Raw genomic sequence first — 56,142 nt, 5'->3', positions numbered from 1 at the left:
GGCCTGCGCTGGAAACCGACCTTCATCGACCGGGTGATCCCGGTGGACGTGGAGTCTGTCCGTTCCCTGCCGGCGTCCGGTTTCATGCTGACCCAGGATGAGAACGTGGTGCGGGTCGAGATGGACGTGCAGTATCGGGTGGTCGATCCCGAGCAGTACCTGTTCAGCGTGACCAACGCCGACGAGAGCCTGAGCCAGGCCACCGACAGCGCCCTGCGCTACGTGGTGGGTCACACCCGGATGGACGATGTGCTGACCACGGGTCGTGAGAAGGTGCGTCAGGAAACCTGGCAGGTGATCGACAGCATCATCGAGCCCTATCAGATGGGTCTGCAGATCGTGGACGTCAACTTCCTGCCGGCGCGTCCGCCGGAAGAGGTGAAGGATGCGTTTGATGACGCCATCTCCGCCCAGGAAGATGAGCAGCGTTTCATCCGTGAAGCGGAAGCCTATGCCCGTGAAGTGGAGCCCAAGGCTCGTGGCCAGGTCAAACGTCTGGAGCAGGAGGCCGAAGCCTACAAGTCCCAGATCGTGTTGAAGGCCAAGGGTGAAGTCGCTCGCTTCAACGAGCTGCTGCCCCAGTATCAGGCCGCGCCCGAGCTGACCCGTGATCGTATCTACCTGGAAACCATGGAAGAGCTCTATCAGCAGGCCAACAAGGTGGTGGTCGACATGCCGGCTGGCAACAACAGCATGATCTACCTGCCGCTCGACAAGCTCTCTGGCAAGGCGAATGCCGTGCAACCGGCACGTCCTGCGGGCACCCCGGCAGTCGAGGCGGCCCAGCCGTCCAACGAAGGGGCCAACTCCACTCCGACCCCGCTGCGTGGCGGTGATCGTTTCAGCACAGGGAGAAACTGATAGATGAAAAAGCTAGCTATTGGTGTCATCGCTGTGGCCGCCATGGTCTGCTTCTCTTCCATCTTCATCGTCGATGAAGGACAGAAGGGGATCGTGGTGCAGTTTGGCAAGGTGAAACGGGTCGACTCCGGTGAACCGCGCCTGTACGAGCCGGGTCTGCACTTCAAGGTGCCTCTCATCGACCAGGTACGCAAGATGGATGCCCGCATCCAGACCCTGGAAGGCCAGGCGGATCGCTTCGTTACGTCCGAGAAGAAGGACCTCATCATCGACTCCTACGTGAAGTGGAAAATCGAGGACTTCTCCAAGTACTACCTAGCGACCGGTGGTGGCAACAAGATCCAGGCTGAAGACCTGCTCAAGCGCAAGATCAACAACGGCCTGCGTTCCGAGATCGGTAACCGCACCATCAAGGACATCGTCTCCGGCGAGCGCAGTACCGTGATGGAAGATGCCCTGATGAAGATGGCGCGCTCCTCCGAGCTCGGCATCAAGGTGGTGGATGTGCGCATCAAGCAGATCAACCTGCCGGTGGAAGTTTCCAGCTCCATCTATCAGCGGATGCGTGCCGAGCGGACCGCGGTTGCCCGTGAACACCGTTCACAGGGCCGCGAGCAGGCCGAGATCCTGCGTGCCGACATCGACCGCAAGGTGACCGTGATGATCGCCGACGCCGAGAGTAATGCCCGTCAACTGCGTGGTGAAGGGGATGCCGAAGCCGCCAGGATCTATGCCGACAGCTACAAGAAGGACCCGGAGTTCTTCAGTTTCGTGCGCAGCATGGAGGCCTATCGCAAGAGCTTCGCCGGTGGCAACGACCTCATGGTCCTGAAACCGGACAGCGAGTTCTTCCGCTACCTCAAGTCGCCGCACGGCAACAAGCAGTAAACATGTGTTGATATGACCCAAGGGCCTGATGATTCAGGCCCTTTTGTTTGGCGGTCAGGGGCTTGCCGGTATCCCGGCAGCTTGTGGACGTAGTGGTTGAAAGGAGAGGTGATGCTGACATCCATCTTGATGGGACTGGGCTTGCTGTTGCTGTTCGAAGGATTGGGGCCCTTGCTCGCTCCCAGGGCATGGCAGCAGATGCTGCGCCTGCTCGGGGAGTTGCCGCCGGAACAGCTGCGCCGCATCGGCGGCTGTCTGGTGGTGGCAGGTGGTGTCATCTTGTGGGCGTTGGCCCGTTAGAGCCTGTGTTGATACGACAGTGGCACGGGGAATTCGGACAATAAAAAAGAGGCCAGAGGGCCTCTTTTTTATTGTCCGCCGGCTGGCATCAGGCGCTGCGCTGCACCGCCATGTGGGCCAGGGTCTCCAGCGCTTGCTTGTGCCGGGAGTCCGGCAGGATGGCGAGGGCGGCGATGGCCTTGTCAGCCTCTTCCCGAGCTCGCTGGCGGGAGTATTCGAGAGCTCCGGTGCGATCCAGGATGCCCAGAATACGCTCCAGGTGATCCATACCGTTGCGGTGCTCGATGGCATCGCGCACCAGTTGACGCTCTTCCGGGGTACCCACTTCCATGGCGCGCAACAGCGGCAGGGTCGGCTTGCCTTCGGCCAGATCGTCACCCACGTTCTTGCCCATCTCCTCGCTCTGGGAGCAGTAGTCCATCACGTCGTCGATGATCTGGAACGCGGTACCCAGGTACTTGCCGTAGTCGGTCATGGCCTGCTCGACGGGCTCGGGCTGATGGGTCAGCACGGCGGCGAGTCGGGTCGCGGCTTCAAACAGCTTGGCGGTCTTGCAGTAGATGACCGTCATGTAGCTCTCTTCCGTGGTATCCGGATCGTTGCAGTTCATCAGCTGCAGCACTTCTCCTTCGGCGATGGTATTGGTGGCATCGGAGAGGATCTCCATCACCTTCAGGTTGGAGAGTTCGCTCATCATCTGGAAGGAGCGGCTGTAGAGGTAGTCACCCACCAGAACGCTGGCGGCGTTGCCAAACAGGGCGTTGGCGGTTTCCCGGCCGCGGCGCAGGTCGGATTCGTCGACCACGTCGTCGTGCAGCAGGGTGGAGGTGTGAATGAATTCGATGATGGCTGCCAGTTTCAGGTGATCTTCACCCTCATAGCCCAGTGCGCGTGCGGCCATCACGGTCAGCATGGGGCGCATCCGTTTTCCGCCTGCACTGACAATATAGAAACCCAGCTGGTTGATCAGGCTGACATCGGACTGGAGTCTCGCCAGGATCAGTTCATTGACCGCCGTCATGTCGGCGGCACAGAGCGCACGGATAGTCTGTTGGTCCATAAGTCTCGTAACGTGACGGCAGCATTTACTGCGTTTTTAGCAATGGCGGGGATTCTACACGATTTCACAATGGGTTACAGTTAGGCGTTTATTCACGGCGGCAGATATGCGCACAAAATAAACTTTTTGCTAAATTGGCCTTGCCTCGGCAAATCGTTCTGCGTAGAATGCCCGCCCATTGTTATAGGTTTTTGCGCGTGTCTGGCCTTGAGCAAAAGACACGCCTTTACGGAGTTAATCAAATGTACGCGGTATTCCAAAGCGGCGGAAAACAACACCGTGTGGCCGAAGGTCAAATCGTTCGTCTGGAAAAGCTGAACGTTGAGACTGGCGCTACCATCGACTTCAACGAAGTGCTGATGGTTGCTGCAGGCGACACTTTCAAAGTAGGTGCTCCTTTCGTTGAAGGTGGCAAGGTTGTAGCTGAAGTTGTGGCTCACGGCCGTGGCGAGAAAGTGACTATCGTCAAGTTCCGTCGTCGTAAGCACCACCGTAAGCAAGCGGGCCACCGTCAGTGGTTCACTGAAGTCAAAATCACTGGCATCAGCGCTTAATTAGAGGAGTCCGATAGATGGCACACAAAAAAGCTGGCGGTTCATCCCGCAACGGTCGCGATTCTGAAGCTAAACGCCTGGGCGTGAAGCGTTTCGGCGGCGAAACAGTTCTGGCTGGCAGCATCATCGTTCGTCAGCGCGGCACCAAGTTCCACGCTGGTGAGAACGTTGGTCTGGGCAAGGACCACACTCTGTTCGCTACCGCGAACGGTAAAGTGCAGTTCGAAGTTAAAGGTCCGCAGAATCGTAAGTACGTCAGCATCGTTGCTGAGTAATTACGGACCGCAAGGATCCGAAGCCCCGCCAACCTGGCGGGGCTTTTGTTTTTCTGATGAGTTTGACGAAAAAACGGCACGCGGATGAGCCGGCGCTGACAGCCCTCATCGGCCAGATGCGCCTCGCCCGAAGGGGCCCGTATCACTATAATTGCGTATCGGTTTTTCGAATTAAGGTGACGGTTACCTATGAAGTTTGTTGATGAAGTCCAGATTCGAGTCGATGCCGGTGACGGTGGTAACGGTTGTGTGAGCTTCCGCCGCGAGAAGTACATCCCGAACGGCGGCCCGGACGGCGGTGACGGCGGTGATGGTGGCGACGTGTATCTGGTGGCCGATGAAAACCTGAACACCCTGATCGACTACCGTTTCGAGCGCTTCCACGCCGCCGAGCGTGGCGAGAACGGCCAGAGTGCCAACTGTACCGGTCGTCGCGGCAAGGACAAGATCCTGCGCGTGCCGGTGGGAACCCGTGCCACCGATGAAGACACCGGCGAACTGCTGGGGGATTTGACCAGTCACGATCAGAAGCTGCTGGTTGCCAAGGGCGGCTTCCACGGCCTTGGCAACACCCGCTTCAAGAGCTCGGTCAACCGGGCGCCGCGCCAGAAGAGCAACGGCACCCCGGGTGAAGTGCGTACCCTGAGGCTGGAGCTGCTGCTGCTGGCGGATGTCGGCATGCTGGGTCTGCCCAACGCAGGCAAGTCCACCTTCATTCGCGCCGTTTCTGCGGCCCGTCCGAAAGTGGCAGACTACCCCTTCACCACCCTGGTACCGAACCTGGGTGTGGTACGCGGTGAAAACTCCCGCTCCTTCGTCATTGCCGACATTCCCGGCCTCATCGAAGGGGCTGCCGAGGGAGCAGGCCTGGGTATCCGCTTCCTCAAGCACCTGGAGCGTTGCCGCGTCCTGATCCACCTGGTGGACATCTGCCCGGTGGATGGCTCCGATCCTGCCGAGAACGCCGTGACCATCGTCCGGGAGCTGGAAAAATACAGCCCCGAGCTTGCGGGCAAGCCGCGCTGGCTGGTGTTCAACAAGATGGACCTGATCCTGGAAGAAGAGGCTCAGGAAGTGATGGACAGAGTCAAGGCAGCCCTCAACCACGAAGGTCCGGTCTACGCCATCACCGCCATCAGCAAGGAAGGCACCAAGAAGGTGTGCTACGACATCCTGGATCTGCTGGACACCATGCCCCGTCAGCTGGCGGAAGATGCCAGAGACGCCATCGAGAAGGTGGAGTTCAAGTGGGATGACTATCACAAGAACCAGCTGGCCAAGGCGGAAGCCGATGCCCTGGCGGCGTCCAAGGCCTTCGATGATGGCCTGGACGATGACGACTGGGACGATGAGGACGACGACGGCGTCGAAGTCATTTACGTTCGCGATTGAGCATCATGTTCGTGACAAGACCGGAGCCAGACAGGCTCCGGTTTTTTTATGGGAGGATCGACGGGGTCACCCTATAGATATATTTTTCATGTCTCTTATTGCCTGACAGTGGCTGCGGATTATACTGCGCACCTGAATGTAACCTGTATGAAACATTATGCTAACCATTCAAATTGAATCGATATGCATGACTGTTTTGGTTTGTTCTTATGGATGGTTCGCCTGATAAAATATTTATGCTTGAAATGATCAATTAACGGCTTGTTTGTGCAGTTTTTTGGGTTATTCTTGCGCCCGTTTTCCGGGCGAGGGCATGAGTATGCAGGCGGCCCGGCTGAAGGAAAAGTCACATTTAAGGCTGTTTATATGTTGGAAAAGACCCTGGAAGCACCGGCAATCCGTACTCGCCGCAACGTGCTGATGTTTTTGATCCCGTCACTGATCGGGATCCTGCTGTTCATGACCCCGGTCATCTATGACGGCAATGTCACCATTCCCGTCGCCGTGTTGGCGAAGCTGGTTCAAACGGTGTTTGCCGATCATCTGGTGGCCATGGTCAGCGCCATCATCACCACCACCATGCTGATGACCCTGATCGCCTGGCTGTTCAAACCGGCGATCCTGGTAAAACGCCCCTTCCTCAACAGCCTGTTCAACGTCTCCCCCTTCTGGGCGTGCGTGCGGGTGCTGGGCGGGGTCTTCGTGCTGTTGACCTTCTTTGAAGCCGGTCCCGAGGTGCTGCGCTCAGGGGCGACCGGCGGCCTGGTGCTGCACGATCTGCTGCCGGTACTGTTCTCCGTCTTCATCTTTGCGGGCCTGCTGCTGCCCTTGCTGCTGGATTTTGGTCTGCTGGAGTTTGTCGGTACCATGATGACCCGCATCATGCGTCCGGTGTTCCGTCTGCCGGGTCGTTCTGCGGTGGACTGCTTCGCCTCCTGGCTCGGTGATGGCAGCGTCGGGATCCTGCTGACCAGCAAGCAGTATGAAGGCAAGTTCTACACCCAGCGGGAAGCGGCCGTCATCGGTACCACCTTCTCCGCCGTCTCCATCACCTTCTGTCTGGTGGTGATCTCCCAGGTGAAGCTGGAGCATATGTTCGTCCCCTTCTACCTGACCGTCTGCCTGGCCGGTGTGGTGGCCGCCATCGTGGTGCCGCGCCTGCCGCCGCTCTCCTGGAAGAAGGATGTCTACAGCGACGGTACTCCCCTGTGCCGCAAGCAGGAGGCCATCCCCCATCAGCACAGCGTGCTGAGCTACGGCTACCATCGTGCCCTGACCAAGGCCGACAGCATGACGGATCTCGGCGCCGTGGCGCGTGAAGGGGTGAAAAACGCCCTGGACATGGTATTTGGCGTGCTGCCGGTGGTGATGGCCGTCGGGACCTGTGCCCTGATGCTGGCGGAGCACACCCCGGTGTTCAACTGGCTGGGGGCGCCCTTCGTGCCTTTGCTCGAGCTGCTGCAACTGCCGGAGGCGGAAGCCGCTTCCAAGACCATCATGGTGGGCTTCGCCGACATGTTCATCCCGGCGGTGCTGGCCTCCACTATCGAGAGCGACATCACCCGCTTCGTGATCGCCGCCATGTCGGTCACCCAGCTCATCTACATGTCGGAAGTGGGCGCTCTGTTGCTGGGCAGCAAGATCCCGGTCAAGTTGTGGGAGCTGTTCGTCATCTTCCTGCTGCGCACCCTGGTCACCCTGCCGGTGATTGCCGGTGTGGCGCACCTGCTGTTCTAAGGGACGAAGTGGAACGAAAAACGGTCAACCCGGGTTGACCGTTTTTTTATGGGCGAGTGTCGGCGGAAGGTCAGTGTGATCCTGCCAGCAGGGCCTGGCATTCGACCTCGTCCAGCTGCTCGGGGGCGAGGAAGCGTCTGGCGTAGTCCCGCCAGATGCCGCTCTCGATGAAGAGGGCAAACAGGGCCGGGTCTATGTGCTGTTCCTGCACCATCTTCACCATGATGGCCAGGGACTGGGAGACCGTTTTGCCAGACTTGTAGGGGCGATCGCTCGCCGTCAGCGCCTCGAAGATGTCTGCAATGGCCATGATGCGGGCGGGAATGCTCATCTGCCCCCCTTGCAACTGGCGCGGATAGCCCGTGCCGTCCATCCGCTCGTGATGGCCCCCCGCAATCTCCGGCACCTTGCGCAAATGGCGGGGGAAGGGGAGCTTCTCCAGCATGCGTATGGTCTGGATGATGTGATCGTTGATCTTGTAGCGCTCCTCTTCGGTGAGGGTGCCACGGCCGATGGCGAGGTTGTAGCGTTCCCCCCGGTTGTAGAGGTGGGTGGGCACCCGCACCTTGAAGCCCCATGGGTTGTGTCGGGCGAGATTGTCGTGCTCGGGGCGAGGGATGAGATGGACCGCCTTGTCGGCGAGCAGCGACTCTCGGCAGGGGAGGGGAGAGGGGGCCTCCTGGTGGCGCTTGCGTTCCTCCTGACTGATACCGAGCCGATCGTCCAGAGTGCGCAACCAGGTGCGGCTGGCAATGGCATCCAGCCTGGCTAGCTTCTCCGGCGCCATCCACTCGCCCCCCAGATTGCACTCGGCCACGAAGGCAAACTCCTGATCCAGGGTGTGCCAGAGGGGGAGCAGGGCCTCGAGGGCGGCCTGCTGCCCGGATGGGGGCAGCAGGGCGCAGAGTGCCTCGATGTGGGCATCCCGCTTGAGCACCTCGAAGCGGGTGCGGATCTCGTGGATCCTGTCGTAGATGGTCTCGAGCTTGGTCGCCTTGTCCACCACGAACTCCGGGGTGGTGACCTTGCCGCAGTCGTGCAGCCAGCTCGCAATATGGATGGCCTCCCACTCCTCTTCGTTGAGCCGGAAATCGGCAAAGGGCCCCGTCTGCTGTGAGCAGGCAGCCTGGGTCAGCATCCTGGCCAGTTCCGGCACCCGCTGGCAGTGGCCGCCGGTGTAGGGGCTCTTGGCATCGATGGCACCGGCGATGAGCTCGATGAAGGCTTCCAGCAGTTGCTTCTGCTCCTCCAGCAGGCGCTGGTTTTCGATGGCGGAGGAGGAAGTGCCCGCCAGCGCCTCGATGAGGCTGATGCGCGAGGCCAGTTCGCGGGCCGAGCAGTCTGGCAGGATCAGCAGCAGGCAGCCGATCAGCTCCTGACGGTGGTTGTGAAGGGGCTCGACCAGCAGTTGGCAGGCACCAGGGAAGGGGCCCCAGTCGGTGAGGAAGCGGGCCCACTGTGCCTCGTCGAGGGGCAGGCAGAGGCGCTCCGTGTGGTAGAGGCCACCGAGCAGCGCCGCCTGCCACTGTACCTGTTCGCACGCCAGCGGCTGCCCCTGCCAGATGGCGTGAACGGCCTGCATCTCGCTCTCCTGGGCCAGGAAGAGGCAGCCGCCCTCGGCCTGGGCAGCCGCCACCGTCTCGTGCAGGATGCGGCTGAGCAATGAATCGAAGCGATGCTCTGCCGCCAGTGCCCGGCCCATGTTCATGAAATTGCCGAGGGTCAGGCGCATGCTGGACATGGCGCGGGCGAGGTCGTCAATTTCGCGGATTGCCGAATCCGGCCCCGGGCTTTCGCCAAAGTCGAAGTGCTGGATCCGCTCAGCCTCCCCGGTCAATACCAGCAAGGGGGCGGCAGTGCGCCGGGCAGCCAGCCAGATGACGGGCAGCAGGAGCAGCAGACCGGCAAGGGCCCAGGCGAGATTGTGCAGCGCATCCTGGCGCGCCGGGGCGGTGAGCACCTCGGTGGGCACCAGGAGGGCGAGATAAAACGGGGACTCTTCCCCGAGGGAGGAGAGATTGACCAGCCACTCCTGACCCTGAACCGTTGCCAGGGTCAGCTCGGCGGGGTGATGCAGCAGGGCAGGCCGCGCGGCCATCTCCTGTTGCAGCCTGGTGAGAATGGGGTGATTGAGGGCCGACAGCATGGGCAGGCGGCTCAGTTGCTCGAAGCTTGGGAGGCGCTCGGGATCCGTGGCCAGCAGGGTCCCGACCTCGTCAAACAGCACCAGCTGGCTGTGACCGGGCAGGGGCAACTCGCCGATGAGGGAAGAGAGCCCCTCCACGCCCGCATCGAGCCCGATCACCGCCCGGCGATCGTCGCTCTCCACCGCCAGTGTCATGCCTGGCTCCCGGGTAGTGAAGAAGAGGTAGGGGTGGGTCACTATGATGCCCGTGCTCCAGCGCGCCTCCTTGTACCAGCCCCGATCTCGAGGATCGAAACGGTAGTCCGGCATGGGGCGCCGCTCCAGCAGCCGCAGCCGCTGGTCGAAATAGAGGAACTTTCCCTGTCCCTGATGCAGGCTCTGGACCAGCAGGCGGCTCTCGGGCGGAGGCGCCTCCAGCACCCCTCTCGCCCGTTCGGTCAGCTTGCGTACCAGAAAGAAATCGCCGTCCTCGTAACCGGCATAGATGGCACCGTAACTGGTACTGTTGGCCAGCACTTCCGCCAGCTGGGGCAGGAAGGCTAGCCGCGTCTCGAGGTCTGTCATGGCGGACAGCTGGCCGCTGCGCAGCAGATTCAGGGACATGCGGGCCGGTCGCTGGTTCAGCTTGATGGCGAGGGCAAGCTGCTCCCGGTATTGCTGGAAGCTCTGACGTTCGTGCTCCAGCCCCTGCTGCATGCCCTGCTGGAACTGCAGCACGATGAGGGCGCCCCCCAGCAAGGAGAAGAGCAGGATGAAAAGGGTGGCAATGTGTACGTAAAAGGGTCTGCGACTGAGACTTGCGTTTGTCATGGACGGATCCTTGTCCCCTGGCGATCGCCGTATTGGTCACCTAACAGTGTGCTTGCTGGATGACAAAAAGCCTAGGACTCGATCTTGCGCTCTTCGGCCCCAAATCAACAGCCAGCCTTCGCGCTGCGCCCTTGCCCTGTGGTGAGATGATTCGTTCAGATATCTCGTGCTACATTGCTCCCCTGATAAACGCCCTGTGAACCAATGGAGTGTCCCATGTCTGTCGTCCCCTATTCCGTGCTGGATCTGGTGCCCGTTCCCGAAGGTGGCCTGCCGTCCGAGTCGTTTCGCCACTCGCTGGATCTGGCTCGCCATGCGGAGCGCTGGGGTTACCACCGCTACTGGCTGGCGGAGCACCACAACATGCCGGGCATTGCCAGCGCCGCCACAGCGGTGCTGATTGGCCACCTGGCCGGGGGCACCACGACGTTGCGGCTCGGGGCTGGCGGCATCATGTTGCCGAACCACTCCCCCCTGGTCATTGCGGAGCAGTTCGGTACGCTGAGTTCCCTCTATCCGGATCGCATCGATCTCGGCCTGGGCCGCGCCCCTGGCAGCGATCAGCGCACCATGCACGCGCTGCGCCGCCAGCGCAGCGGCGAGGTGGATGATTTCCCGGCGGATGTACGCGAACTGATGAGTTATTTTGGCGACGAGGTCGGTGCCGTGCAGGCGGTGCCGGGTCAGGGACTCCATGTGCCCATCTGGCTGCTGGGCTCCAGCCTCTACAGTGCCCAACTGGCTGCGGCCATGGGGTTGCCGTTCGGCTTTGCTTCCCACTTCGCTCCCGCCATGTTGCTGCAGGCGCTGGAGATCTACCGTACCCAATACCGCCCCTCTGCCCGCTGGCCCAAACCCCATGCGGTGGTGTGCGTGAATCTGATCGCCGCCGACACCGACCGTGAGGCCCGCTTCCTGTTCACCACCCTACAGCAGCAGTTCCTGCGTCTCTACCGGGGGGATGCCGGCAAGCTGCCACTGCCGGTGCAGACGCTGGGGGATGAGTGGTCTCCCCGCGAATTGATGGCGATGGAGCAGACCCTGGCTCGCTCCCTGGTGGGGGAGCCGGATCGGGTACGCCACGGCCTCAAGGCTCTGCTGGCAGAGACCGGAGCGGACGAGCTGATGTTCAACGGCCCCATCGTCGATCATCAGGCGCGCCTGCGCTCCTTCGAGATTGGTGCCGAGCTGATGCAGGGGTTGTAACCCCCGCGACGCCTGGCCGCCAGCGGCACGCCAAGCCTGGCTGCTCGGGGCGCAAAAGCCACGATTGCGTGGTAGTAACTTTATGATTTTTAAAGGAAGTCAGGTGAGTGTCGGCCATCTGTCGTGTCGCCTCTCATCCCCTTCCCCTATGCTGGCCCTGTCAATCACCACAAGGAGCGCAAGATGATCGTCAGGAAGTTGAGATTGCAACGGGGATGGTCCCAGGAACAGCTGGCGACCCTCACTGGCCTGAGCGTTCGCACCATTCAGCGAATAGAGCAGGGCCAGCAACCTGGACTGGAATCCCTCAAGGCCCTGGCCGCCGTCTTCGAGCTCGATGTGACCCAACTGCAGGAGAGCGAGATGAAAGGGAATGAGGGCGAAGATCGGGGACGCGTGCAGGTGGCGCGGGATGAGCGGGAGGCGATGAAGTTCGTGGAGGGGCTCAGGGGCTTCTACGGCCACCTCATGAGCTATGTGCTGGTGATAGGGGGGCTGTTCATCATCAACTACCTGAGCAACCCGGATTATATCTGGGCCTGGTGGCCCATGCTGGGCTGGGGGTTGGGATTGGCTTCTCACGCCATCAACCTGTTCCAGCCCTTCAAGCTGTTTGGCCCGGAATGGGAGCGGCGCCAGGTCGAGAAACGGCTGGGGCGCAGGCTCTGATCCGCTCATCATGAAAAAACGGGCCCGGCATTGCCGGGCCCGTTCTGTTTTCAGCTCCATTTCGCAGGAGAGGGCATTGCTGTCCTCTCAACGGCGGATCATTCCCTTGTTCCGCAAAGAGCCGCTCTACTTGGCATAGGCCGGGCAGGGGGTGGCGATCAGGGTGTCGTCCTCGTAGCGCCACAGGGTGAGGCTGTTGCCCCAGACGCACCCGGTGTCGAGTCCCTTGATATCGGATTTGCCGGTGTTGCCCATCAGGGCCGCCCAGTGGCCGAAGACCAGGATGGGGTCATCCACATGGTGCTCGCGCTGCTCGAACCAGGGGCGCAGGCCCGGGGTCGATTCGGTGGGGCCCTTCTTGCATTTGAAGTCGAGGCGCCCGTCGAAGTAGCAAAAGCGCATCCGGGTGAAGCTGTTGATGATGTAGCGGTAACGCTCTATGCCCAGCAGGTTGTCGTTCCAGCTGTCGGGCTGATCGCCATACATGTTGTGCAGCAGCCAGCTGTACTGATCCCCGCGCAGCAGGCTCTCCACCTCCCGGGCGCAACTGCGGGCGGTGTGGGCGTCCCAGGCGGGGGAGAGGCCCGCATGCACCATCATGATGGGCAGGTCGGGGTGTTCTGCCAGCAGGGGACGGTGACGCAGCCACTCCAGCAGCTCGTCCCGATCCGGCGCCTCCATCAGCGCCTGCAGCTTGTCTTTCTTCTTGAGCGGGGCGACCCCGTGGGCCACCGCCAGCAGGTGCAGGTCGTGGTTGCCGAGCACGGTGACGGCCTGCTGCCCCAATGATTTGACGAAACGCAGGGTGTTGAGGGAGTCCGGCCCCCGGGCGACGAGATCGCCGCACAGCCAGAGCGTGTCGTTATCGAAGTCGAACTCGGCAAGATCCAGCAGACGGCGCAAATCGTCGTAGCAGCCCTGGATATCACCGACGAAACAGTTCGCCATGAAACCTCAGTTGATTATGTTGGGGACGGCCAGCGTGAAGGGGGCGATGGGGGCTTCGAATTGTTGCCCCGATTCATCCTGCAGGATGTAGCTGCCTTCCATCACGCCAAGCGGTGTGGCGAGGGGAACGCCACTCTGGTAGGAAAAGGTCTCGCCGGGGGCGATCAGGGGTTGTTCACCGACCACGCCGGGACCTTCCACTTCCAGCATCTTGCCATTGGCATCCGTAATGAGCCAGCGTCGATGCAGCAGTTGCACCGTGCCCGGACCCAGGTTCTCAATCTCGATGCGATAGAGAAAATGGTAGGGATCTGCGGTTCCCGCCACATAGCTGGGGTGGGGGCGGACCACTATCCGGGCTTGGGTCATGGGATCAGGCCTGTTGCTGGTCGGCCAGCCAGTTGGCGATCGTGACGAACTGCTCGAGGGAGAGATTCTCCGGGCGCAGGTTGCCATCGATGCCAAGCTCGGTCAGCTGGGCGTCGGTGATGAAGTTGGAGAAGCTGTTGCGAATAGTCTTGCGACGCTGGCCGAAGCCTTCGGTGCAGACCCGGTTCAGGCAACGAATGTCTTTCGCGACGATAGTCGGGTTCTTGTGCGGGATCAGACGCACCACGGCGGAATCCACCTTCGGCGCCGGCTTGAAGGCGCCCGGGCCCACTTCCAGCACCGGTACGACCTGACAGTAGTACTGGGTCATCACGCTCAGACGGCCATAGGCCTTGCTGCCCGGGCCGGCGGCCAGACGCAGCACCACTTCCTTTTGCAGCATGAAGTGCATGTCCTCCACCCGGTCGGCAAATTCGCACAGGTGGAAGATGAGGGGGGTGGAGATGTTGTAGGGCAGGTTGCCGAAGATGCGCAGCGGCCCCTTGCCTTCCCCCATCAGGGTACTGAAGTCAAAGCGCATGGCATCGGCTTCGATGACGGTCAGCTTCTCCTTGAGGGTCGGGTGTTCGCGCAGACGTGCGGCAAGATCCCGGTCCAGCTCGACCACGGTCATCTTGTCCATCTGGGCGGCGACCGGCTCGGTGAGCGCGGCCAGACCCGGGCCTATCTCCACCAGATTCTGACCCGGTTGCGGGTTGATGGCGGCCACTATCTGGTCGATCACATACCGGTCGTGCAAGAAGTTCTGACCGAAACGCTTACGGGCCGTGTGGCCCATGTGCACCTTACTGCTCATATCTTTTTGTCTCTACCATCTGGATGGCGTGGTTGATCGCGGTGGTGAGGCTGCCGGGGTCTGCCAGGTTCTTGCCTGCCAGATCCAGCGCGGTGCCGTGGTCCACCGAGGTACGGATGAAGGGAAGTCCGAGGGTGATGTTGACCGAGTTGCCAAAGCCCTTGTACTTGAGCACGGGCAGCCCCTGATCGTGGTACATGGCGAGTACCGCATCCGCATCCTTGAGGTATTTGTCCTGGAACAGGGTATCGGCCGGCAGCGGGCCGACCAGATCGATCCCTTCCTGGCGCAGGGCGGCCAGGGCGGGTTCGATGACATCGATCTCTTCACGGCCCAGATGACCCCCTTCCCCGGCATGGGGATTGAGGCCGCAGACATAGATCCGAGGCTGTTCGATGCCGAACTTGCGCTTGAGATCCGCATCCAGGATGCGGATCACCTTGCCAAGGCGATCCTCGGTGATGGCCTTGGCAACATAGGCAAGGGGAATATGGGTGGTCGCGAGGGCCACTCTCAGCCCTTCGGTGGCCAGCAGCATCACCACATCGGCGGTGTCGGACTGCTGGGCGAAGAACTCGGTGTGACCGCTGAACGAGACGCCCGCCTGGTTGATGATCCCCTTGTGCACCGGCCCGGTCACCACGGCGGCAAATTCGCCGCTCAGGTTGCCGTCGCAGGCGCGCTGCAAGGTAGCCAGCACATAGGCGCCGTTGCCCTCATCCAGCTTGCCTGGCACCACGGGGGCGCCGAGCGGCACGGGGCAGACGGTGAGAGTCCCCGCCCGCTGCGGACGGGTGGGGGCGCTTTCGTCATAGGGTTCAAGCTCGACGGACAGCCCCAGCAGGGCGGCCCGTTCGCGCAACAGGGCGGGATCGGCGATCACCACCAGCTGATGGGGCCAGGCCCGCTGGGCAATCTGCAGCACCAGATCCGGACCGATTCCGGCTGGTTCACCCGGGGTGATGGCAAGCCGGTGGCAGCTCAGTTGTGCCTCGGCGTGCCCTGGATGCGCCTTGTTCATCTGCTTGTCGCCCATCAATTGGGTTCGATCTGGATGTAGGCTTCGTCGCGCAGCTCATCCAGCCAGGCCTGGGACTCTTCGGCGAAGCGGCGGTTGAAGATGAGCTGGTAGGCGCGTTGCTCCTGGGCCTTGCCGGTGGCGTCCTGGCTGCGGCGATCCTCGAGCTGCACGATGTGCCAGCCGTGGCTGGTGCGGAAGGGTTCGCTGATCTGGCCCGGTTGCAGGCGCCCCAGCATGTCGCGGAATTCCGGCACATAGACGTTGGGATCAGACCAGCCCAGCTCACCACCCTGCACCGCAGAGCCCGGATCCTCGGAGTATTTCTCTGCCATGCTGGCAAAGCTGGCCTTGCCGCTCTTGATGTCGTGCAGGATGCCGTCCAGGGTGCCCTTGGCCTTCTCCTCGCTCAGGATGATGGAGGGCTTGATCAGGATGTGGCGCGCCTTCACCTCGGTCTGCATGACCTGTTGCTGACCCTTGGTGTCGAAGATCTTGATGATGTGCAGACCGGCGCCGGAGCGCAGCGGGCCGACGATGTCACCCTTGCCTGCCCCTTGCACGGCTTCCGCCATCAGGGTGGGCATCTCCTGCGGGCTCAACCAGCCCCAGTCACCCCCTTCCAGCGCCTTGGGACCGTTACTCTCGGCAATGGCCAGCTTGCGGAAGTCGGCACCCTCTTTCAGGGACGCCAGAATGCGCTCGATCTTGGCCTTGGCAGCGTTGAGCTGCTCGGCATTCGGGTTGTCCGGCAGCGCGACCTGGATATGGCCGATATGATATGACGTCTGCTGCTGGCCCTGTTTGCTCAGGGCCTCGACCACCTGTTTGACCTCCTGATCGGAGATGTTGATGCGACGGCGGACCTGGCTGCGGCGCACCTCGTTCATCAGGATCTCGCGGCGCACCTCCTCACGGTACTGGGCGTAGGTCAGGCCTTCCCGCTCCAGTTGGGCGCGCAGTTGCTCCAGGTTCATCTTGTTGTCGGCGGCGATGCTCTGAATGGCCTGTTCCAGCTGGGTGTCACTGATCTTGAGCCCCTGGCGCTCCGCCAGTTGCAGTTGCAGGCTCTCCTGGATCAGGCGATCCAGTGCCTGCTTGCGCAGGGTGACGTCATCGGGCAGGGACTGGCCGCTCTCCTGGGCAGAGGCCTTGACCTTTTGCACCAGGGCCTCCTGCTGACTGGCCAGCACCACATCCTTGTTGACCACGGCCAGCACCTTGTCCATCAGCTCGGGGGCGGCGAGGGCTCCCTGGCTCATGACTCCGAACAGGCCTGCGGTCAGCAGGGAAATCAACGTCTTCTTCATATCCATCTCTCAAGGCGTTTGCCAGACCGGTTACTGGTCTCGCAGGTTAAACGGACGAATGTAAGGCAGTGCTTCGGTGTCCAGGGAAGTGCCCTTGGAGCCGGTACCCACGCTACCCAATCCTTTCATTTCAAATTGAATGCCGAAACTGCGCTCGGCAGTGGATGTATTGTTCACGTTATCTGGCGTGTTGACCCATTCCAGGTTGAAGTTGATGCTCCAGCAGCAGGAGTCGTATTTCAGGCCCACTTTACGATCAGACTTCACGCTCTGATTGAGCTCTTTGTAGTAACCCCCGTAGAGGTGCCAGCGATCGTCCAGCGGGGTGGTCAGCAGCAGGCCGATCTGGTTGAGATCGGTAACCTCGTTATTGGTGTTAGGCACAATGTTGGCATCCCGCACGAAGCGATGGTTCAACTGGCTGATCAACTTCTCGTGACGGTACTCCAGGGCGCTGTTGGCAGAGCTTATCTGGCGCTGTTCCATATCATATTGTGCCCCCGCATGGGCATACCACTGCTCGTTGATCTTGGCGTCACCCTCGAACGACAGCGGGGAGCGGGTATTGGTGCTCAGCTCATCGCTGCTGTAAAGCTTGACCCTGGGCGCCACGAAGTCGAAGGCTTGGGCAACGGCCAACCGGATTCGTTCATCCCCGGCCGGATCATAAATGCGGGTGGTGACCCCCAAGGAGAGCCGGTTGGAGTCGCTGATGCGGTCCAGACCGGCGAAGCGGCGATCGCTGAAGAGGCTGTAGTAGTCCTGGCGCATGGTGGTGGAGTCATAGACACCGATGTTGTCCTGATCCTTGTAGGGCACATAGAGGTACTGGAATTCAGGCTCCAGGGTCTGGTTGGCTCCCTCACCAAACCACTGCTGATCCCGCTCGAAGGTCATGCCGCCCTTGAGACGGAACGAGGGCAGTACCCGGGTGATGGCCCCCTCTTCCAGAGTGACATTTTCTTGTTTCCCGGTTCTGGTATTGATGCCTTTTGACGTTGGATCAAATTTGTCACGGAATGCCTGGCTCATGTTGTCCGGTACCGTCTGGTCGTAACGGGTGTACATCAGCTTGTATTGGCTGTCGAGGAAGTAGCCCGCTTCGTCAACGAGGGGGATGGTCAGGGTGGGGGCCGTGTAGACCCGGGTGCCGGTGTAGGCTTCACCCTTGTTCTGCTCGATGGCCTGATCGTTGTTGTAGCCGAAGTTGGTCAGCTCGGTATTCCAGGCCAGATCGTACCAGCTGCCCTGCTGGTAGTAGTTGTGGTTGATGCGCGGCATCAGCTCGTGGGGCTGCTGGGCGCTGGCCAGCAGGATCTGGTAGGTCCGTACCTCGGCATCGAGGTTCCAGTTCTGCTGGTAGTAACCTGCCTTCAGGGATTGCTGCAACTGGTTGTCGACCTGGGTCCCCACCTTGGGGGTGAAGTCGTTGAAGTAGTTGTAGTCCTGGTCCCGTACCTTGGTGTAGTCCACCGACACCCGCATGGCGTTGTCCATGAACATGGAGGTGTGGCGGGCGCTCAGCAGGTAACGGTGACCGTCAGAGAGATGCTGATTGAGGTTGGCCGTCTCGTCGTACTGCTTGTCGTCCGCCAGGTTCTCGAAGTAGAGACTCCCCACGTGGGCCGGGTCCGGCATGTAGCGGAACTCGACCTGTTCCATCAGGCCCCGTCTGTCCATGAAGCGGGAGGTGATGGTGGCATCGTAGTTGGGGGCGATGTTCCAGTAGAACGGCTGGGTGATGTCCATGCCGTTCTTGGAGCTTTGGGTATAGCCCGGGTAGAGCAGACCGGTCTTGCGCTCATCCTTGATGGGGAAGTTGATATAGGGGAAGTAGAAGACCGGATAGTCATAGAGCCAGAGGCTGGCGTTCCAGGCCTCCCCGAATACCTCGGACTGATCGATGTCGATGCTGCCGGCCTTCAGGGTCCAGGCCTCCTGGCCCGGTGGGCAGGTGGTGTACTGGGCCCCTTCCAGAGTGATGTTCTGGTTGTTGTTGGTCATGGTCAGCTTTTCGGCGAAGCCGCGCACCGGTGAGCCATGGACCTGATACTTGCCCTCTTCCAGCTCGGAGTTCTTGGTGTCCAGGTTGGATTTCAGGGTCTTGTCGCTGGTGACCGTGATCTGGCCATCGTTGTAATAGATGTTGCCGATGGCGATGACATCCCGGCTCTTCTGGTCGAGCTGGGCATAGTCGGAGTCGAACTTGCGCACGCCCTGGCGCACCTTGACGTCACCCTCGTAGACGGCGGTACCGCCCTGCTTGGCCTCCAGGCGATCGGCATCCACCTCGACGGGCTGGGCATTGGCGTCCTGGTCCGCACTGGGCTTCTCTATCTTGGGAACATAGTCATAGCAGAGGCTGTCGAGGATCCCGGTAGCGGGTGGCGCATTGAGTGGCGCTGCCTGGGCCATGAGCGGGCTCAGGGCAGGAACAAGGCTGATGGTCAGGGCGATGGGACAGGAGTATCCCAGTGTCCATTTTGTCATGTGAAAGGCTCGCGCAATCCGTAGTAAAAACGGTGGATTCAGGGCATGCATTTTATGTCAGGATCCATCGAGTTGACATTGCATGTCATTGCTTTATGTTAGCCGGCAATGATAAAGCATTATTGCGGCCAGGGCTAACAGCCAAGTGCTGCTTTCCAATTTGGTTCCCGACTCATGCACGATCGCGCTTCCCTGCTTTTGCAATGGGCTCGCCGGATTTCCGGTGACGCCAACCTCTCGTTGACGCTTATTTCCGGTGACGCCAGTTTCCGCCGCTACTTCCGGGGTGGCGGTCTGGTGTGGGTGGATGCTAATCCGAAAACCGAAAAAAATCATGAATTCGTTCGCAATGCGGCCGCCCTGCACGATGCGGGGCTGCTGGCCCCCGAGGTAAAGGGGGTCGACTACGAGCAGGGATTGCTGGCGGTGACAGACCTGGGGGATACCCAGCTTATCGGCTGCCTGAACGAAGAGAGCGTACTGGCCTGGTATGGCAAGGCCATCGCCCTGCTGCCAGGGCTCGGCGCCGTGGCGCTCGAGCTCGAGCCCTTCGATGAGGCCTTCATGGCCCGCGAAAATGCCATCTTCCCCGAGTGGTTGCTGGGGCATCACCTGCAACTGACCCTGAGCGATGAAGAGCAGCAGTTGCTGGCGGAGACCTTCGCCTGCCTCACGGCGAGCAACCTGGCCCAGCCACAAGGAGTGATGCACCGGGACTTCCACAGCCGCAACCTGATGGTGTGCGGCGGGATGAACCCGAAGGAGAGCGACCTCGCCCTTATCGACTTCCAGGACATGGTCATCGGGCCGCTGAGCTATGACCTGGTCTCCCTGCTCAAAGATTGCTACGTGCGCTGGCCGGACGTGGTGATCGAGCAGGGCATGCGACTTGGCTTCGACACCCTGCAAGAGGCCGGCCTGCTTGGCAATCTGGACTATGCCGCGTTTCGTCGCGCAGCCGATCTAACCGGTATGCAGCGTCATCTCAAGGCGGCGGGTCTCTTCACCCGCCTCTATCACCGCGATGGCAAGGCCGGCTACCTCAAGGACATTCCCCGTACCCTGGGCTACGTGGTCGATGTCTGTCGCAGCCATGGCGCCGCCTATCCGGTGCTGGCCCGCTTCGGCCAGTGGCTGGAGCAGGTGGTGCTGCCCGGATTGGCGCGCACCGGGGTGACACCATGAAGGCGATGATCCTGGCCGCCGGGCGCGGCGAGCGGATGCGTCCGCTCACCGATCTGCTGCCCAAGCCGCTGCTGGCGGCGGGGGGCAAGCCGCTCATCGTGCACCATATCGAAAAACTCAAGGCAGCCGGCGTGACCACACTTGTCATCAACCACGCCTGGCTCGGACACAAGCTGGTGGCGGCCCTCGGCGATGGCAGTGCACTCGGGGTCTCCATCCACTGGTCGGCCGAAGAGAGCGCGCTCGAGACCGCCGGCGGCATCGTGCAGGCGCTGCCCCTGCTGGGCTGCGAACCCTTTCTGGTGATCAACGGCGATACCTGGCTCGACCTGGATTATCGCGCTCTGGTGAACCAGCCGCTTGGGGACGATCTCGCCCACCTCTGGCTGGTGCCCAACCCTCCCCAGCATCCGCAAGGGGACTTCTCCCTGCAAGCGGGTCGGGTGCTGGACACCCCGGCCCTCACCTTCAGCGGTGTCGGCCTCTATCACCCCGCCGCCTTTGCCGGCTTGCCCTGCGGGGCGCGCAAGCTGGCCCCCCTGCTGCGCGACTGGATGGCGCAGGGACGGGTGGGTGGCAGCCTGCTGGCAGGCGAGTGGCGCGACATCGGCACAGTGGATCGGCTGCGCGAGCTGGACGAGCAACTGCTCGCCGGCACCCATTAACATCACGAGGTCTTGAACCATGCGTATTTGGGGCAAGGTGCTTGGCACCTTCTTCGGTTTTTTGCTCGGCAACATCTTCGGTGCCCTGCTGGGCCTGTGGATCGGCCATCGCTTCGATCGGGGCATGGGGATCCGCGGGGCCTTCCAGCGGGCACCCAGCCAGCAGCAACAGGCCGTCTTTTTCCATGCCACCTTCGCCGTCATGGGCCACATCGCCAAGGCGAGCGGCCAGGTCACCGAGCACGAAATACGGGTCGCGTCCAACCTGATGGACAGGATGCGTCTGGCCGGAGAGCAGCGGGTACGGGCCCAGGAGTCGTTCCGCCTTGGCAAGGAGGCGGACTTCCCCCTGCGCGAGACCCTGGCGGAGTTTCGCCAGGCGAGCCTGGGGCAGCGCGACATCCTGCGCTTCTTCCTCGAGGTCCAGCTGCAGGCCGCCTTCGCCGACGGTCAGGTGGAGGCGAACGAGCGGGCCATCCTGCAAACCATCGCCGACGAGCTGGGGTTCAGTCGCATCGAGCTTGCCCGCATTCTGGCCATGGCCGAGGCCCAGATGAACTTCTTCCACCGTCAGCAACAGCAGGGCGGTGGCCAGGGGCAGCAATACCGTCAGGAGCCCCCCTCCCGGGATCGCCTCAAGGATGCCTATCAGTTGCTCGGGGTGAACGAGAGCGACAGCGATCAGGAGATCAAGCGCGCCTATCGCAAGGAGATGAGCAAGCATCACCCTGACAAGCTGGCCGCCAAGGGATTGCCCCCCGAGATGATGGAGATGGCCAAGGAAAAGACCCAGGAGATCCAGCAGGCCTGGGAGTGGATCCGTGAGGCCCGCGGCATTCGCTGAGCCCTGTGCCCGCCATAAAAAAATGCCCGTCGATGACGGCAATGCTGTTCACTTAAGAGAATTTGAGTTCCAGTCCACGTAGTATCAGGACAAAAAATCGAGGGAGGCATGATGCCTCCCTCTTTCTATTGCAAGCCCCGCTGGATAAAGGCTGGAGGAAGATCGACTGGACACAGCCTTGCCCCCTCAACTCAAATCCAATTTATGAATAATCAGTCAAAAAAGTGCTTATCTGAACAGCATTGCGTCGATGACGGGCATTTTTGTTTTCAGAGTCTGGTTTTTCTTTTCATGGAAGAAAAATCAGTGGGCATCGACCCAGACGAACTTGAGCACGAACAGCAGGGCGACCACCAGCACGCAGGGGTTGATCTCGCGCCAGCGGCCGGTGCCCGCCTTCATCACGCAGTAGGAGATGAAGCCCACGGCGATCCCCTCGGTGATGGAGAAGCTGAACGGCATCATGACGGCGGTCATGAAGGCCGGCACCGCCTCGGTCAGGTCTTCCCACTTCACCCGGGTCAGCTCGGAGCACATCAGCACGCCCACGTAGATAAGGGCGCCGGCAGCGGCGTAGGCCGGCACCATGGCGGCGACCGGGGAGAAGAAGATGGCCAGCAGGAACAGCACGCCGACCACGATGGCGGTCAGACCGGTGCGACCGCCGACGGCGACGCCTGAGCTGCTCTCGATATAGGCAGTAACGGAAGAGGTGCCCATAAAGGCGCCGCCGACGGAGCTCACGCTGTCCACCACCAGGGCCTGTTTCATGCGCGGGAAGTGGCCCCTGTCATCCGCCAGCTTGGCGCGGTTGGTAACGCCGATCAGGGTGCCGGAAGAGTCGAACAGGTTGACCAGCATAAAGGAGAAGATGATCCCGGCGAGGCTGATGTCCAGCGACCCCATCAGATCCAGCTGGCCGAAGACGGGGGCAATGCTGGGCGGCACCGAGACGAACCCCTTGAAGGTGACATCCCCGAACAGCCAGCCCAGCGCCGTGGTGACCACGATGGCGATCAGCACGGCGGAGTGGACGCCGCGGGCGGAGAAGATGCAGATCAGGAAGAAGCCGAGCAGCCCCAGCAGGCAGGGCAGGGAGGTGAGGTCCCCCACGGTCACCATGGTCGCGGGGCTCGCGACCACGATGCCGGCATTGTGCAGGCCGAGCAGGGCGATCAGCAGGCCGATGCCGGCGGTGATGCCGACCCGCAGGGTGAGCGGTATGTTGGCGATGAGCCAGTAGCGTACCCGCAGCAGGGTGAGGATCAAGAGCCCCAGGGCGCCCCAGAAGATGGTGCCCATGCCGACCTGCCAGGAGTAGCCCATGCCGGCCACCACCACGAAGGCGAAGAAGGCGTTCAGGCCCATGGCGGGTGCCAGGGCGATGGGCAGATTGGCCAGCAGGCCCATCAGGATGCTGCCGATGCCGGCGATGAGGCAGGTGGTGACGAACACGGCCTGGGTGTCCATGCCCGCGGCAGAGAGGATCTGCGGGTTGACGAACACGATATAGACCATGGTCAGGAAGGTGGTGATGCCGGCGATGACCTCGGTGCGGGCCGTGGTGCCGTGGCCTTTCAGGGCAAACAGACGCTCGAGCAGTCCTTGCCCGGCAGCCGGGCTGGCGGTCTGCCCGGTAGCGTGATGTGGTTGATTCATGTTGGATTCCAATGGGTAACGTGAAATAAGCAGCAGGGGGCCGCACCCATCCATGCGGGGTGAAGGGCCCTGTCTCTGGCGATGAAGTGACCAGACTCGTCCTGATACCGTGACAGCGCGCACATTTTCACACAGGCGGCGGCGTTTACAAACCCCGGATCTGCGAGGCGGATCAATGAATAGAGCAAAAATTCAAACGTTTGCCCTTGGAGGGGTAAAAACGGGGCTCGATAGAACCTTCTCTGTGGGGGCCATCAACGGCTCTTCAGGTAGCGCTCGATAAGCTGGCTCAGCACGGCATCGCTCTGCTCCAGCAAGGGAGCCAGACTCGCGCCCATGCGCTGCAGCAACAGGCCGGCTTGCGCCTCGCTCAACTTGCGCCCCTCGATGAGGAACTCCTGCTCCGGCAACTGCTTGTCGTGGCGGGGGAGCAGCACCCAGCTGACCCGCCCGGGTTCGATGGCGGCAAAGACCCGGCTGGCCGCGGTGCAGAAGGTGTCGATGTGCTGCTTGCCATCCGGACCCAGACAGCCGGGTTCGATCCGGATCTGGATGGTGAGTCTGGTCGTGGTGGGTTGGGTCATGGTTCTATGCTGCCAGGGTAGGGAGGGGAATTGTAAGCCAGGAGGCGATAAAAAGGGGAGCCCGGGCTCCCCTTGTCCGCATATGCAGCTCGCTTGTTGGAATGGACGCGGTGCGGCTGGCCGCACCAATCGTTCCCTTTACTTGGCGATGCGCTTGTTGCAATGGACGCGGTGCGGCTGGCTGCACCAATCGTCCCCTTTACTTGGCGATGCGCTTGTTGCAATGGACGCGGTGCGGCTGGCTGCACCCATCGTTCCCTTTACTTGGCGATGCGCTTGTACTTGGCGCGGCGCGGCTGGACGGCCTCGGCGCCATAGGTCTTCTTCTTCCACTCTTCGTATTCGGTGAAGTTGCCCTCGAAGAACTCGATCTTGCCCTCGTCCTGGTAGTCCAGGATGTGGGTGGCGATGCGGTCGAGGAACCAGCGGTCGTGGGAGATGACCATGGCACAACCCGGGAACTCCAACAGGGCGTTCTCCAGGGCGCGCAGGGTTTCGATGTCCAGATCGTTGGTCGGTTCATCCAGCAGCAGCACGTTGCCGCCGGTCTGCAGCAGCTTGGCCAGGTGCAGACGGCCGCGCTCGCCACCGGAGAGCTCGCCAACCCGCTTCTGCTGATCGGAACCCTTGAAGTTGAAGCGGCCGATATAGGCGCGGCTCGGGAACTCGTAGTTGCCGATGCGCAGTATGTCCTGGCCGTCGGCGACTTCCTCGAACACCGTCTTCTTGTCGTTCATCTGGTCGCGGAACTGATCCACCGAGGCCAGCACCACGGTGTCACCCAGGGTGATGGAACCGGAGTCCGGCTGCTCCTGGCCCGACATCATGCGGAACAGGGTCGATTTACCGGCACCGTTCGGGCCTATGATGCCGACGATGGCGCCCTTCGGAATGGAGAAGGAGAGATCGTCGATCAGCACTCGATCACCGTAGGATTTGCGCAGGTTGGCCACTTCCACCACCTTGTCGCCGAGGCGGGGTCCGGGCGGAATGAACAGCTCGTTGGTCTCGTTGCGCTTCTGGTAGTCGTTGGTGTTGAGCTCCTCGAAGCGAGCCATACGAGCCTTGGACTTGGCCTGACGGCCCTTGGGGTTCTGGCGAACCCACTCCAGCTCCTTCTCGATGGACTTGCGACGGGCGGCTTCGGAGCTGGCTTCCTGGGCCAGACGGGCGTCTTTTTGCTCCAGCCAGGAGGAATAGTTGCCTTCCCATGGGATGCCCTCGCCACGGTCCAGCTCCAGGATCCAGCCCGCCACGTTGTCGAGGAAGTAGCGGTCGTGGGTGATGGCCACGACAGTGCCCTCGTAGTCGTGCAGGAAGCGCTCCAGCCAGGCCACGGATTCCGCATCCAGGTGGTTGGTCGGTTCGTCCAGCAGCAGCATGTCCGGCTTTTCCAGCAGCAGGCGGCACAGGGCCACGCGGCGGCGCTCACCCCCGGAGAGGTGCTTGATCTGGGCATCCCAGGCCGGCAGGCGCAGGGCGTCGGCCGCGCGCTCCAGCTGGTTTTCCATGTTGTGGCCGCCCTGGGCGGCGATGATGGCCTCCAGCTCGCCCTGCTCGCGGGCCAGCTTGTCGAAGTCGGCGTCCGGATCGGCGTAGGCCGCATAGACCTCGTCGAGGCGCGCCATGGCGCGTTTCACCTCGCCGACCGCCTCTTCGACCGCCTCGCGCACCGTCTGCTCAGGATCCAGCTTGGGCTCCTGGGGCAGGTAGCCGATCTTGATGCCGGGCTGCGGACGGGCTTCCCCTTCGATCTCGGTGTCGATGCCCGCCATGATGCGCAGCAGGGTCGATTTACCGGCGCCGTTCAGACCCAGCACGCCTATCTTGGCGCCCGGGAAGAAGGAGAGGGAGATGTTCTTGAGAATATGACGCTTGGGCGGCACTACCTTGCCGACCCTGTTCATGGTGTAAATAAATTGAGCCATTGGCTAATTCTCTTCCTTTTCAGCAGTTTAATGTCGTGACATTAACAGACTGATGTCGTGGTGGGGCCGGGTCGACGGGCCGTCAACCCGGTTCCAAAAAACCCGTCGATTGTAAACCAATGGGGAGGGGGCGGCAAAGCCGGGGAGCCAGGGGGCTGGCGAGCGGCCGAGAGGCGGCAGCGGACAGGAGCGTGCGGGGCCCTGTCTTAAGATTTCCTTAAGCCTGGCCCGATAGGATTCGTGCGGATGAGACGGCCGGCGGGTGGCGCTCAGCGTGGCAGCCGGCGCTCCTTGGCCGGATCCTGCCCCGAGTAGTAGAGCACCCGCTGCACGTACTCCTGGGTCTCCCGATAGGGGGGCACGCCGCCGTGGCGCAGGACGGCCTGCTCCCCGGCGTTGTAGGCGGCGCTGATCCTGACCCAGTCGGGGCCAAACTGCTTCTCCAGCCACTTCAGGTAGATCATGGCGCCACGGATGTTCTGCCGGGCGTCGAACGGCCGGGTCACGCCGAAACGGGCCTGGGTTTCGGGGATGAGCTGCATGACCCCTTGCGCCTGCTTGGGGGAGACGGCGGCACTGTTCAGATTGGACTCGGCGATGGCGATGGCCAGCGCCAGCTGGGGGTTGACTCTGTGGCGCTTGGCCGCCTGGCGGATCATGCTGGCCAGCTGCTGCTTGCTCGTGGATTGCCGGGCTAGGTAGCTGTCCTGATCGAAGGGGGTGCTGGGCCGCACCCAGGGGGCGCCGCCTCCGCTGCCACCGACGCCACAGGTGCCGAGGGGGGCGTTGCCGACCCGCTCGTTGTAGTAGCGGGCGGCCTGCTGATTGCCGAGGCGCATGGCCATGGCCAGGTAGGCGTTCGCGTGGCGCGCGTTGCGTATCCCCTGGGGGCCGCGAGCCAGCAGGCGACCGATGCGGTAGTAGGCTTCCGGGTTGCCCAGGCTGGCGGCGGTGCAGTAGTGGGCGATGGCCTGCCTCGGGTTGCCGCGCTCCATGGCGGCGCCCTGGCGCAGGGCGCTCATCGCTTTGGGGGCCTGGCGAAATGCATCGGCATGGGCCGATGCCGTGGTCAACAGCAGGAGCAGCCCCCAGCCCCAGGCGCAGAGTCTCTGCATGATGGTTACCTCGTTGGCTTGTCCGGAAGATATAGGTTCTCCACGGGGTGGCTGCCAGCCAGACGATGGAACATGTGGTTATGTGTCAGGTCATCAGAGACGAAAACGGTATGGAACTTTTAGGCGGGAGAAGATCCTGCTGGTGGTGACGACCTGAGGTGCGGGCAGGGCCGCGCTGTTGTGCTGCCCCTCTTAGTTGATGCGATAGTTAGTTGTCGGGTGATAGACGGCGATCATCATGATGTAATACCTTGTATTTGTGCGGGTTCTGGCGCTGAGTCCACCATCTTCATGATGTGCGCAACAGGATCCCTTGGATTATTTTCATTGTCGGGAAGCTCATATGGGTGATTCAGTCGATGTGTCAGTCGTAGTACCAGCCAAGGATGAACGGGACAATCTGGCTCCCCTCATCAGTGAAATAGACGCCGCTCTGGGGGGCGGATACGAGTACGAATTGATCTACGTGGATGATGGCAGCGAGGATGACAGTTATGCCCTGCTGTGCGAGCTGAAGTCCCGCTTCACCAGGCTGCGGGTGGTGCGCCACGCCAGGGCCGTCGGCCAGAGCATGGCGGTGCTGAGCGGGGTGCGCCAGGGGCGCGGCGACTGGCTGGTGGTGCTGGACGGCGACGGCCAGAACGATCCGGCGGACATTCCCGCCATGCTGGAGGAGGCCAAGCACCGTTTCGCGGCGGACAGGAATCAGGTCGGGCTCATCGGCCACCGGGTTACTCGCCGGGATGACTGGGTGAAACGCCTCTCGTCCAGACTGGCGAACGGTTTTCGCGATCTGCTGCTGCGCGACGGCATTCCGGATACCGGCTGCGGCCTCAAGGTGGTGCGCCGCGACTGGTATCTGCGCCTGCCCGGCTTCAACCACATGCACCGCTACATCCCGGCCCTGATCCAGGCCCAGGGGGGCCGCATGTCCCCCTGGCCGGTCAACCACAGGCCGCGGCAGGCGGGCGTTTCCAAGTACGGCGTCTGGAACCGGCTCTGGGTCGGGCTGGTGGACGTGGTCGGCGTCTGGTGGTTGCAGCGTCGCTCCAAGGTGGTCGAGATCCGGGAGATGCTGGAGTGATGGACACCCTGCTTTCGTTGTCATCGGTCTGGCCGGACCGGGATGAGGTCGCCCCCCATGTCGGCGGTTTGAACCGGGGAGGGCGGCGATGATCGATGCCCTGCTTTCCATGGAGCTGACCTGGTTTGACTGGACGGGTCTGCATGTCACCGGTTGGAAGCTCATCGGCTACACGGGGGCGCTCATGTTCGGCGGGCGCTGGCTGGTGCAGTTCCTGGCCTCGAAGCGGGCCGGCCGGCCCGTCATTCCCCGCCTGTTCTGGTACATGAGCGTGCTCGGCAGCCTGATGACGCTCAGCTACTTCATCTTCTCCCCCAAGCAGGACTCCGTCGGCGTGCTGCAGAACCTCTTCCCCACCTTTACCGCCCTCTACAGCCTCTATCTGGACATCCAGCACAGAGGGTGGAAGCGGGACAAGGTCGTCGACGACTATGAGGTTCGTCATGGTAAATGATCGTTATCTGCTCAGGCAGGAGTCGCTGGGCTGGCTGCTGCTGATCGCCCTGGTGGTGCTGGGGGCGGGCCTCGGCCTGCGGGATCCCTGGCCCGCCGACGAGCCGCGCTTCGCCCTGATCGCCAAGGAGATGGTGGAGAGCGGCCAGTGGCTCTTCCCCATGCGCGGTGGCGAGATCTACCCGGACAAGCCCCCCCTGTTTATGTGGGGGATAGCGATAGGGTATCTGCTGACCGGCTCCATCAAGGTGGCCTTTCTGCTGCCCTCCCTGCTGGCGGGCCTGCTGACCATCGCGCTGGTGTGGGATCTGGGGCGCCGGCTGTGGAGCGCACAGGTCGGTTTCATGGCCGGTCTGCTGCTGCTCTTTACGGTCCAGTTCACCCTGCAGGCCAAGACGGCGCAGATCGATGCGCTGGTCACCTTCTTCATCACCTTGGGGGTCTATGGCTTCGTCCGCTTCCTGCTCTGTGGTGGCGGTTGGCGCTGGTACTGGCTCGGCTGGTTCGCCGCCGGGCTCGGCATCATCACCAAGGGGGTGGGGCTGCTGGCCCTGCTGATCCTGATCCCGGCCGTCTGGACCCACAGGGAGAAGATCCGCGCCGCCACCAGGGGCGATTGGCTCAAGGGGCTGGCGGGGCCGCTGTTCATGGTGCTGGCCATCGCTCTCTGGCTGGTGCCCATGTTGCTCGCCGTGGCCCAGAGCGGGGATCCCGTGCTGCAGGCCTACCGGGACAACATACTGCTGCGTCAGACGGTGACCCGCTATGCCAACGCCTGGCATCACGTCAAACCCTTCTGGTACTACCTCACCTCGGTGATCCCGCCATTCTGGCTGCCGCTCTCCCTGCTGCTGCCCTGGCTGGTGATGGCCTGGCGCAAGGCCATCCAGGGGCAGGATAGGCGCATCATATTGCTGCTCGGTTACCTGGTGCTGGTGATCCTCTTCTTCTCGGCCTCGCCGGGCAAGCGCGGCGTCTATGTCACGCCGGGGACGCCGGCGCTGGCCCTGCTGACGGCTCCCTTCGTCGCCGAGCTGCTGGCGAGGGTCTGGCCCGCACGCCTGTTGGGTGGACTCGGCTGGCTGCTGGGGATCATCTGTGTGGGCGGGGCGGGGGCGCTGGCCTTCAGCACCAGGCTGGCGAGCAGACTGGAGGATCTGGGCCCGGCCCCTTGGTTGCCCCTGCTGGCGATGGGAGGGGGGCTGCTGCTGGTCAACGCCCTGCTGCGCCGGGCGCCACTGACCGCCATTCTCAGCTCCCTGGCAGTGGGGTGGCTGATCTACTCCTGCTGGATCAGCGTGCGCCTCAACGAGGTGCGCACCCCTCAGGCAGTCATGGCATTGGCGGCGCAGAAGGTGCCTGTGGGGGATGAACTGCTGCTGGCGGGCTTCAAAGAGCAACATCTGCTGTTTAGCCTGCAACCAGTGAAACATTACCCTTATCTGATGGGAGACGGGGAGCAGGCCAGGGAAGCTGCCGCCTGGATAGGGGCTGCCCCCGGGCGCTGGGTACTGGGGAGCGCCGACCTGATGGTGAGGTGTTTTGACTCCGCGAAGATGGAAAACCTCGGCAACCGTCACCGCACCGACTGGCTGCTGGCAGGCCCGCAGGCCCTCAAACCCGCCTGTCGTGGGCTCTCCCCCACCATGGTGCCCTTCAGCTATCCCCCTTCATCCTGAGCGCAGGGTCGCGAGCCAGGGGACCCTGCCACCTCGTTTGGCTCAGACCCGGTAGTAGTCCCGATACCAGCGGACAAAGCTGTCTACCCCTTCCTTGAGCCCGACACGGGGGCGATAGCCCGTGGCGTCGAACAGCGAGCGGGTGTCGGCCCAGGTGGCGAGCACGTCGCCGGGCTGCATGGGCAGCATGTTGCGGATGGCCCGTTTGCCGAGGGCCGACTCGATGGCATCCACGAAGTCCAGCAGCCTGACCGGGCTGCCGTTGCCGATGTTGAAGAGGCGATAGGGGGCCGGGCTGGCGTCCGGGGCCCCCTGCCAGTGGGCATCGCCCGCAGGGGGGATGTCTGCGATGCGCACTATCCCCTCGACGATGTCGTCGACATGGGTGAAATCCCGGCTGAGCTGGCCCTGGTTGTAGAGGTCGATGGGGTCGCCGTTCAGGATGGCGCGCACGAACTTGAACAGGGCCATGTCGGGCCGGCCCCAGGGGCCGTAGACGGTGAAAAAGCGCAGCCCGGTGGTGGGCAGGCCGTAGAGATGGGAGTAGGAGTGGGTCATCAGCTCCCCGGCCTTCTTGCTCGCCGCATAGAGGGAGACGGGATGATCCGCCCCATCGGACGGCTTGAACGGCATCTGTTCGTTCAGCCCGTAGACCGAGCTGGAGGAGGCATAGACCAGATGTTGCACCCGGGTCTGGCGACACCCCTCCAGCACGGTAAGGTGGCCGGTGAGGTTGCTGTCGGCGTAGGCGAAGGGGTTGTCCAGGGAGTAGCGCACCCCGGCCTGGGCCCCCAGATGGATCACCCGGTCAAACTGCTCGTGGGCAAAGAGCGAGGCCATGGCCGCGCGGTCCGCGAGATCGAGGTGTTCGAAGCGAAAGCCGGGTAGAGGCGTGAGCAGGGCGAGGCGCGCCTCCTTGAGACTCACCGCGTAGTAGTCGTTGAGGTTGTCTATCCCCACCACCTGATGGCCGTCGCCACAGAGCCTGCGCGCCACATGAAATCCGATAAACCCGGCGGCGCCGGTGACGAGGTACTTCATCGCTCCTCCTGATGAGCCAGGCTGTCGCCACGGCCGATGGCATAGTAGGTGAAACCGCGCTGGCGCAGACGGGCCGGATCATAGAGGTTGCGGCCGTCGAAGATGATGGCCTGCTTCAGGGTCTGGCGAAGCAGGTCGAAATCCGGTGCGCGGAACTGTTGCCACTCGGTGCAGACGAGCAGGGCATCGGCCCCCTGAAGGGCGGCTTCCTGGGTGTCGCACAGGAGCAAATCTGCCCGCTGGCTATAGAGGCGGGCGGCCTCGGTCATGGCCTCGGGGTCGAACGCCTGCACCTTGCCTCCTGCCGCCCAGATCGCCTCCATCAGCACCCTGCTCGGGGCTTCGCGCATGTCGTCGGTATTGGGTTTGAAGGCGAGTCCCCATAACGCGAAGGTGCGCCCCGACAGACTGGCACCAAAATGGTGGTGCAGCCGGGTCATGAGCCTGTGCTTCTGCGCCTCGTTGACCTGCTCCACCGAGCGCAGCAGGGGGGTCTCGCACCCCGCCTCCTTCGCGGTGTGGATCAGCGCCCTGACATCCTTGGGGAAGCAGGATCCGCCATAACCGCAGCCTGGGTAGATGAAGTGGTGGCCGATGCGCGGATCGGCACCGATACCCTTGCGCACCTCCTCGATATCGGCGCCCAGGGCTTCGGCCAGGGTGGCCATCTCGTTCATGAAGGAGATGCGGGTCGCCAGCATGGCGTTGGCGGCGTACTTGGTCAGTTCGGCGCTGCGTGCATCCATCCGCAGGATGCGGTCTCGCTTGCGGTTGAAGGGGGCGTAGAGCTCCTCCAGCAGGGAGAAGGCGTGATCGGAGTCGGTGCCGATGATGATGCGATCCGGCCGCAGGCAGTCGGCGACGGCGGCGCCCTCCTTGAGAAATTCGGGGTTGGAGACCACGTCGAGCGGAAGGTCGAGACCACGGTCGGCGAGGCGCGCCGCAATGTGTCGCCGTACCCGGCTGGCGGTGCCGACAGGCACAGTGCTCTTGTTGACCACCACCTTGCCCCCTTGCATCAGGCGGCCTATGGTGTCCGCCACCGTCATTACCTGATGGAGGTCGGCAGACCCGTCCTCGTCCGGCGGGGTGCCGACCGCGATGAAGATGAGCTCGGCGAAGCCCACCCCCTCGGCCACGTCCGTGGTGAAGTGCAGGCGACCGGCCTGGTGGTTGGCCTGTACCATGGGGGCCAGGCCGGGTTCGAAGATGGGGATGATGCCTTCTTTCAGCCGGCCGACCTTAGCGGCATCCACATCCACACAGGTCACCTGGTGGCCCATCTCGGCCAGCACGGCGGCCTGGACCAGACCCACATAACCTATTCCGAATACGGCGACTCTCATCTGCGGCGACTCCTTGGGGGCAGAGATTTGCGAGGCCCCATTCTAGAACGATTCATTGTTGGTAACAGCGGGATCCGTCCGGTTTTTCAGCCTGGGGCCAGGGTGGCGCGGGGGAGAGTGGCTGATCTTGGTGCAGGGGTTGTAACGCAGGGCTGACGAGCACCATTTTGGTGCGTACTGCCACCGTCTTGTGATCCGGCTCACTGAAATCGGACACTGTGGTCATAAACGAAGTCCCGATCCACGGGGCTCGCCACCGCCAGTGCTGGCGGCAGACACTCTTTTCACTTCGCATGGACACCCGGTTATGGACAACACCCCCCGCTCTGCACACCCGCTCTATGAGGATGTGCTCGCCCTGCTGACCGCGGCAGGCTTCGTCTCCCTCGGCATCTTCCTGTTCCATCAGGTCGGCCTGCTCACCGGCGGCACCGCCGGGCTGGCGCTGCTGCTGCAGCAGGTGACCGGCATCAGCTTCGGCCTGCTGTTCTTCGCCATGAACCTGCCGTTCTACGCTCTGGCCTGGCTCAGGATGGGGCCGCGCTTCACCCTCAATACCTTTGCCGCCGTGGCCACCGTCTCCTTCATGACGGATCACCTCAACGCCGTGCTGCAGATAGGCAAGATCGAGCCCGTCTACGCGGCGCTCATCGGCGGCACCCTGATCGGCATGGGGTTGCTCATCATGTTTCGCCACAAGGCGAGCCTGGGTGGCTTCAATATCCTGGCGCTCTTCATCCAGGACAGGTTCGGCATCCGGGCAGGCAAGCTGCAGATGGGACTGGATTGCGCCATCGTCGTCGCCTCCTTCTTCGTGGTCTCTCCCTGGCTGCTGGTACTCTCCGTGGTGGCCGCCATCATCTGTAACCTGGTGTTGACACTCAATCACAAGCCGGGCCGCTACCAGATCGCCTGACCAATCCCGCAGACAAAAACAAACAGAGCGCCCGAGGGCGCTCTGTTTGTTTCTGAATCTCACCAATATGCCGGCCAATCACACCACCATGGGTTGTTCCATGTCGGGGTGGTGGATGGCTGGTACGGGATGGTCGTGGACTGAGAGGGCGATGCGCCCGCCATCACACCGCCATGGCGGACTGCCCCGTCTCGGGATGGTGGATGAACGGCATCACACCACCATGGGTTGTCCGGTCTCGGGGTGGTGGATCACCTCGGCCGGGTAGTCGTAGAGCCGAGCGATGAGCGCCGGGGTGAGCACCTCGGCCGGGGGGCCGTCCGCCATCAGGCGACCGCGCTCCAGCATCACCAGCCGATCGGCGTAACGGGCCGCCAGATTGAGGTCGTGCAGCACCACCAGCACGGCGGTGTTGCGACCGGCCAGGGCGCGGGCCATGGTGAGCAGCTGGTGCTGGTACTTGAGGTCGAGGGCCGAGGTGGGTTCGTCGAGCAGCAGCAGCCGCGCTTGCTGCGGTTCGTCCGGGGCCTGCCAGATCTGGGCCAGCACCCGGGCGAACTGCACCCGCTGGCGCTCCCCGCCGGAGAGGCCGGGGTAGAGGCGGCCCGTCAGGTGATCCACCCCGGCGTGGGTCATGGCGGCACGCACAATCTCGTCGCGTCGGCTGGCGGGCTCGCTGTGGGGCAGTCGCCCCATGGCCACCACCTCCTCGCACAGGAAGGGGAAACTCAGGGACGAGCTTTGCGGCAGCACCCCGAGCCTGTGGGCCAGCGCGTTGCCGGCCCACTCCTGGCGTTTCTGGCCGAACAGGGCGATGGTTCCCTCATGTGCCAGCTCGCCGGTCAGGCATTTGAGCAGCGAGCTTTTTCCGGCGCCATTCGGGCCGAGCAGGGCGGTCAGACTGCCGGCCTGCAGCTCGAGATCCAGGCGGTTCAGAATGAGGCGGTTGCCCAGGTGGAGGCTGAGCTCCCGGCAGACAAGCAGGGGGGGGATCCGGGCAAGGTGACGTTCTCCTGTTACAGCGTCCGGCGGCTCTTGACCAAGAGCCAGATGAAGAAGGGCGCCCCCATCAGGGCGGTGATGATGCCCACCGGCAGCTCGGCCGGCGCCAGCAGGGTGCGGGCCAGCATGTCGGCCCCCAGCAGCAGGCCTGCCCCCAGCAGGGCCGACAACGGCAGCAGGCGGACATGGTTGGGCCCCGCCAGCAGCCGCACCAGGTGAGGTACCACCAGGCCGACGAAGCCGATCATGCCCGCCACCGCCACCGCCACGCCGACCCCGGCGGCGGTGAGCAGGATCAGCCGCCGCTTGAGGGACTGCACCTGAATGCCGAGGTGGCGCGCCTCCCCTTCACCCAGCAGCAGGGCGTTGAGGGGGTTGGCATCGCGCAAGAACAGAATGAGCAGGGCAGCCAGGGTCAGCAGCGCCAGCGCCACGTCCACCGGCTTGCCCGCCGCCAGTGACCCCATCTGCCACAGACTCAGGTTGCGCAGCATCTGATCGTCGGCGAGATAGGTGAGCAGGCCGATCACGGCGCCGGACAGCGCCGTGATGGCGACCCCGGCCAGCAGCATGACGGTGACCGAGGTGCCCCCCTCCCGGGTGCCGAGCAGATAGACCAGGGTGGTGGTCAGCGCTCCGCCGAGGAAGGCGAGCAGGGGCAGCAGGCCGATGCCGAGCAGGCTCTGCCACTGTTGGCCGAGGGGGGCCAGCAGCACAATGGCCAGCGCCGCGCCGAGCGCCGCGCCGCCGGAGACCCCTATGATGCCGGGGTCGGCCAGCGGATTGCGAAACAGCCCCTGCATCACGGCGCCGCAGAGGCCGAGAATGCCCCCCACGGCGATGCACAGCAGGGTGCGTGGCAGACGGATCTCCTGCACGATCAGCATCTTGTGTGCCTCAATCCCGCTCTGTTTGCCGGCGAACAGGGCCTGCAGGCTCTCGCCGAAGGAGAGCGACATGGGACCGGTGGCGAGGGAGCCGACCAGCAGCAGGGCAAGCGTGCAGCCGGTGAGCGCGAGCAGCCAGGGCAGCGGCAGACGCATCATGAACCCTGCTTGATCCACTGGGCTATCTGGTTGGCCTGCTGCAAGGATCTCAGGCTGAGCCCCCCTTGCAGGGCGTGACCGTCGATGGCATGGATGGCCCTGTTCTTGCCTGCCGGGGTGGCGGCCAGGGCCGGCACCTGGGCCAGCACGCTGTCGATATTCTGGAATTGCTGCCAGTCGCGACCGCTCACCAGCACCAGATCCGGTTGCAGCTCGATAAGGGATTCGGTGGAGACGGGCTTGTAGTCGTGCAATTGGACGACCGGGTTGACGCCGCCCGCCAGAGTCACCAGGGCGCTGGCGGTGGTATTGCCGCCGGCGATGCTGGTGGGTTGGCCCTTGTGCAGCAGCAGGAAGGCGACCTTGAGGGGCTTGTTCTGCTTCGCCTGGGCCGCCAGCTTGTCGCTCTGGGCGGCGATCTCCGCCTTCAGTCGGGTGCCGGCGGCTTGATTGCCCAGCAAGCCGGCCAGGGTGTCGATCCGCTCGTTGAGGTTGGCCAGGGTGGGCGCCGTCGGCAGCACGTTCACCTCGACGCCGGCTCGGCGCAGCTGCTCCAGAGCCGGTGGCGGCCCCATCTCGTCGCTGCCGACCAGCCGGGTCGGGGCCAGACTGAGGATCCCTTCGGCCGCCAGGGCGCGGTGGTAGCCGACTCTCGGCAGCCCCTTGGGTTCTGGGCTGCTCACATCGGTGGCGACGAGGCTCTGCTCGCCCCCCAGGGCCAGGATGAGTTCCGTGGTGGCCGGGCCTATGCTGACGATACGTTCCTGCGCCATGGCAGGCAGGGAAAGGGCACAGCCGAGCAGGCTGAGTGCGAGGGCAAAACGACGGCCCATGCGAACCTCCGAAGGGTGTATGAGAGTGGGATTGCCGCCGAGAATATCAAGCCGGTGAAGAAAATGCACTGATAATGAAATCGATTATCAATTGCGTTAAGCGGGCCGCTTTATTACAGTATTCGCCGCGAGACTGAGCACCATCGCCAGATCATCCAGGGAGAACCGATGAGCATTGCACAACGCATTCACGCGCTGCTGGAGCAAGACCCCAGCGCCCACCCATCCACCCTCGCCACCGAGCTGGCCGTCAGCGAGTGGGAGGTGGTACGCCATCTGCCTGCCGCCCTGATGACGCAAGTGCCGGCCGGGGAGGCCGAAGCCCTGCTGGCGGACTTGTCCAACTGGGGTCAGGTGACCACCATCGTCGAATCCGATGGCTCCATCTTCGAGGTGAAGGCTCCCTTCCCCAAGGGCAAGAACGCGCGCGGCTACTACAACCTGATGGGGCGGGACGGGGAGCTGCACGGCCACCTCAAGCTCGACAACGTGGCGGGCATCGCCCTGGTCAGCAAGCTCTTCATGGGCAAGGAGGGGCACTCCTTCCAGTTCTTCGGCCACAGTGGCCGCTGCATTTTCAAGATCTACCTGGGCCGGGACGAGCAGCGTCATCTGCTGCCTGAGCAGGTGGAGCGTTTCATGGCCCTGCGCCGTCAGTATCAAGAGGAAGTGAAAGCATGAGTGAACGTCAGGAGCGCCTGCAAAACCGCCTGCAACCGGAGATCCGCGAGTTCCGCGACGGTTGCCGTACCCTGCAGCTCGCCACTGTGGATGGCGAAGGCAACCCCAATGCCAGCTATGCCCCCTTCGTGCTGCAGGAAGATGGATACTATGTGCTCATCTCCGAGATAGCTCGCCACGCCCGCAACCTGCAACAGGTGCCCAAGGTATCGCTGATGCTGATCGAGGACGAAACCGGGGCCCGCGAGCTGTTTGCCCGCAAGCGTCTGACCTTCGATGCGGTCGCCGAGGTGGTGGCGCGCGACGACGCACGCTGGGAGAAGGCCGTTGCGGCGCTGGAAGGGCGTTTCGGCGAGATAGTCAAAGGGCTCTCCAACCTCAAGGACTTCGTGCTGTTTCGGCTCAAGCCCGAGCAGGGACTGTTCGTCAAGGGATTCGGTCAGGCGTTCCGTGTCTCCGGCGACGAGCTGGTGGACTTCGTTCACCTGGTGGAAGGGCACAAACGCATCGACAACGGCGCCGAGCTGACCAGCCCGGCGGATGAACCCGTTTGAGGGGACAGTTAGCGAGATGAGAAAACGGGCAGCCTGGGCTGCCCGTTTTGTTGTTATGTCCCGGGTTACTCCTGCCAGCCTGCTTGGTTGGGGAAGGCATCGCGGTCGGCCTGGGTGGCGCTTTCGTTGCATTCCCCGCGGATCTTCCAGGAGGTCTGGCTGAGGACGATATAGCCGCTTCGGCAATACTTGCGCGTGGCCAGCATCTGGGTGAGCTGCTCGTCCTGCAGGGCTTCCCGGCGTTCCAGCAGGCTCTTGTCGCGGTGGCTCAGCCGGTTGTCATCTCCCTCCTGCAACCGGGTGGGCAGGACGTCGAGAGGGGCGGCCTCAAAGGTGAAGCGCTTGCTCCCGTCGTCGCTGATATGGGTGTGGAACAAGGGGGCCGGGCCATCGGGGGCTGCCCCCGGCAAGCCGGAGCAGGCGGTGAGCGCCGGTAACAGCAGCGTGAGGGCAACGGCAGAGAGTAGACGCACACAAGACTCCAATCGGGTGTTCACATCAGGACGGGCAGCTTAGCACGCCCGCTCGGGTTGAATGGTGGCCAGCAGCTCATCCGTCGTGAGCAGGGTCACGCTTCTGCCTTGAGGCAGGCTCAGATGCCGCCACATGAAGTGGTGGTGCTGGATGATCTGCTCCGCACTCAGGTGCGGCCTGTCCGCCGTGGTATGGGCGTCGGTCACCGCAAAGGCGTCAAAGCCCCTGGCGGCGGCGCTGCGCAACGTGGTATCGACGCAAAAGTCGGTGGCACAGCCGCAGATGAGCAGTCTGTCTACCGACTGCTCTGCCAGCAGGAAGCCGAGCTCGGTGTCGAGGAAGCTGTCACAGGCAGTCTTGCGCACCCGGCTGTCGTGGGGAGACGGGGTCAGATCGGCGTGCAGTTGCCAGCCTGCACTGCCAGGTTCCAGCTCGGAACCCGGTTCGTCGTGTTGCACATAGATGACCCGTCCGTGTTGGCCCCGCACGCGATCGGCCAGACGATTGATGTTGGCGATGACCTGGGCATCCTGATGGCGGGGGTTATCGAACAATCCCTGTTGCATGTCGATGACGAGTAACACATCCATATGAAATCCTTGGGCTATTTTGAGGGTTGCAACCATTGGCTGCAGTCACGGCTTCGGGATTGATGCAGTGCGCCCATATCTTGCTTCATTTCCTTTGCATTTAGCCAGCGTTCCGGCAGGGGAGCGATGTGGACCCTGACGTCTGCGTCTCTCCCGGGGGCTGTCTCGTCACCGGTTTGCGGCACGATGAGTGCCACCTTGAGTGCCGGATTGCGGCTGGCGATGCGACTGGCGATCCCGAGCCCCCCTTCCACGTGGAAGTTGCCTGCGATATGCATGATGCGCCTGCCGGGATGCTTGCCCAGATAATCCACCATGCTTTCGGCCATGGTGTCGTCCCAGCTGGTCTGGGCGGCGAAGCGACGGGCGTTGCCGTCCGCATCCCCATGGTGCATGGAAGCCATGAACTTCTGGCGGTAGCCGTCATCCCCCAGAGTCAGCTCGCGGGCAAGCTGGCTGCGGCGATTGGCCGGCAGTTTGTCGAGCCAGGCCGGTCCCTCCTGACCGACGCAGCTCACCAGGGGTTTGGGGGCATTGGCGGCGATCACTGGCAGGTGTTGCGCCTTGGCGAACTCCACCAGAGGGCGGTAATCACTCTGGTAGTTGGGCCAGGCATGGCCATCTCGAATGAGGGCCGATTCGCCGATGCGTCCGGCCAGGTAGGCATCCAGCACCGGCTGATCGGCGCGGCTGAACTGCTCCATTGAGAGCACCAGGGCCCGGCCATCTGCCTGCGACGTCTCGTCAAGCCCCACCAGCAGACGGGCCTGCAACAGATGGATGGCCGGGTGAGTGTGAAGTTCCCCCACCAGCACGATGTCGGCATCCGCCACCCGGGCCACCGCCTGCTCGAAGGTCAGTGCCTGCCCCTGGGCCGTATCGAGCCGAGCGTGATAGAGGGTCTCGGGTGGGGTGCTCTGCGGCGTGGTGGCACAGGCGGCCAGCAGCAGGGGCAGGGCGAGCAGGGGGAGTCGTCGGATCATGGTTACTCACTCAAGAAACAGGGGATGGGAAAAGGCTGCACCATGGGATGGCGGCATGGCGAGCAAAAAGTGGCGCCAGTGTAAGGGGGAATGATGATAAAGTGAAATGAGAATGATTCACTTTATTATTGATCTTTGTCTCTGGCGGGGTAATATGCCTTCCGCTTGATAATAATTCTCAATAAGGACTTTGCAGTGGCGCACAACAACACCCCCTCCCTGATAGCCCTCGCCGTGGCGGCCGGGCTGATCTCCCCCGCTTTCGCCGCAGACAAGAAAGCCGATGAAGTCATGGTCGTCAGCGGCTCACGGATGGAACAGAAGCTGGAAGATGTTTCCGGTCCCATCGCTGTCATTACCTCGGAGCAGATTGAAGAGCAGGTCGTCAGCAACGTCGCCGATCTGTTCCGCTATGAGCCCGGGGTGAGCGTGCAGGGAGGAGCAGGAGATGCCCAGACCTTCACCATTCGCGGCATGAGCGAAAACCGGGTCAAGGTGGTGCAGGACGGTGTGCGCCAGAACGATGCCTACAAGAATGGCGGCGTGGGTCAGACCTACTTCGACACCGACATGATCAAGCAGGTGGAAGTGGCCAAAGGGCCGGCCTCCGCTGCTTACGGTTCCGATGCTCTGGGAGGCGTCATTGCCATCACCACCAAGGATGCTGGCGACTTCCTCAAGGGCCGCGACAGCTATCTGGATGCGACCACGGGTTATGCCTCCAGCAGCCACCAGAGAATGGCCGGCATCACGGGGGCGCTGCGCACCGGGGAAGTCGAGAACCTGCTGCGCTACACCTGGCGCGATGGCGGTGTCACCCAGAATTATGACGGCGACAAGAACGAGTTCGACATCGTCAGCCAGGCCGTGCTGTTCAAGAGCAAGTGGAATCTCTCCGATGATCAGTTCCTGAAACTGACGGTGGATTACTTCACCGAGGGGCAGGATCCGGATGCCATCGATCTGACCAAGGCGGGCTCCGTCTTCAACCAGCCCATTACCGACAAGGAGACCGACAACCTCTCCCTGGTACTGGATCATGGCCTCACCCTGAACGCCCCCTGGGCGGATCGCGTGGACAGCAAGATCTACTACAGCCGCGCCAAGCAGACCCTGGATCAGTATGCTTCGTCCAAGTATCCGGTCATGCCGGGCAACCCCTATGTGACCAAGAACTCCCTGGATCACAACGGTTTCGAGCAGGAGAGCCTGGGCGCCCAGGTGAAGTTCAACAAGGCGCTCGCCAGCCAGCGTCTGGCCTGGGGCCTGGAATACGAGCATACCGACAACGAGCGCACCCGCTTCAAGGGGCCGACCGTTCCGGGTGACTTCGTTGGCTACAACGAGCTGAGCTTCCCCTCCACCACCAGCGAGCGCAGTGCGCTCTGGGCCTTTGACGAGATCAAGTTCGGCGAGCGTTGGGTGCTGACCCCGGGCGTGCGTTACGACTACTACAAGATGACCCCGGACGAGGATCCCGCCTACACCGGCGAGAACATGAAGAAGATCTCCGAAGGGGAGTTCTCTCCCAAGCTGGGGCTGGTATTCAAGGCGCACGAGGCGGCGAACCTGTTCGCCCAGTACAGCCACGGCTTCAAGGCGCCCATGTATGACAACGCCTTCTCCACCCTGAACCACCAGGCGTATGGCTATCGCATTGAGCCCAACCCGAACCTCAAGCCAGAGAGCAGCGACGGCATCGATCTGGGGGTGCGCGGCAGCCGCGGCGGGTTCAGCTATGAAGTGGCCACCTTCTACAACAAGTTCGACGACTTCATCGAGCTGACGGCCGTGGGCACCGAAGGCCGTACCGCCCTCTATCAGTACCAGAACCTGGACAAGGCGACCACCAAGGGGGCCGAGGCCAAGGCGGACTACTGGTTGAACGAGCTGGTCAACGTCTGGGGCAACCTGGCCTACATCGAGGGCAAGGATGGCGAGGGCAACTACATCAACAGCCTGAGCCCCCTGAACGGCAGCGTCGGGGTGCGTCTGGAGCAGCCGAACTGGAACATCAACACCGCATTGCGCTTTGCCGACGACATGGACAAGGTGGGCAAGGATGCGCGAGGCAACGACAACATCAAGAGCGCAGGCTGGGGAGTGGTGGATCTCTATGCCCAGTTCAAGCCGGTGCAGGACCTGCAGCTCAACGTGGGGGTGTTCAACCTGTTTGACAAGGAGTACGTGAGCTACGAGAGCATCACCGGCCTTGCCGCCACCGCGGATACCAGCAAGCAGACCGAGCCTGGCCGCAACCTCAGTGCACGGGTCAAGTACGTGTTCTGATGGTCGTCGACCAGCATGAAGGAAAAGGGGCCCTCGGGCCCCTTTTGTCATGAAGGTCGGCGTCTGCAAAAAAGAAACCCGCCAGGGGCGGGTGGAAGGATTGCAACACTCATCAGGAAGCGGTGTTACCCAATAGACAGGGGGATGTGACAAAGGTTCAACTTTATTGATATTTATCGTTTTTATCTGTCATGCCGCCTGGGGATCCCCGTCCCGAAATCGGTTATCATTTGTGCCCCTTGTCATGCAGCCTGAGCCTCTATGCCCGCGTTCTCCTGGTTAGCCCTGTTTTTTGGTGCCTTCTACTTCGTTTATGGCGCCTACCTGCCGTTCTGGTCGCTCTGGCTGGAAGGCATCGGGGTGAGTACTGAACAGATAGGGCTGTTGCTGGGGGTGGGCATGGCCATCCGTTTTGCCGGCAACCTGATGGTGATGGGGCGAGTCAAGGGTGCCGGCCAGTTGCTGCCCGTCACCCGGCTGCTCTGTCTGCTGAGTCTGCTGGCCTTTCTCGGTTTCTATCTGGGCCACAGCCTCTGGTGGCTGGTGGTGCTGACCCTGGCGGCCAACTTCATCTACCCGACCCTGATGCCCATGGGAGAGGCGCTTGCCACCCGCATGGTGGTTCAGACCCACCTCGACTACGGCAAGGTGCGGCTGTGCGGCTCCTTTGCCTTTATCGTCGCCTCCACCCTGGTGGGGGCCCTGGTGGGCAATTTTGGCAGCGACTGGGTGCTGCACACCATGGTGGCCGGGTTGCTGATCATGCTGGGGCTCAGCCTGCTGCCGCTGCGACCCGCCCCTCGGGAGCTGCAAGGGGAGCGGGCCAAGGCCTCGCTGCTCGTCACGCTCAGGTCGGCCCCGGTGCGCCGCTTCCTGCTCATCACCGCCCTGCTGCAAGGGAGCCACGCGGCCTACTACGGTTTCAGCGCCATCTACTGGAAAAGCGCCGGCTACAGCGGCACCCTGATCGGGTATCTCTGGGCTCTGGGAGTGGTGGCGGAGATCGCCATGTTCGCCGCGGACAAGCGCTTCCTCCAGCGCTTCGGCGCCCAGACCCTGTTTCTGGTGGGGGCCCTTGGCTGCGTGGTGCGCTGGGTGCTGCTCGGCAGTTCTACCGACCTGGCGGTGCTGGTGCTCGGCCAGCTGCTGCACGGGGTCACCTTCTGCGTCAGTCACCTCGGCGCCATCCGCTTCATGACCCGCCAGTTGCCCGCGGAGCAGCAGATCCCCACCCAGGCGCTCTATGCGGCGCTCGGCCTCGGCATGACGGTGGCGGCCCTGATGGCGATCTGCGGCGTGCTGTTCGAGCCGCTGGGAGGCGGCATCTTCTTTATCATGGTGCTGGTAGTGCTGCCGGTCTTCGTGTTGCGGCTGCGTGAAGAGAGCCCTGAACAGGGCCGATGACACAGGTCTGCCGGTCTCTGGCGCGGCAGGCCTCCGACTTATCTGGAAAAGGGAAGTAGAGATATGCACCAAGGATGGCTGCTGATCGGGTTGTCGCTCGCCTATCTGGGCTTGCTGTTCCTCATCGCCTATGTGGCGGACAAGAACAAGCGCCGTCGCCCCAAGGGGCAGCCTCTGCTCTACAGCCTGTCGCTGGCGGTCTATTGCACCTCCTGGACCTTCTTCGGCACCGTGGGCCAAGCCAGCGAATCCCCCTGGTCGCCGGTGCCCATCTACCTGGGCCCCATGCTGGTGTTCCTGTTTGGCTGGCGCCTGCTGGCCCGCCTCATCCTGGTGGCCAAGCGCGAGCACATCACCTCCATCGCCGATTTCATTGCCGCCCGTTATGGCAAGTCCCAGCGCCTGGCCATGGTGATCAGCCTCATCGCCGTCATGGGGATACTTCCCTATCTGGTGCTGCAGCTCAAGGCGATCGTCACCGGGCTCGATCTGCTGATGGCCAACAGCACGGGGGTCAGCCCCACCAGCAACATGGCGGAGCTGGCGCTGGGGGTCACCCTGCTGCTGGCCCTGTTCAGCATTCTGTTCGGCACCCGCAACCTGGATGCCACCGAGCACCACAGGGGCATGGTGGTGGCCATCGCCTTCGAGTCCGTGGTCAAGCTGCTCGCCTTCATGGCGGTGGGGGGCTTTGCGCTCTGGCTCATCATCGCCAGACCGAGCGAGGCGCGTACCCTGGTGGCGGGCGACTTCCTCGATGCGGTGGTGGCGGTGACGCCGGGCAGTCTGCTGGAGCTCGCCATCTACACCCTGATCGCCATGTGTGCCGTCATCTGCCTGCCGCGCCAGTTTCACGTGACCGTGGTGGAGAACAACCAGGGGCAGGATCTGCACTGGGCCCGCTGGATCTTCCCCCTCTATCTCTTCCTGATGGGGCTCTTCATCTGGCCGCTGGCGCTGGCAGGCAAGCAGTGGGTCGGGGCAGACATGGCCTCGGACACCTATGTGATAAGCCTCCCCATGTCCCTCGGATTCGACGGCATGGCGATGCTGGCATTTCTCGGCGGTACCTCGGCGGCCACCGGCATGGTGATCGTCTGCACCATCGCCCTGGCCATCATGGTGAGCAACGATCTGGTGTTGCCGGTCCTGCTGCGCCGGGTCTGGCAACAGGGGCGGGACGAGCGCCTGATGCGGTTGCTGCTGCAGGTGCGTCGGGGCGCCATCTTGCTGATTTTGCTGGCGGCCTGGGCGCTCTATCTCTGGCTCGGGGATCTCACCAGTCTGTCGCGCATCGGTTATCTTTCGTTCGGGGCCGTGGCCCAGTTCGCACCGGCCCTGCTGCTCGGCCTGTACTGGCGTCATGGCAATCGCAAGGGGGTCTATCTCGGGCTCGCCCTCGGGGTCAGCCTCTGGTTCGTGACCCTGCTGGCGGAGAGCGGACTGCTGGCTGGCTCCCCCCTCGAAGCCCTGCTGGCGCCCCCAGACTGGCCGGCGGTGCGGGATCTGAGCCTGGGGGCCTGGTGCCTCTTCCTGAGTCTTCTGCTCAACCTCGCCGGCTATGTGGCGGGCTCCCTGCTGTCACGGGCGGCGGTGAGCGAGCGGCTGCAGGCCGCCAACTTCGTCGGCAAGACGAGCCGGGATACCTCGGCGCTCTATCATGCGCGGGTCTCGGTGAAGGAGCTGGAGATGCTGGCGGCCCGCTTCGTCGGTTCCAGCCGCGTCAAACGGGCTTTCGGCCGCTTCGCCGGCGAGCGGGGAGGCACCTTGGCGCCCCAGATGCAGGCCTCCGCCGAGCTCATCGCCCACACGGAGCGACTGCTGGCGGGGGTATTCGGCACCTCGTCCGCCCGCCTGGTGCTGGCCTCTGCCCTGCAGGGACGCAACATGCAGCTCGAGGAGATCGCCACCATAGTGGACGAGGCCTCCGACATGTTCCGCTTCAACCGCGGCCTGTTGCAGGGGGCAATCGAACACATGGGGCAGGGGATCTCCGTGGTGGACAGGGAGCTCAGGCTGGTGGCCTGGAACCGACGCTACATCGAGCTGTTCTCCTATCCCCCCGGTCTCATTCAGGTGGGCCGTTCCATCGAGGAGATCATCCGCTACAACGCTGGACAGGGGTTGTGCGGCCAGGGAGACATCGAGGCCCAGGTGGCGCGGCGGGTTGCCTTCATGAAGCGTGGCAGCCCCCATGTCTCGGCGCGGGAGCGTCCCGATGGCCGAGTCATCGAGATGCAGGGCAACCCCATGCCTGCGGGGGGCTTTGTCATGACCTTCACCGATATCACCCCGTTCAGGGCGGCGGAGCGGGTGCTGCGGGAAGCGAACGAGCACCTGGAGGCGCGGGTGGCTGAGCGCACCCACGAGCTCTCCGAACTCAACCGCCAACTGCTGCTGGTAAACCAGCAGGTGGAGAGGGCAAATCAGTCCAAGAGCCGGTTCCTTGCGGCGGTGAGCCACGACCTGACCCAGCCGCTGAACGCGGCCAAGCTCTTCACCTCCTCCTTGCTGGAGATGCTGCCCCCGGAAGACGAACCGGCCCGCATCGCTCGCCACATTGACGACGCCCTGGGGGCGACCGAGGATCTCATCACGGATCTGCTGGACATCTCGCGCCTCGAGGCGGGCAAGTTCAAGGCGAAGAAGCTCGATTTCGCCCTGAGCGATGTGCTGGACAATCTCAAGGCGGAATTCGGCGTGCTGGCCCAGGCCGGTGGGATCCAGTTCTCCGTGGTGGAGAGCCGCCTTGCGGTCTACAGCGATGTGCGCTTGCTGCGGCGGGTGTTGCAGAACTTCCTCACCAACGCATTTCGCTACAACCCCGGCGGTCGGGTGCTGCTCGGCTGTCGCCGCATGGGGGAGAAGGTGCGCATCGAGGTGTGGGACAACGGCCCCGGCATCCCGGAGGGAAAGCAGGAGGCGATCTTCGACGAGTTTTCCCGCCTCGATCACTCCCGCACAGCCAGAGAGCAGGGGCTTGGCCTCGGGCTCGCCATCGCCCGCGGCATCTCGCTGGTGCTGGGTCATCAGCTCTCCCTGCGCAGCTGGCCCGGAGCGGGGTCCGTCTTTGCCATCACCCTGAACCTCGCGACCCGGCCCGTCATCCCCAGCCAGGTGACGACCCCGGCCCTGCGAGACAGTCAGCTGGAAGGGGTCAGGATCCTCTGCATCGACAACGAGGAGGATATCCTCATCGCCATGGCCTCGCTGTTGGGACGCTGGGGCTGCGAGGTGCGCTGTGTCCAGAGCCTGGAGCAGGCGGAAGAGATCATCGACGGCGGCTTCCTGCCTGCGCTGGTGCTGTCGGATTATCACCTGGATGACGGCAAGACCGGGTTGCAGGCGCTGCACATGATCAGGCTGGCCCACGGCAACGGTATCGGCGGCATCATCATCAGTGCGGATCGCAAGAGCGAGTTGCAGGCACAGATCCGTGAGCACGGCTTCGGCTACGTGAGCAAACCGGTCAAACCTCTCAAGCTGCGCGCCCTGATGAACAGCCTGCTGATGCCGGTTCAGTGACTGGTCTCACAGAATCGAGCATTGGCTGAACATTTTTTTGATGCCATCCAGGCGCCATGATCGGCGATGATGGCGCCACTTTTGTCGCCATTTGCCGAGTTTGGTGATAATTGAGTCTTGTTGGGTGTCACTTTTGGCAGGCGGCACCCGGGCGACTCTCCTCTATAGTCATTCGGCGATTATTTTTGTCGCAAATCAAGTTGTGCAAAAAGGCAAACCGGATGAAAGTCCGGGACGCAAAGCTTCCGGTCTAAGGGTCTGCGTACCTAGGATAGCGGGGCCACCACAGGTTGTATCGTCCATGGGCCAAGCCATGGTTGCGATGTTGTCTGCGTTACCTGGCAGGTTGCGTTGCCTTTTTCGTTGTTAATTCCAATAACGAAATAAGGAAGTTCAAATATGTTAAGTCCAAAACTTTCCCTGCTGGCGCTTCTGGTCGGGGGGCTTTGCACTACCTCCGCCTTCGCCGCTGCCCCGGGCAAACCCACCATTGGCTCCGGCCCCACCAAGTTTGCCATCGTTGAAGTCAATCAGGCTGCTTCGGCCTACAACCAGCTGGTGACCGTCCACAAGGATGGCGCTCCCGTCAGCGTGACCTGGAACCTCTGGTCCGGTGACGTCGGACAGACCGCCAAGGTACTGCTCGACGGCAAGGAGGTGTGGTCAGGCCCGGCCTCCGCCGCGGGTACCGCCAACTTCAAGGTCACCAAGGGGGGGCGTTACCAGATGCAGGTGGCCCTGTGCAACGCCGATGGCTGCACCCTCTCCGACAAGAAGGAGCTGATGGTCGCCGATACCGACGGCAGCCACCTGGCGCCGCTCAATGCGCCCCTCAAGGAGAACAACAAGCCCTACGCCAACAAGTCCGGCAAGGTGGTGGGGGCCTACTACGTGGAGTGGGGTGTCTATGGTCGCAAGTTCACCGTGGACAAGATCCCGGCCCAGAACCTGACCCATATCCTCTACGGCTTCACCCCCATCTGCGGTGGCAACGGCATCAACGACAGCCTCAAAGAGATCTCCGGCAGCTTCGAGGCGTTGCAGCGCTCCTGTGCGGGCCGCGAAGACTTCAAGGTCTCCATCCATGATCCCTGGGCGGCGATCCAGATGTCTCAGGGCAACCTCAGCGCCTGGGATGAGCCCTACAAGGGCAACTTCGGCAACCTGATGGCCCTCAAACAGGCCCACCCGGACCTCAAGATCCTGCCGTCTGTCGGCGGATGGACCCTCTCCGATCCCTTCTATTTCCTGGGTGACAAGACCAAGCGCGATACCTTCGTCGCCTCGGTCAAAGAGTTCCTGCAGACCTGGAAATTCTTCGACGGCGTGGACATCGACTGGGAGTTCCCGGGCGGACAGGGGGCCAACCCCAGCCTGGGCGGCCCGAATGACGGCGCTACCTATGTGGTGCTGATGAAGGAGTTGCGAGCCATGCTCGATGAACTGGAAGCCGAGACCGGCCGCCAGTATGAGCTGACCTCGGCCATCAGCGCCGGCGGTGACAAGATTGCCAAGGTGGATTATCAGGCGGCCCAGCAGTACATGGACCACATCTTCCTGATGAGCTACGACTTCAGCGGCGCCTTCGACCTGACGAATCTGGCCCACCAGACCAACCTCTTTGCCTCCAGCTGGGATCCGGCCACCAAGTACACCACCGACAAGGGCGTCAAGGCGCTGCTGGGTCAGGGGGTGACACCGGGCAAGATAGTGGTGGGGGCGGCCATGTATGGCCGTGGCTGGACCGGAGTGAAGAACTACCAGGCCGGCAACCCCTTCACCGGCACCGCTACCGGACCGGTGAGCGGTACCTGGGAAAATGGCGTGGTGGATTACCGCGACATCGTCAACAACCGCATGGGCGCAGGCTGGGAGCAGGGCTATGACGAGTCAGCCGAGGCCCCCTATGTCTTCAAGGCCAGCAGTGGCGACCTCATCACCTTCGACAACGACCGCTCGGTCAAGGCCAAGGGGCAGTACGTGCTGGCGAACCAGCTTGGCGGTCTGTTCGCCTGGGAAATTGATGCGGACAACGGCGACATCCTCAACGCCATGCACGAGGGGCTGGGCCACGGCGAGGGTACGCTGCCGCCGGTCAACAAGCCGCCGGTTGCCAATGCCGGCAGCGATCTGAGTGCCACCGGTCCGGCCGAGGTGACCCTCAACGGCAGCGCCTCCCATGATCCGGAAAACGGGGCGCTGACCTACAGCTGGAAACAGGTCTCCGGACCCCAGGCCAGCCTGCTGGATGCCACCCAGGCCAAGGCCCGTGTGGTACTGGATGCCGTCAGCAGCGACATCAATCTGGTGTTCGAGCTGACCGTGACCGACGATCAGGGGCTCTCGGCCAAGGATCAGGTGGTGGTCACCAACAAGGCGCCGCAGCCGAACCTGCCCCCCGTGGTCAGCGTACCGGCCAGTGCGACCGTCGAGGCCGGCAAGCAGGTGAGCATCAAGGCCACCGCTTCCGACCCCAATGGTGATGCCTTGAGCTATCAGTGGACAGTGCCGGCCGGGCTCAGCGCCACCGGTCTGGACAGCGCGACCCTGGTAGTAACGGGCTCGAACGTGACCAGTGACACGGCCTACGATCTGACCCTGGTGGTCACCGACGGGGCGCTGGATGCCACAGCCGTTACCCGCCTGACCGTCAAGCCGGCCAGTACAGGTGGTGGCTGCGAGGCCAGCGATCCGGATGCGGCCAACCACCCGGCCTGGAGTGCAGGTACCGTCTACAACACCAATGACAAGGTGAGCCACAAGCAACTGGTGTGGCAGGCCAAGTATTGGACCCAGGGCAACGAGCCGAGCCGCACCGCCGATCAGTGGAAACTGGTGAGCCAGGTGCAACTGGGTTGGGATGCCGGAGTGGTCTACAACGGCGGTGATGTCACCAGCCACAACGGCCGCAAGTGGAAGGCCCAGTACTGGACCAAGGGCGATGAGCCCGGCAAGGCCGCCGTCTGGGTCGATCAGGGCGCGGCGAGCTGCAACTGATCTGCCGTGAAGAAAAATGGGGCCGAGGGCCCCATTTTTGTCTTGCTGCGTGGTTGGGTGTCTCTTCCCTGTCAGGGAAAAGGCGCACTCGCTTTGTCAAAAAGGCCCGTCAGGGCCTTTTTTCATGGTATGTCACCGGTTCACAGCGGTTTTTGCCACAGGCTGAGCAGCAGATCCTGCTCGAGGGCGTCGGGCCCCTGGTGGGTGAAGGCGTGGCGCTGCTCGCCGCTGGCACGCCAGCCGAGGCGACTGGTCTCCAGAATGTGCTCGCGCAGGCTCTGATCCAGCGCCGTACTGAACTGGGCGCGTTGCTGGGCAACACTGACGAGCCCGGTGAAGGCGGGCCAGCTCAGGGGATGTTCCATGCTCACCGGATTGAGGCTGACGCGCAATTGCCACTGATGGCGAGGGCCGGGCTGCACGTGGAGCAGATAGCCGCCCGGCGCCAGCCAGCTGACCAGGAGTTCCGTCTTGACCTTGAGGTCGTTGACCAGCAGCACCTGGGCCGTGCCAGGCAGCAGCGGGGCGCGCGCCGGGTCGGCGATGACGAACTGGCCTTCCGGTTGCGCCTTGTTGGCGGCGAAGATGGCATTCTTGGCCAGATCGAAACCGCCGACCTGCCAGCCGGGCAGCCGCTCAGCCAGGGCGCGGCAGTAGTACCCCTCGCCACAGCCGAGGTGGACAAGCTCGCGATCGCCAAGAGGAGCGAGCAGGTTCGCCATGGCGTCCACCAGAGGCAGCTGGTGGCCTTGTTCCAGGAAGCGGCGCTTGGCGCGCAGCAGGGCCCGGCTGTCGCTGTCCTTGGGGTTCTTCTTGCCGGGGATGAGGTCCAGATAGCCTTCCGGTGCGGGATCGAAGTGGTGCTTGTTGTCGCAATAGACCCCGCGGGAGGCGGCATGAAGGTGCAGGGGGCTGCGGCAAAGGGGGCATTGAAGGTGCATAGGAGTTCTCTTGGCGAAGGCCATGACGGCGGGGCGTTCGGGATTATAGGGGAGAGGATCGGAAAAGGCTGCCATGGGCAGCCTTTTTATCCAACGGCGCTGTGCGGGCGCCGTCGGCGGAACCCGGTCAGCGGGTACCAAACACCACTATGGTCTTGCCGTGGGCGGAGATGAGCTCCTGCTCTTCCAGCATCTTGAGGATGCGGCCGACGGTTTCACGGGAGCAGCCGACGATCTGGCCGATCTCCTGGCGGGTGATCTTGATCTGCATGCCATCCGGGTGGGTCATGGCATCCGGCTGTTTGGCCAGGTTGAGCAGGGTCTGGGCAATGCGGCCGGTCACGTCCAGGAAGGCGAGGTTGCCGACCTTCTGGCTGGTGTGCTGCAGGCGCTTGGCCATTTGACCGGAGAGGCGCATCAGGATGTCCGGGTTGACCTGGATCAGCTGGCGGAACTTCTTGTAGGAGATCTCGGCGACTTCACAGGCGCCTTTGGCACGTACCCAGGCGGAACGCTCCGGATTCTCGTTCTCTTCGAACATCCCCATCTCGCCCAGAAAATCCCCCTGATTCAGGTAGGAAAGGATCATCTCCTTGCCTTCGTCATCCTTGATCAGGACGGCGACGGTGCCCTTGACGATGTAGTAGAGGGTTTCCGCTTTTTCACCGGCGTGGATCAGGGTGCTCTTGGCGGGATACTTATGAATGTGGCAATGCGACAAGAACCACTCAAGGGTGGGATCGCTTTGCGGTTTGCCAATGATCATGAGACTTCCTCTGTAGTGTCATTTTTATGGACTGTGCGTCCAGGCAAGTTGCCAAGCTTGCCATTCCTTACTCTTTGGTCGCAGTAGAATAAGAGCCTTTGCCTGTGCTGACAAGGCTTTGGGGTTTTGCCGTCCACCGGTGAGCCGCCATCTGCTGCGTCGTCCGGGGCATTCTAGGCAAGAAGAGGAGGTCGGATGTTGATTTCGATCTATTTCCCTTTGGGTCGTCGTCCGTTTCGCAGGAGAGGCTGCTGTCGCCACAAACGGGGCTTTATCGTCGGGAACGGGCAAGATCATGGCGCATGTGCCACTCGACCCCGGCTTGAGGTATGCTATGGGCGTTAGAACTGTTGTCATTGAGAGGAAAGTGAGAGATGAAAGCCAAGGTCAGCTGGGTGGAAGGCATGAAGTTTGTGGGGGAGAGCGAGTCCGGTCATCAGGTGACCCTGGATGGCGCCAACCCGGGTGAAGGTGCCAGCCCGATGGAGATGATCCTGCTGGCTGTCGGCGGTTGCAGCTCCATCGATGTGGTCTCCATTCTGGAGAAGGCCCGTCAGTCCGTGACCGCCTGCCATGTCGAACTGGAAGGGACCCGCGCCGATACCGTTCCCCGGGTATTTGAGCAGATCCACCTCAAGTTCGTGGTGACCGGCAAGGGGCTGGCGGAGAAGCAGGTCGCCCGTGCGGTGGATCTGTCCATGGAAAAATATTGTTCAGTTTCCCTGATGTTGGAAAAAGCGGTAGAAATTACCCATAGTTATCAAATTCTTGAGGGTTGACCGCTAAAGTTTGTCCCGTCGATAACGCCATGACATAAGGAAAGTGCGATGAAAAAAATGATGATGTTGCTTCCCCTGTTCGGTCTGGCCGCCTGCAGCATGCCGCAGCCGACCCAGTATCAATACAGCCAGTATCAGTGCGGGGAAGAGTTGCTGGCCATCACCTATGATGCCCAGGCCGACATGGTGCAGTTCCCTTATGCCGGTGTCTATCACAAGCTGGGGCGCATCGAGTCGCCCAAAGAGACTGCCAGCTATTCCGACGGGGTGACTACCTTCTCCCGTCAGGACAAGCAGGCCACCCTGGTCAAGAGCGGTGTGACCCAGCTGACCTGCGAGTTGAAGTGACCCTGATGCCGTCACGGCGTGCATGGAAAACGGCCTGCGTGAAGCAGGCCGTTTTTGTTGAAAGAGACATCAGTCTGACGGTAGCGAGCCCAGCAACTGGGCGGCCAGTTGCTGGCTAAGCTGGCCACGGGCTTCCTCTGCGACAGGCACGTCGCTGGCGAGCTGGATGGCGCTGCTCCACACTGCTTTCTGGCTATGCCCGTCGAGCAGCACGACGGCCAGGGTCCCCTTGCGGGCATTGGCGGCGGCGTTCAGGCCCGGTGTCATGCCGAGGCGGGAGAAGATCTCGCCATCGCTCATGTCCTGGCTGCCAGCTACCCCGATGGCGACCCAGACGTCGGCCTCATCCAGGGGAACGCTGCGCCAGCCTTTGCCGTCCAGTTGCCGGATGACGGCCTGCTGTACCGGCTCGAGCCAGGGCGCGGCGCTGTTGCCCGCATACTGGAATTGTTCGGCCAGCGCATAGCGTGGTGTCGCCCCGTAGGTCCAATGCTCCGCCGGGCGAACCACCATGGTGCCCGTTTCGACCGTGGGGGCGGCGGGGCCGGAGCTGCAACCCCCCAGCAGGGTTGCCAGCGTGAATGAGAGAAGTGCAGCGCGCATCGTTAAGCTCCTTGGCTCAGGTGATCTTGCCCGTTTCGATCAGTTGCTGGATCAGGGGGCGCAGGATCAGTTCCATTGCGAAGCCCATCTTGCCACCCGGCACGACGATGGTGTTCATCCTGGACATGAAGGCGCCGTCTATCATCGACAGCAGGTAGGGGAAGTCCACCTGCTTGATGCCCCGAAACCTGATCACCAGCATACTCTCGTCCAGGCTGGGTATCACCTTGGCGCTGAAGGGGTTGGAAGTATCGACGGTCGGCACCCGCTGGAAGTTGATGTGGGTACGGGAGAACTGCGGCGTGATGAAGTTGATGTAGTCGTCCATGGAACGCACGATGGAGTCGGTCACCGCCTCGCGGGAGTGGCCGCGTTCCGAGGTGTCGCGAATGAGCTTCTGGATCCACTCCAGGTTGACGATGGGCACCACGCCGATGAGAAAGTCCACGTGCCGCGCCACGTTGTGCTCCCCCGTGACCACGCCGCCATGCAGTCCTTCGTAGAACAGCAGATCCGTCTCGCCGGGCAGATCCTGCCAGGGGGTGAAGGTGCCCGGCATCTGGTTGAAAGGCACTGCCTCGTCGAAGCTGTGCAGATAGCGCCGGTACTGGCCTGTGCCGCTCTGGCCATATTCCTGGAAAAAGGACTCCAGCAGACCGAAGTCGTTGGCCTCCGGGCCGAAGTAGCTGATATGCCGCCCCTGCTCCCGGGCCTTGCGGATAGCCACGTCCATCTCGGGCCTGGTGTAGCGGTGAAAACTGTCCCCCTCGACCACGGCCGCCTTGTATCCAAGCTGGTGGAACATGGAGCGGAAGGCGTTGGTGGAGGTGGAAGTACCGGCACCGGACGAACCGGTGACCGCGATGATGGGATGCTTGGCGGACATAGAATTCTCTCTTCCTTGGGAGTTCCGTTATAAGGGGTGGCCCAAAGTGCGGTCAAGTGCGCCGTCATCCTCCCGCTGCCCCCACGCTTCCCGGCAATAGCTGTGAACAAGGGCTGCCCTGTGCTCTGGGTACGTTGGAATAGGTGCTGCTGGGTGGCGAACTGGTCATGCGGCCTGATGATGTGAGCTGGATAGGTGGAGGGCGGGGTGAGCCGCCCGATAAGCCGTGACCGCGTTACGCTTGGGGGAAGTCGTCAGTGGGTGACTTGCTTAAATGAGTCTTTGGGACGACATTGACACTTTCGTGCAGCTCGCTGTAGACAAGCACGGCGCTACCTTGTAGCAATTGTTGCCTGACTGCTTCGACCTTGTCGGTCAGGCTGACATCCTGTTCACCGTATTCGGTGCCTTCTTGCAGCACAAAGTGTTCGAGCAGGTTGGTGAGGGTGTCCGGCTCCAGTTCTTGCCAGGGGATAATCATGATTTCATCTTCACTCAGTGGGTTGCGGATATTGTCGATGTCTGGTCGGCAAGCGCAAGGGATTTGTCTCGTTTTGGACGAGGGGAGCCATGCAATCCATTGACGCACGCCGACCCTCCAGTCAATTCGAACAGCACCTGTTCGATGCCCGCCGCCGCGCCCTGAGCGCCGGTTTGCGCTGGTACTGGGTCATCAATCTCATCGCCCTCGTATTTCTGCTGACCCGCTTCTACATCTATCGGGATGCACACCTGGTACTGGTCGGCAACCTGCCCTGGTCATACAAATGGCAGCTCTTTGCCATGATAGGTGTTGGCCTGCTGCTGCCGCTCGGGTGGGGCTGGCTCTCCCGTCAATCCCATGCCATCTGGCTGGTGTCCCTGTGCGTCTGTGCCCTGGCCTGGGGGCTAGCCTGGGCCATGGTGGGTTACACCATCTCGATCGTCGACTTGAAGGGAGGCTTCAGTTTCATTTTCAACATGGTCAGTCTGTTGCTGCTGACCGGTCTCGTCGCCGCGTATTGCGATGTGCGGCTGTTTTACGCACTGGTGTCGGTCCCCCTGCTGTTCTTGTTGGTGAGAGCCTCCTGGAGTCCTGAGCCCTTTGTTCTGGTCAACACCATAGTGGTCGGGGTCTTGCTAGTGGTGCTGGAGACGGGACGGCGCATGCTCAACGGCTGGTTCGAGCTTGCGGTGTCAAGGGAGCACGACAACCTGATGCTGGCAAACAAGATGAATGCCATGGCCAACCGGGATCCCCTGACCGGCATAGCCAACCGTCGCCACTTCGATCAGGCGTGCAAGCGTGCCATTGCGCAAGGCACCACCCAGGATGTACCGCTCACCGTGATCCTGCTCGATGTGGATTTCTTCAAGCGCTACAACGATCGCTATGGGCATCAGGCGGGGGATGAGTGCCTGATCTTGGTGGCCGAGTGCCTGGAGGAGAGTGTGCGGGAGCCCGGCGATCTGGTGGCGCGCTACGGGGGAGAGGAGTTCGTGGTGTTGCTGCAGGAGACGACGCTGGCCGGTGGCCAGGAGGTGGCGGAGCGCATTCGCGCCACTCTGGCGGCCAGGGCTCTGCCCCATGAGGATTCCGACGTAGCCCCCCACCTCACCCTGAGCCAGGGGATAGCCCAGTGGCGAGCCGGGGAGAGCCTCGTCATGCTGCTCGAGCGGGTCGATGGCGCCCTCTATCAGGCCAAGGAAGAGGGGCGCAACGGTTACCGGTTCGCGCCCTGAGTCTGTTGCCGCAACCACTGGCTGATGCGCTCATCCAGCCAGAAACGGGGGCGCCAGGGAGAGCCGTGCAGGAAGCCCACGTGGCCGCCCTGGCGGCTCAGCTCGTAGCGCACCAGAGGGGAGAGCTGCTCCGCCGCCGGAATGACGGCATCGGTCATGAAGGGATCGTCGGCGGCGTGAATGACGAGGGTCGGGATGGGAATGCGGGCCAGCAGGCTCAGGCCGGAGCAGGTCTGGTAGTAGTGATCGGCGCTTTCGAAACCATGGAGCGGTGCCGTCACCAGCTCGTCGAACTCCCTCAGTGTGGCGATGCGGGTGATCTGGGCCGGCTGCCAGCGCGCCCGTGCCGCGCTCTGGCGCCGGATCTTGC

The 56,142-nt window shown here is 62.6% G+C and carries 51 protein-coding genes and 1 riboswitch (2 of these 52 cut by a window edge); of the genes, 25 read left to right on the top strand and 26 right to left on the bottom strand.

Annotated features, from left to right (window positions below; genetic code table 11):
- The 3 genes from hflK to C2U47_RS05165 all read left to right on the top strand — a co-directional run.
- Positions 1–861, top strand: partial view of an FtsH protease activity modulator HflK gene (gene hflK / locus C2U47_RS05175; protein ID WP_010673195.1) — the 3' portion only. 291 nt of this gene lie to the left of the window's left edge; 861 of the gene's 1,152 nt are visible here — the last part of the coding sequence; its start codon lies beyond the left edge, outside the window; it ends in the stop codon at positions 859–861.
- A gap of 3 nt (positions 862–864) precedes the next feature.
- Complete coding sequence (gene hflC / locus C2U47_RS05170; RefSeq protein WP_010673196.1) at positions 865–1,749, top strand: protease modulator HflC; 885 nt, start codon at positions 865–867, stop codon at positions 1,747–1,749.
- A gap of 111 nt (positions 1,750–1,860) precedes the next feature.
- Positions 1,861–2,049 carry a DUF2065 domain-containing protein gene (locus tag C2U47_RS05165; protein WP_103261493.1) on the top strand — a complete coding sequence of 63 codons (189 nt, stop codon included), beginning with the start codon at positions 1,861–1,863 and terminating at the stop codon, positions 2,047–2,049.
- Between the two features lie 88 nt (positions 2,050–2,137).
- Here the strand turns inward: C2U47_RS05165 and ispB are convergent, their stop codons facing one another.
- On the bottom strand, positions 2,138–3,109 hold the full coding sequence (ispB, locus tag C2U47_RS05160) for an octaprenyl diphosphate synthase (protein ID WP_010673198.1): 972 nt from the start codon (positions 3,107–3,109) through the stop codon (positions 2,138–2,140).
- Between the two features lie 242 nt (positions 3,110–3,351).
- Here ispB and rplU point away from each other — a divergent pair, with 242 nt between their 5' ends.
- The 4 genes from rplU to C2U47_RS05140 all read left to right on the top strand — a co-directional run bounded on the left by rplU (position 3,352) and on the right by C2U47_RS05140 (position 7,067).
- Complete coding sequence (rplU, locus tag C2U47_RS05155; protein ID WP_005304210.1) at positions 3,352–3,663, top strand: 50S ribosomal protein L21; 312 nt, start codon at positions 3,352–3,354, stop codon at positions 3,661–3,663.
- 17 nt (positions 3,664–3,680) lie between these two features.
- The gene (gene rpmA, locus C2U47_RS05150; RefSeq protein WP_010673199.1) at positions 3,681–3,938 is read left to right on the top strand and encodes a 50S ribosomal protein L27; all 258 of its coding nucleotides are present in this window, start codon (positions 3,681–3,683) and stop codon (positions 3,936–3,938) included.
- Positions 3,939–4,127: 189 nt separating this feature from the next.
- Positions 4,128–5,330 carry an Obg family GTPase CgtA gene (gene cgtA, locus C2U47_RS05145; protein ID WP_010673200.1) on the top strand — a complete coding sequence of 401 codons (1,203 nt, stop codon included), beginning with the start codon at positions 4,128–4,130 and terminating at the stop codon, positions 5,328–5,330.
- Positions 5,331–5,696: 366 nt separating this feature from the next.
- Positions 5,697–7,067 carry a YjiH family protein gene (locus C2U47_RS05140; RefSeq protein WP_010673201.1) on the top strand — a complete coding sequence of 457 codons (1,371 nt, stop codon included), beginning with the start codon at positions 5,697–5,699 and terminating at the stop codon, positions 7,065–7,067.
- Between the two features lie 70 nt (positions 7,068–7,137).
- On the opposite strand, the gene C2U47_RS05135 is transcribed toward C2U47_RS05140, so the two are convergent.
- Positions 7,138–10,023 (bottom strand): HD domain-containing phosphohydrolase, encoded by a 2,886-nt coding sequence (locus tag C2U47_RS05135; RefSeq protein WP_103261492.1) that lies wholly within the window; start codon positions 10,021–10,023, stop codon positions 7,138–7,140.
- A gap of 216 nt (positions 10,024–10,239) precedes the next feature.
- Here C2U47_RS05135 and C2U47_RS05130 point away from each other — a divergent pair, with 216 nt between their 5' ends.
- The gene (locus C2U47_RS05130; RefSeq protein WP_103244305.1) at positions 10,240–11,229 is read left to right on the top strand and encodes a luciferase-like monooxygenase; all 990 of its coding nucleotides are present in this window, start codon (positions 10,240–10,242) and stop codon (positions 11,227–11,229) included.
- Between the two features lie 183 nt (positions 11,230–11,412).
- Positions 11,413–11,898: a 2TM domain-containing protein gene (locus tag C2U47_RS05125; RefSeq protein WP_045523772.1), complete on the top strand. Its 486-nt coding sequence runs from the start codon at positions 11,413–11,415 to the stop codon at positions 11,896–11,898.
- Positions 11,899–12,024: 126 nt separating this feature from the next.
- On the opposite strand, the gene C2U47_RS05120 is transcribed toward C2U47_RS05125, so the two are convergent.
- The 6 genes from C2U47_RS05120 to lptD are packed head-to-tail and all read right to left on the bottom strand — an operon-like array spanning position 12,025 to position 18,850.
- On the bottom strand, positions 12,025–12,846 hold the full coding sequence (locus tag C2U47_RS05120; RefSeq protein WP_103261491.1) for a symmetrical bis(5'-nucleosyl)-tetraphosphatase: 822 nt from the start codon (positions 12,844–12,846) through the stop codon (positions 12,025–12,027).
- A gap of 6 nt (positions 12,847–12,852) precedes the next feature.
- Positions 12,853–13,215 carry a Co2+/Mg2+ efflux protein ApaG gene (apaG, locus tag C2U47_RS05115; protein ID WP_010673206.1) on the bottom strand — a complete coding sequence of 121 codons (363 nt, stop codon included), beginning with the start codon at positions 13,213–13,215 and terminating at the stop codon, positions 12,853–12,855.
- 4 nt (positions 13,216–13,219) lie between these two features.
- On the bottom strand, positions 13,220–14,032 hold the full coding sequence (rsmA, locus tag C2U47_RS05110; RefSeq protein WP_010673207.1) for a 16S rRNA (adenine(1518)-N(6)/adenine(1519)-N(6))-dimethyltransferase RsmA: 813 nt from the start codon (positions 14,030–14,032) through the stop codon (positions 13,220–13,222).
- Entirely contained in the window at positions 14,022–15,017 is a 996-nt protein-coding gene (gene pdxA, locus C2U47_RS05105) for a 4-hydroxythreonine-4-phosphate dehydrogenase PdxA (protein WP_103261940.1), read from the bottom strand. The genes rsmA and pdxA overlap by 11 nt, the downstream gene beginning before the upstream one ends.
- 50 nt (positions 15,018–15,067) lie before the next feature.
- On the bottom strand, positions 15,068–16,360 hold the full coding sequence (surA, locus tag C2U47_RS05100; protein WP_010673209.1) for a peptidylprolyl isomerase SurA: 1,293 nt from the start codon (positions 16,358–16,360) through the stop codon (positions 15,068–15,070).
- A 30-nt stretch (positions 16,361–16,390) separates the two neighbouring features.
- The gene (gene lptD, locus C2U47_RS05095) at positions 16,391–18,850 is read right to left on the bottom strand and encodes an LPS assembly protein LptD (RefSeq protein ID WP_103261490.1); all 2,460 of its coding nucleotides are present in this window, start codon (positions 18,848–18,850) and stop codon (positions 16,391–16,393) included.
- Positions 18,851–19,024: 174 nt separating this feature from the next.
- On the opposite strand from lptD, the gene C2U47_RS05090 reads away from it, so the two are divergent.
- Genes C2U47_RS05090 through djlA form a run of 3 tightly spaced genes read left to right on the top strand, consistent with a single transcriptional unit; the run spans position 19,025 to position 21,544 of the window.
- Positions 19,025–20,035 (top strand): aminoglycoside phosphotransferase family protein, encoded by a 1,011-nt coding sequence (locus C2U47_RS05090; protein ID WP_103261489.1) that lies wholly within the window; start codon positions 19,025–19,027, stop codon positions 20,033–20,035.
- Entirely contained in the window at positions 20,032–20,700 is a 669-nt protein-coding gene (gene murU, locus C2U47_RS05085; RefSeq protein ID WP_041211142.1) for an N-acetylmuramate alpha-1-phosphate uridylyltransferase MurU, read from the top strand. The genes C2U47_RS05090 and murU overlap by 4 nt, the downstream gene beginning before the upstream one ends.
- A gap of 19 nt (positions 20,701–20,719) precedes the next feature.
- Positions 20,720–21,544, top strand: coding sequence for a co-chaperone DjlA (djlA, locus tag C2U47_RS05080; RefSeq protein WP_102948878.1), 825 nt, complete (start codon positions 20,720–20,722; stop codon positions 21,542–21,544).
- 303 nt (positions 21,545–21,847) lie between these two features.
- On the opposite strand, the gene C2U47_RS05075 is transcribed toward djlA, so the two are convergent.
- The 4 genes from C2U47_RS05075 to C2U47_RS05060 form a co-directional block, all read right to left on the bottom strand.
- A complete protein-coding gene (locus C2U47_RS05075; protein WP_103261488.1) occupies positions 21,848–23,203 on the bottom strand; it encodes an NCS2 family permease in 1,356 nt (451 codons plus the stop codon).
- Between the two features lie 254 nt (positions 23,204–23,457).
- Complete coding sequence (locus C2U47_RS05070) at positions 23,458–23,787, bottom strand: hypothetical protein (RefSeq protein ID WP_042074228.1); 330 nt, start codon at positions 23,785–23,787, stop codon at positions 23,458–23,460.
- Between the two features lie 260 nt (positions 23,788–24,047).
- Complete coding sequence (gene ettA, locus C2U47_RS05065; protein ID WP_103261487.1) at positions 24,048–25,715, bottom strand: energy-dependent translational throttle protein EttA; 1,668 nt, start codon at positions 25,713–25,715, stop codon at positions 24,048–24,050.
- A gap of 269 nt (positions 25,716–25,984) precedes the next feature.
- Entirely contained in the window at positions 25,985–26,830 is an 846-nt protein-coding gene (locus C2U47_RS05060; protein WP_042075010.1) for a lytic transglycosylase domain-containing protein, read from the bottom strand.
- A 343-nt stretch (positions 26,831–27,173) separates the two neighbouring features.
- Between C2U47_RS05060 and C2U47_RS05055 the strand changes: the two genes are divergently transcribed.
- From C2U47_RS05055 to C2U47_RS05045, 3 genes are all read left to right on the top strand, one after another.
- Positions 27,174–27,914: a glycosyltransferase gene (locus C2U47_RS05055; RefSeq protein WP_103261486.1), complete on the top strand. Its 741-nt coding sequence runs from the start codon at positions 27,174–27,176 to the stop codon at positions 27,912–27,914.
- 88 nt (positions 27,915–28,002) lie between these two features.
- Entirely contained in the window at positions 28,003–28,368 is a 366-nt protein-coding gene (locus tag C2U47_RS05050; protein ID WP_042075006.1) for a lipid-A-disaccharide synthase N-terminal domain-containing protein, read from the top strand.
- Positions 28,358–30,046 (top strand): ArnT family glycosyltransferase, encoded by a 1,689-nt coding sequence (locus C2U47_RS05045; RefSeq protein WP_233735864.1) that lies wholly within the window; start codon positions 28,358–28,360, stop codon positions 30,044–30,046. The genes C2U47_RS05050 and C2U47_RS05045 overlap by 11 nt, the downstream gene beginning before the upstream one ends.
- 42 nt (positions 30,047–30,088) lie before the next feature.
- Here the strand turns inward: C2U47_RS05045 and C2U47_RS05040 are convergent, their stop codons facing one another.
- Both C2U47_RS05040 and C2U47_RS05035 read right to left on the bottom strand, forming a co-directional pair.
- Positions 30,089–31,087: an NAD-dependent epimerase gene (locus C2U47_RS05040; RefSeq protein WP_103261484.1), complete on the bottom strand. Its 999-nt coding sequence runs from the start codon at positions 31,085–31,087 to the stop codon at positions 30,089–30,091.
- Positions 31,084–32,433: a UDP-glucose dehydrogenase family protein gene (locus C2U47_RS05035; protein ID WP_103261483.1), complete on the bottom strand. Its 1,350-nt coding sequence runs from the start codon at positions 32,431–32,433 to the stop codon at positions 31,084–31,086. Before C2U47_RS05035 ends, C2U47_RS05040 begins: the two co-directional genes overlap by 4 nt.
- A 307-nt stretch (positions 32,434–32,740) precedes the next feature.
- Between C2U47_RS05035 and C2U47_RS05030 the strand changes: the two genes are divergently transcribed.
- On the top strand, positions 32,741–33,349 hold the full coding sequence (locus C2U47_RS05030) for a YitT family protein (RefSeq protein WP_043152597.1): 609 nt from the start codon (positions 32,741–32,743) through the stop codon (positions 33,347–33,349).
- Positions 33,350–33,562: 213 nt separating this feature from the next.
- On the opposite strand, the gene C2U47_RS05025 is transcribed toward C2U47_RS05030, so the two are convergent.
- Genes C2U47_RS05025 through C2U47_RS05015 form a run of 3 tightly spaced genes read right to left on the bottom strand, consistent with a single transcriptional unit; the run spans position 33,563 to position 36,230 of the window.
- Positions 33,563–34,342, bottom strand: coding sequence for a heme ABC transporter ATP-binding protein (locus tag C2U47_RS05025; protein WP_103261482.1), 780 nt, complete (start codon positions 34,340–34,342; stop codon positions 33,563–33,565).
- 23 nt (positions 34,343–34,365) lie between these two features.
- Positions 34,366–35,397 (bottom strand): FecCD family ABC transporter permease, encoded by a 1,032-nt coding sequence (locus tag C2U47_RS05020; RefSeq protein ID WP_199766840.1) that lies wholly within the window; start codon positions 35,395–35,397, stop codon positions 34,366–34,368.
- A complete protein-coding gene (locus C2U47_RS05015; protein WP_103261481.1) occupies positions 35,394–36,230 on the bottom strand; it encodes a heme/hemin ABC transporter substrate-binding protein in 837 nt (278 codons plus the stop codon). The genes C2U47_RS05020 and C2U47_RS05015 overlap by 4 nt, the downstream gene beginning before the upstream one ends.
- A 168-nt stretch (positions 36,231–36,398) precedes the next feature.
- Here C2U47_RS05015 and hutX point away from each other — a divergent pair, with 168 nt between their 5' ends.
- Complete coding sequence (gene hutX, locus C2U47_RS05010) at positions 36,399–36,911, top strand: heme utilization cystosolic carrier protein HutX (RefSeq protein WP_103261480.1); 513 nt, start codon at positions 36,399–36,401, stop codon at positions 36,909–36,911.
- Positions 36,908–37,465 carry a heme utilization protein HutZ gene (gene hutZ / locus C2U47_RS05005; RefSeq protein ID WP_010673228.1) on the top strand — a complete coding sequence of 186 codons (558 nt, stop codon included), beginning with the start codon at positions 36,908–36,910 and terminating at the stop codon, positions 37,463–37,465. The genes hutX and hutZ overlap by 4 nt, the downstream gene beginning before the upstream one ends.
- 65 nt (positions 37,466–37,530) lie before the next feature.
- Here the strand turns inward: hutZ and C2U47_RS05000 are convergent, their stop codons facing one another.
- From C2U47_RS05000 to C2U47_RS04990, 3 genes are read right to left on the bottom strand one after another with little or no spacing between them, the layout of a single operon-like run.
- Complete coding sequence (locus tag C2U47_RS05000) at positions 37,531–37,938, bottom strand: hypothetical protein (RefSeq protein WP_052815192.1); 408 nt, start codon at positions 37,936–37,938, stop codon at positions 37,531–37,533.
- 39 nt (positions 37,939–37,977) lie between these two features.
- The gene (locus tag C2U47_RS04995) at positions 37,978–38,529 is read right to left on the bottom strand and encodes a cysteine hydrolase family protein (RefSeq protein WP_010673230.1); all 552 of its coding nucleotides are present in this window, start codon (positions 38,527–38,529) and stop codon (positions 37,978–37,980) included.
- A gap of 14 nt (positions 38,530–38,543) precedes the next feature.
- The gene (locus C2U47_RS04990) at positions 38,544–39,512 is read right to left on the bottom strand and encodes a ChaN family lipoprotein (RefSeq protein ID WP_103261479.1); all 969 of its coding nucleotides are present in this window, start codon (positions 39,510–39,512) and stop codon (positions 38,544–38,546) included.
- A 195-nt stretch (positions 39,513–39,707) separates the two neighbouring features.
- Here C2U47_RS04990 and C2U47_RS04985 point away from each other — a divergent pair, with 195 nt between their 5' ends.
- The 4 genes from C2U47_RS04985 (at position 39,708) to C2U47_RS04970 (ending at position 49,727) form a co-directional block, all read left to right on the top strand.
- Positions 39,708–41,801, top strand: a complete 2,094-nt coding sequence (locus C2U47_RS04985) for a TonB-dependent hemoglobin/transferrin/lactoferrin family receptor (protein ID WP_041214614.1) — start codon at positions 39,708–39,710, stop codon at positions 41,799–41,801.
- A 261-nt stretch (positions 41,802–42,062) separates the two neighbouring features.
- A complete protein-coding gene (locus C2U47_RS04980; RefSeq protein WP_010673233.1) occupies positions 42,063–43,205 on the top strand; it encodes a 3-phenylpropionate MFS transporter in 1,143 nt (380 codons plus the stop codon).
- A gap of 63 nt (positions 43,206–43,268) precedes the next feature.
- Entirely contained in the window at positions 43,269–46,730 is a 3,462-nt protein-coding gene (locus C2U47_RS04975) for a hybrid sensor histidine kinase/response regulator (protein WP_103261478.1), read from the top strand.
- A gap of 201 nt (positions 46,731–46,931) precedes the next feature.
- A riboswitch (cyclic di-GMP riboswitch) is annotated at positions 46,932–47,018 on the top strand.
- Positions 47,019–47,129: 111 nt separating this feature from the next.
- A complete protein-coding gene (locus C2U47_RS04970) occupies positions 47,130–49,727 on the top strand; it encodes a glycosyl hydrolase family 18 protein (protein ID WP_043152616.1) in 2,598 nt (865 codons plus the stop codon).
- Between the two features lie 140 nt (positions 49,728–49,867).
- Here C2U47_RS04970 and C2U47_RS04965 read toward each other — a convergent pair whose 3' ends face one another.
- Complete coding sequence (locus C2U47_RS04965) at positions 49,868–50,668, bottom strand: putative RNA methyltransferase (RefSeq protein ID WP_045523732.1); 801 nt, start codon at positions 50,666–50,668, stop codon at positions 49,868–49,870.
- 127 nt (positions 50,669–50,795) lie between these two features.
- On the bottom strand, positions 50,796–51,434 hold the full coding sequence (gene crp, locus C2U47_RS04960) for a cAMP-activated global transcriptional regulator CRP (RefSeq protein WP_010673237.1): 639 nt from the start codon (positions 51,432–51,434) through the stop codon (positions 50,796–50,798).
- 374 nt (positions 51,435–51,808) lie between these two features.
- Here crp and C2U47_RS04955 point away from each other — a divergent pair, with 374 nt between their 5' ends.
- Together C2U47_RS04955 and C2U47_RS04950 are read left to right on the top strand one after the other, a co-directional pair.
- A complete protein-coding gene (locus C2U47_RS04955) occupies positions 51,809–52,213 on the top strand; it encodes an OsmC family protein (RefSeq protein WP_010673238.1) in 405 nt (134 codons plus the stop codon).
- A 48-nt stretch (positions 52,214–52,261) separates the two neighbouring features.
- Positions 52,262–52,561, top strand: a complete 300-nt coding sequence (locus tag C2U47_RS04950) for a hypothetical protein (RefSeq protein ID WP_010673239.1) — start codon at positions 52,262–52,264, stop codon at positions 52,559–52,561.
- A gap of 69 nt (positions 52,562–52,630) precedes the next feature.
- Here the strand turns inward: C2U47_RS04950 and C2U47_RS04945 are convergent, their stop codons facing one another.
- From C2U47_RS04945 to C2U47_RS04935, 3 genes are all read right to left on the bottom strand, one after another.
- Complete coding sequence (locus tag C2U47_RS04945; protein WP_043152620.1) at positions 52,631–53,164, bottom strand: lipoprotein; 534 nt, start codon at positions 53,162–53,164, stop codon at positions 52,631–52,633.
- A gap of 16 nt (positions 53,165–53,180) precedes the next feature.
- Positions 53,181–54,050, bottom strand: coding sequence for a phosphoribulokinase (locus C2U47_RS04940; RefSeq protein WP_010673241.1), 870 nt, complete (start codon positions 54,048–54,050; stop codon positions 53,181–53,183).
- A gap of 235 nt (positions 54,051–54,285) precedes the next feature.
- Positions 54,286–54,531 carry a YheU family protein gene (locus tag C2U47_RS04935; RefSeq protein WP_010673242.1) on the bottom strand — a complete coding sequence of 82 codons (246 nt, stop codon included), beginning with the start codon at positions 54,529–54,531 and terminating at the stop codon, positions 54,286–54,288.
- Positions 54,532–54,620: 89 nt separating this feature from the next.
- On the opposite strand from C2U47_RS04935, the gene C2U47_RS04930 reads away from it, so the two are divergent.
- Entirely contained in the window at positions 54,621–55,772 is a 1,152-nt protein-coding gene (locus C2U47_RS04930; RefSeq protein WP_042864339.1) for a GGDEF domain-containing protein, read from the top strand.
- Here the strand turns inward: C2U47_RS04930 and C2U47_RS04925 are convergent.
- Positions 55,754–56,142, bottom strand: the final stretch of a protein-coding gene (locus C2U47_RS04925; RefSeq protein WP_045523726.1) for a hydrolase. Its footprint extends 595 nt past the window's final position; 389 of the gene's 984 nt are visible here — the last part of the coding sequence; its start codon lies off the right edge, out of view; its stop codon occupies positions 55,754–55,756. The genes C2U47_RS04930 and C2U47_RS04925 overlap by 19 nt on opposite strands.

The organism is Aeromonas sp. ASNIH7, from assembly GCF_002903485.1.
Classification (GTDB): Bacteria; Pseudomonadota; Gammaproteobacteria; order Enterobacterales; family Aeromonadaceae; genus Aeromonas; species Aeromonas caviae.
Note: the sequence above shows the minus strand (reverse complement) of the source record. Positions and strands in the feature narration are given on the sequence as shown.

Bases quoted from the DNA above. Each gene is read 5' to 3' on its own strand.
- C2U47_RS05075 (WP_103261488.1), bottom strand. From the start codon at position 23,203: ATGAATCAACCACATCACGCTACCGGGCAGACCGCCAGCCCGGCTGCC.
- C2U47_RS05040 (WP_103261484.1), bottom strand. From the start codon at position 31,087: ATGAAGTACCTCGTCACCGGCGCCGCCGGGTTTATCGGATTTCATGTG.
- hutX (WP_103261480.1), top strand. From the start codon at position 36,399: ATGAGCATTGCACAACGCATTCACGCGCTGCTGGAGCAAGACCCCAGC.
- C2U47_RS04965 (WP_045523732.1), bottom strand. From the start codon at position 50,668: ATGCACCTTCAATGCCCCCTTTGCCGCAGCCCCCTGCACCTTCATGCC.
- C2U47_RS05035 (WP_103261483.1), bottom strand. From the start codon at position 32,433: ATGAGAGTCGCCGTATTCGGAATAGGTTATGTGGGTCTGGTCCAGGCC.
- C2U47_RS05050 (WP_042075006.1), top strand. From the start codon at position 28,003: ATGATCGATGCCCTGCTTTCCATGGAGCTGACCTGGTTTGACTGGACG.
- C2U47_RS04940 (WP_010673241.1), bottom strand. From the start codon at position 54,050: ATGTCCGCCAAGCATCCCATCATCGCGGTCACCGGTTCGTCCGGTGCC.
- C2U47_RS05120 (WP_103261491.1), bottom strand. From the start codon at position 12,846: ATGGCGAACTGTTTCGTCGGTGATATCCAGGGCTGCTACGACGATTTG.
- apaG (WP_010673206.1), bottom strand. From the start codon at position 13,215: ATGACCCAAGCCCGGATAGTGGTCCGCCCCCACCCCAGCTATGTGGCG.
- C2U47_RS04955 (WP_010673238.1), top strand. From the start codon at position 51,809: ATGAAAGCCAAGGTCAGCTGGGTGGAAGGCATGAAGTTTGTGGGGGAG.
- C2U47_RS05030 (WP_043152597.1), top strand. From the start codon at position 32,741: ATGGACAACACCCCCCGCTCTGCACACCCGCTCTATGAGGATGTGCTC.
- rsmA (WP_010673207.1), bottom strand. From the start codon at position 14,032: ATGAGCAGTAAGGTGCACATGGGCCACACGGCCCGTAAGCGTTTCGGT.
- hutZ (WP_010673228.1), top strand. From the start codon at position 36,908: ATGAGTGAACGTCAGGAGCGCCTGCAAAACCGCCTGCAACCGGAGATC.
- C2U47_RS04950 (WP_010673239.1), top strand. From the start codon at position 52,262: ATGAAAAAAATGATGATGTTGCTTCCCCTGTTCGGTCTGGCCGCCTGC.
- rpmA (WP_010673199.1), top strand. From the start codon at position 3,681: ATGGCACACAAAAAAGCTGGCGGTTCATCCCGCAACGGTCGCGATTCT.
- crp (WP_010673237.1), bottom strand. From the start codon at position 51,434: ATGATCATTGGCAAACCGCAAAGCGATCCCACCCTTGAGTGGTTCTTG.
- C2U47_RS05130 (WP_103244305.1), top strand. From the start codon at position 10,240: ATGTCTGTCGTCCCCTATTCCGTGCTGGATCTGGTGCCCGTTCCCGAA.
- murU (WP_041211142.1), top strand. From the start codon at position 20,032: ATGAAGGCGATGATCCTGGCCGCCGGGCGCGGCGAGCGGATGCGTCCG.
- C2U47_RS05070 (WP_042074228.1), bottom strand. From the start codon at position 23,787: ATGACCCAACCCACCACGACCAGACTCACCATCCAGATCCGGATCGAA.
- C2U47_RS04980 (WP_010673233.1), top strand. From the start codon at position 42,063: ATGCCCGCGTTCTCCTGGTTAGCCCTGTTTTTTGGTGCCTTCTACTTC.
- rplU (WP_005304210.1), top strand. From the start codon at position 3,352: ATGTACGCGGTATTCCAAAGCGGCGGAAAACAACACCGTGTGGCCGAA.
- C2U47_RS05135 (WP_103261492.1), bottom strand. From the start codon at position 10,023: ATGACAAACGCAAGTCTCAGTCGCAGACCCTTTTACGTACACATTGCC.
- lptD (WP_103261490.1), bottom strand. From the start codon at position 18,850: ATGACAAAATGGACACTGGGATACTCCTGTCCCATCGCCCTGACCATC.
- C2U47_RS05090 (WP_103261489.1), top strand. From the start codon at position 19,025: ATGCACGATCGCGCTTCCCTGCTTTTGCAATGGGCTCGCCGGATTTCC.
- C2U47_RS05140 (WP_010673201.1), top strand. From the start codon at position 5,697: ATGTTGGAAAAGACCCTGGAAGCACCGGCAATCCGTACTCGCCGCAAC.
- hflC (WP_010673196.1), top strand. From the start codon at position 865: ATGAAAAAGCTAGCTATTGGTGTCATCGCTGTGGCCGCCATGGTCTGC.
- djlA (WP_102948878.1), top strand. From the start codon at position 20,720: ATGCGTATTTGGGGCAAGGTGCTTGGCACCTTCTTCGGTTTTTTGCTC.
- surA (WP_010673209.1), bottom strand. From the start codon at position 16,360: ATGAAGAAGACGTTGATTTCCCTGCTGACCGCAGGCCTGTTCGGAGTC.
- C2U47_RS05060 (WP_042075010.1), bottom strand. From the start codon at position 26,830: ATGCAGAGACTCTGCGCCTGGGGCTGGGGGCTGCTCCTGCTGTTGACC.
- C2U47_RS05165 (WP_103261493.1), top strand. From the start codon at position 1,861: ATGCTGACATCCATCTTGATGGGACTGGGCTTGCTGTTGCTGTTCGAA.
- cgtA (WP_010673200.1), top strand. From the start codon at position 4,128: ATGAAGTTTGTTGATGAAGTCCAGATTCGAGTCGATGCCGGTGACGGT.
- C2U47_RS04945 (WP_043152620.1), bottom strand. From the start codon at position 53,164: ATGCGCGCTGCACTTCTCTCATTCACGCTGGCAACCCTGCTGGGGGGT.
- C2U47_RS04975 (WP_103261478.1), top strand. From the start codon at position 43,269: ATGCACCAAGGATGGCTGCTGATCGGGTTGTCGCTCGCCTATCTGGGC.
- C2U47_RS05045 (WP_233735864.1), top strand. From the start codon at position 28,358: ATGGTAAATGATCGTTATCTGCTCAGGCAGGAGTCGCTGGGCTGGCTG.
- C2U47_RS05015 (WP_103261481.1), bottom strand. From the start codon at position 36,230: ATGGGCCGTCGTTTTGCCCTCGCACTCAGCCTGCTCGGCTGTGCCCTT.
- C2U47_RS05055 (WP_103261486.1), top strand. From the start codon at position 27,174: ATGGGTGATTCAGTCGATGTGTCAGTCGTAGTACCAGCCAAGGATGAA.
- C2U47_RS04995 (WP_010673230.1), bottom strand. From the start codon at position 38,529: ATGGATGTGTTACTCGTCATCGACATGCAACAGGGATTGTTCGATAAC.
- ettA (WP_103261487.1), bottom strand. From the start codon at position 25,715: ATGGCTCAATTTATTTACACCATGAACAGGGTCGGCAAGGTAGTGCCG.
- C2U47_RS04990 (WP_103261479.1), bottom strand. From the start codon at position 39,512: ATGATCCGACGACTCCCCCTGCTCGCCCTGCCCCTGCTGCTGGCCGCC.
- C2U47_RS04930 (WP_042864339.1), top strand. From the start codon at position 54,621: ATGCAATCCATTGACGCACGCCGACCCTCCAGTCAATTCGAACAGCAC.
- C2U47_RS04935 (WP_010673242.1), bottom strand. From the start codon at position 54,531: ATGATTATCCCCTGGCAAGAACTGGAGCCGGACACCCTCACCAACCTG.
- C2U47_RS05020 (WP_199766840.1), bottom strand. From the start codon at position 35,397: ATGATGCGTCTGCCGCTGCCCTGGCTGCTCGCGCTCACCGGCTGCACG.
- C2U47_RS05125 (WP_045523772.1), top strand. From the start codon at position 11,413: ATGATCGTCAGGAAGTTGAGATTGCAACGGGGATGGTCCCAGGAACAG.
- C2U47_RS04970 (WP_043152616.1), top strand. From the start codon at position 47,130: ATGTTAAGTCCAAAACTTTCCCTGCTGGCGCTTCTGGTCGGGGGGCTT.
- ispB (WP_010673198.1), bottom strand. From the start codon at position 3,109: ATGGACCAACAGACTATCCGTGCGCTCTGTGCCGCCGACATGACGGCG.